This window comes from Streptomyces sp. NPDC055287 (assembly GCF_053646035.1).
Genome location: NZ_JBSHNE010000003.1, coordinates 1 through 46425, shown reverse-complemented (window position 1 = coordinate 46425; position 46425 = coordinate 1). Strand labels below are relative to the sequence as shown.

Annotated in this window: 42 protein-coding genes; 21 read left to right on the top strand and 21 right to left on the bottom strand. The window is 70.3% G+C overall.

Features of this window, described 5'->3' with window-relative positions; all coding sequences use genetic code 11:
* Window positions 1–126: 126 nt before the first annotated feature.
* The 5 genes from ACWIHY_RS06395 to ACWIHY_RS06375 form a co-directional block, all read right to left on the bottom strand.
* Window positions 127–1041 (bottom strand): phosphatase domain-containing protein, encoded by a 915-nt coding sequence (locus tag ACWIHY_RS06395; protein WP_454374472.1) that lies wholly within the window; start codon window positions 1039–1041, stop codon window positions 127–129.
* 2 nt (window positions 1042–1043) lie between these two features.
* Window positions 1044–2261 (bottom strand): RNA ligase, encoded by a 1218-nt coding sequence (locus tag ACWIHY_RS06390; RefSeq protein WP_454374471.1) that lies wholly within the window; start codon window positions 2259–2261, stop codon window positions 1044–1046.
* A gap of 145 nt (window positions 2262–2406) precedes the next feature.
* A complete protein-coding gene (locus tag ACWIHY_RS06385; RefSeq protein WP_454374470.1) occupies window positions 2407–3618 on the bottom strand; it encodes a D-alanyl-D-alanine carboxypeptidase family protein in 1212 nt (403 codons plus the stop codon).
* Between the two features lie 25 nt (window positions 3619–3643).
* A complete protein-coding gene (locus tag ACWIHY_RS06380) occupies window positions 3644–4417 on the bottom strand; it encodes a spermidine synthase (RefSeq protein ID WP_454374469.1) in 774 nt (257 codons plus the stop codon).
* Window positions 4418–4494: 77 nt separating this feature from the next.
* The gene (locus ACWIHY_RS06375; protein WP_454374468.1) at window positions 4495–6180 is read right to left on the bottom strand and encodes a ribonuclease J; all 1686 of its coding nucleotides are present in this window, start codon (window positions 6178–6180) and stop codon (window positions 4495–4497) included.
* 491 nt (window positions 6181–6671) lie between these two features.
* Between ACWIHY_RS06375 and ACWIHY_RS06370 the strand changes: the two genes are divergently transcribed.
* The 8 genes from ACWIHY_RS06370 (at window position 6672) to ACWIHY_RS06335 (ending at window position 13404) form a co-directional block, all read left to right on the top strand.
* On the top strand, window positions 6672–7550 hold the full coding sequence (locus ACWIHY_RS06370; protein WP_454374467.1) for an STAS domain-containing protein: 879 nt from the start codon (window positions 6672–6674) through the stop codon (window positions 7548–7550).
* A complete protein-coding gene (locus ACWIHY_RS06365; RefSeq protein WP_454374466.1) occupies window positions 7547–7957 on the top strand; it encodes an STAS domain-containing protein in 411 nt (136 codons plus the stop codon). The genes ACWIHY_RS06370 and ACWIHY_RS06365 overlap by 4 nt, the downstream gene beginning before the upstream one ends.
* Entirely contained in the window at window positions 7941–8420 is a 480-nt protein-coding gene (locus ACWIHY_RS06360) for an ATP-binding protein (RefSeq protein WP_454374465.1), read from the top strand. Before ACWIHY_RS06365 ends, ACWIHY_RS06360 begins: the two co-directional genes overlap by 17 nt.
* Window positions 8417–9520 carry a SpoIIE family protein phosphatase gene (locus ACWIHY_RS06355; protein WP_454374464.1) on the top strand — a complete coding sequence of 368 codons (1104 nt, stop codon included), beginning with the start codon at window positions 8417–8419 and terminating at the stop codon, window positions 9518–9520. Before ACWIHY_RS06360 ends, ACWIHY_RS06355 begins: the two co-directional genes overlap by 4 nt.
* Window positions 9517–10860, top strand: a complete 1344-nt coding sequence (locus ACWIHY_RS06350; protein ID WP_454374463.1) for a PP2C family protein-serine/threonine phosphatase — start codon at window positions 9517–9519, stop codon at window positions 10858–10860. Before ACWIHY_RS06355 ends, ACWIHY_RS06350 begins: the two co-directional genes overlap by 4 nt.
* Window positions 10861–10997: 137 nt before the next feature.
* Window positions 10998–12215: a globin domain-containing protein gene (locus ACWIHY_RS06345; RefSeq protein ID WP_454374462.1), complete on the top strand. Its 1218-nt coding sequence runs from the start codon at window positions 10998–11000 to the stop codon at window positions 12213–12215.
* 35 nt (window positions 12216–12250) lie between these two features.
* Window positions 12251–12826: a pyridoxamine 5'-phosphate oxidase family protein gene (locus ACWIHY_RS06340; RefSeq protein WP_454374461.1), complete on the top strand. Its 576-nt coding sequence runs from the start codon at window positions 12251–12253 to the stop codon at window positions 12824–12826.
* A gap of 74 nt (window positions 12827–12900) precedes the next feature.
* Window positions 12901–13404, top strand: coding sequence for a MarR family winged helix-turn-helix transcriptional regulator (locus ACWIHY_RS06335; RefSeq protein ID WP_454374460.1), 504 nt, complete (start codon window positions 12901–12903; stop codon window positions 13402–13404).
* Between the two features lie 218 nt (window positions 13405–13622).
* Here the strand turns inward: ACWIHY_RS06335 and ACWIHY_RS06330 are convergent, their stop codons facing one another.
* From ACWIHY_RS06330 to ACWIHY_RS06320, 3 genes are all read right to left on the bottom strand, one after another.
* Window positions 13623–14099: a MarR family winged helix-turn-helix transcriptional regulator gene (locus tag ACWIHY_RS06330; RefSeq protein ID WP_454374459.1), complete on the bottom strand. Its 477-nt coding sequence runs from the start codon at window positions 14097–14099 to the stop codon at window positions 13623–13625.
* Between the two features lie 401 nt (window positions 14100–14500).
* The gene (locus tag ACWIHY_RS06325) at window positions 14501–15148 is read right to left on the bottom strand and encodes a lipoprotein (protein WP_454374458.1); all 648 of its coding nucleotides are present in this window, start codon (window positions 15146–15148) and stop codon (window positions 14501–14503) included.
* A 91-nt stretch (window positions 15149–15239) separates the two neighbouring features.
* Window positions 15240–16325, bottom strand: coding sequence for a DNA glycosylase AlkZ-like family protein (locus tag ACWIHY_RS06320; RefSeq protein WP_454374457.1), 1086 nt, complete (start codon window positions 16323–16325; stop codon window positions 15240–15242).
* Window positions 16326–16441: 116 nt separating this feature from the next.
* Between ACWIHY_RS06320 and ACWIHY_RS06315 the strand changes: the two genes are divergently transcribed.
* Window positions 16442–16969, top strand: a complete 528-nt coding sequence (locus ACWIHY_RS06315; protein WP_454374456.1) for an N-acetyltransferase family protein — start codon at window positions 16442–16444, stop codon at window positions 16967–16969.
* Window positions 16970–16977: 8 nt separating this feature from the next.
* On the opposite strand, the gene ACWIHY_RS06310 is transcribed toward ACWIHY_RS06315, so the two are convergent.
* On the bottom strand, window positions 16978–17586 hold the full coding sequence (locus tag ACWIHY_RS06310; protein WP_454374455.1) for an isochorismatase family protein: 609 nt from the start codon (window positions 17584–17586) through the stop codon (window positions 16978–16980).
* A 232-nt stretch (window positions 17587–17818) separates the two neighbouring features.
* On the opposite strand from ACWIHY_RS06310, the gene ACWIHY_RS06305 reads away from it, so the two are divergent.
* Both ACWIHY_RS06305 and ACWIHY_RS06300 read left to right on the top strand, forming a co-directional pair.
* Window positions 17819–18391: a DUF6328 family protein gene (locus tag ACWIHY_RS06305; protein ID WP_454374454.1), complete on the top strand. Its 573-nt coding sequence runs from the start codon at window positions 17819–17821 to the stop codon at window positions 18389–18391.
* A gap of 190 nt (window positions 18392–18581) precedes the next feature.
* Window positions 18582–19781, top strand: coding sequence for a phospholipase D-like domain-containing protein (locus ACWIHY_RS06300; RefSeq protein WP_454374771.1), 1200 nt, complete (start codon window positions 18582–18584; stop codon window positions 19779–19781).
* Between the two features lie 90 nt (window positions 19782–19871).
* Here ACWIHY_RS06300 and ACWIHY_RS06295 read toward each other — a convergent pair whose 3' ends face one another.
* From ACWIHY_RS06295 to ACWIHY_RS06285, 3 genes are all read right to left on the bottom strand, one after another.
* Window positions 19872–21383, bottom strand: a complete 1512-nt coding sequence (locus tag ACWIHY_RS06295) for an alpha/beta hydrolase (protein ID WP_454374453.1) — start codon at window positions 21381–21383, stop codon at window positions 19872–19874.
* Between the two features lie 92 nt (window positions 21384–21475).
* Window positions 21476–23803, bottom strand: coding sequence for a SpoIIE family protein phosphatase (locus ACWIHY_RS06290; protein WP_454374452.1), 2328 nt, complete (start codon window positions 23801–23803; stop codon window positions 21476–21478).
* A complete protein-coding gene (locus ACWIHY_RS06285; RefSeq protein WP_454374770.1) occupies window positions 23800–28098 on the bottom strand; it encodes a HAMP domain-containing protein in 4299 nt (1432 codons plus the stop codon). The genes ACWIHY_RS06290 and ACWIHY_RS06285 overlap by 4 nt, the downstream gene beginning before the upstream one ends.
* A gap of 403 nt (window positions 28099–28501) precedes the next feature.
* Between ACWIHY_RS06285 and ACWIHY_RS06280 the strand changes: the two genes are divergently transcribed.
* Complete coding sequence (locus ACWIHY_RS06280) at window positions 28502–29881, top strand: PP2C family protein-serine/threonine phosphatase (protein ID WP_454374451.1); 1380 nt, start codon at window positions 28502–28504, stop codon at window positions 29879–29881.
* Window positions 29882–29885: 4 nt separating this feature from the next.
* Window positions 29886–30338 carry an STAS domain-containing protein gene (locus tag ACWIHY_RS06275; protein ID WP_454374450.1) on the top strand — a complete coding sequence of 151 codons (453 nt, stop codon included), beginning with the start codon at window positions 29886–29888 and terminating at the stop codon, window positions 30336–30338.
* A 39-nt stretch (window positions 30339–30377) separates the two neighbouring features.
* Here ACWIHY_RS06275 and ACWIHY_RS06270 read toward each other — a convergent pair whose 3' ends face one another.
* The gene (locus tag ACWIHY_RS06270) at window positions 30378–31274 is read right to left on the bottom strand and encodes a SigB/SigF/SigG family RNA polymerase sigma factor (RefSeq protein ID WP_454374449.1); all 897 of its coding nucleotides are present in this window, start codon (window positions 31272–31274) and stop codon (window positions 30378–30380) included.
* A gap of 81 nt (window positions 31275–31355) precedes the next feature.
* The gene (locus ACWIHY_RS06265; protein WP_454374448.1) at window positions 31356–32144 is read right to left on the bottom strand and encodes a restriction endonuclease; all 789 of its coding nucleotides are present in this window, start codon (window positions 32142–32144) and stop codon (window positions 31356–31358) included.
* 245 nt (window positions 32145–32389) lie between these two features.
* Between ACWIHY_RS06265 and ACWIHY_RS06260 the strand changes: the two genes are divergently transcribed.
* Entirely contained in the window at window positions 32390–32794 is a 405-nt protein-coding gene (locus tag ACWIHY_RS06260; RefSeq protein ID WP_454374447.1) for an ATP-binding protein, read from the top strand.
* Window positions 32795–32857: 63 nt separating this feature from the next.
* Here the strand turns inward: ACWIHY_RS06260 and ACWIHY_RS06255 are convergent, their stop codons facing one another.
* On the bottom strand, window positions 32858–33862 hold the full coding sequence (locus tag ACWIHY_RS06255) for an ArsR/SmtB family transcription factor (RefSeq protein ID WP_454374446.1): 1005 nt from the start codon (window positions 33860–33862) through the stop codon (window positions 32858–32860).
* 55 nt (window positions 33863–33917) lie between these two features.
* Here ACWIHY_RS06255 and ACWIHY_RS06250 point away from each other — a divergent pair, with 55 nt between their 5' ends.
* The 4 genes from ACWIHY_RS06250 (at window position 33918) to istB (ending at window position 38225) form a co-directional block, all read left to right on the top strand.
* The gene (locus tag ACWIHY_RS06250; protein ID WP_454374445.1) at window positions 33918–34826 is read left to right on the top strand and encodes an oxidoreductase; all 909 of its coding nucleotides are present in this window, start codon (window positions 33918–33920) and stop codon (window positions 34824–34826) included.
* A gap of 151 nt (window positions 34827–34977) precedes the next feature.
* Window positions 34978–35673, top strand: coding sequence for a L,D-transpeptidase (locus ACWIHY_RS06245; protein ID WP_454374444.1), 696 nt, complete (start codon window positions 34978–34980; stop codon window positions 35671–35673).
* 283 nt (window positions 35674–35956) lie between these two features.
* Window positions 35957–36790: a class II glutamine amidotransferase gene (locus ACWIHY_RS06240; RefSeq protein ID WP_454374443.1), complete on the top strand. Its 834-nt coding sequence runs from the start codon at window positions 35957–35959 to the stop codon at window positions 36788–36790.
* A 253-nt stretch (window positions 36791–37043) separates the two neighbouring features.
* The gene (istB, locus tag ACWIHY_RS06235; RefSeq protein ID WP_454374769.1) at window positions 37044–38225 is read left to right on the top strand and encodes an IS21-like element helper ATPase IstB; all 1182 of its coding nucleotides are present in this window, start codon (window positions 37044–37046) and stop codon (window positions 38223–38225) included.
* 92 nt (window positions 38226–38317) lie between these two features.
* On the opposite strand, the gene ACWIHY_RS06230 is transcribed toward istB, so the two are convergent.
* On the bottom strand, window positions 38318–39019 hold the full coding sequence (locus tag ACWIHY_RS06230; RefSeq protein WP_454374442.1) for a YoaK family protein: 702 nt from the start codon (window positions 39017–39019) through the stop codon (window positions 38318–38320).
* A 205-nt stretch (window positions 39020–39224) separates the two neighbouring features.
* Between ACWIHY_RS06230 and ACWIHY_RS06225 the strand changes: the two genes are divergently transcribed.
* Window positions 39225–41489: an MMPL family transporter gene (locus tag ACWIHY_RS06225; RefSeq protein ID WP_454374441.1), complete on the top strand. Its 2265-nt coding sequence runs from the start codon at window positions 39225–39227 to the stop codon at window positions 41487–41489.
* A 231-nt stretch (window positions 41490–41720) separates the two neighbouring features.
* Here ACWIHY_RS06225 and ACWIHY_RS06220 read toward each other — a convergent pair whose 3' ends face one another.
* Window positions 41721–41930, bottom strand: a complete 210-nt coding sequence (locus tag ACWIHY_RS06220; protein ID WP_454374440.1) for a CGNR zinc finger domain-containing protein — start codon at window positions 41928–41930, stop codon at window positions 41721–41723.
* Window positions 41931–41943: 13 nt separating this feature from the next.
* Here ACWIHY_RS06220 and ACWIHY_RS06215 point away from each other — a divergent pair, with 13 nt between their 5' ends.
* Window positions 41944–42237: a hypothetical protein gene (locus ACWIHY_RS06215; protein ID WP_454374439.1), complete on the top strand. Its 294-nt coding sequence runs from the start codon at window positions 41944–41946 to the stop codon at window positions 42235–42237.
* A gap of 39 nt (window positions 42238–42276) precedes the next feature.
* Here the strand turns inward: ACWIHY_RS06215 and ACWIHY_RS06210 are convergent, their stop codons facing one another.
* From ACWIHY_RS06210 to ACWIHY_RS06200, 3 genes are all read right to left on the bottom strand, one after another.
* Window positions 42277–43638, bottom strand: coding sequence for a cytochrome P450 (locus ACWIHY_RS06210; protein ID WP_454374438.1), 1362 nt, complete (start codon window positions 43636–43638; stop codon window positions 42277–42279).
* 147 nt (window positions 43639–43785) lie between these two features.
* Window positions 43786–44454 carry a Fic family protein gene (locus ACWIHY_RS06205; RefSeq protein WP_454374437.1) on the bottom strand — a complete coding sequence of 223 codons (669 nt, stop codon included), beginning with the start codon at window positions 44452–44454 and terminating at the stop codon, window positions 43786–43788.
* Window positions 44441–45082, bottom strand: a complete 642-nt coding sequence (locus ACWIHY_RS06200; RefSeq protein WP_454374436.1) for a hypothetical protein — start codon at window positions 45080–45082, stop codon at window positions 44441–44443. The genes ACWIHY_RS06205 and ACWIHY_RS06200 overlap by 14 nt, the downstream gene beginning before the upstream one ends.
* 159 nt (window positions 45083–45241) lie before the next feature.
* Between ACWIHY_RS06200 and ACWIHY_RS06195 the strand changes: the two genes are divergently transcribed.
* Window positions 45242–46069 carry an endonuclease I family protein gene (locus ACWIHY_RS06195; protein WP_454374435.1) on the top strand — a complete coding sequence of 276 codons (828 nt, stop codon included), beginning with the start codon at window positions 45242–45244 and terminating at the stop codon, window positions 46067–46069.
* 147 nt (window positions 46070–46216) lie between these two features.
* Here the strand turns inward: ACWIHY_RS06195 and ACWIHY_RS06190 are convergent.
* A partial coding sequence (locus ACWIHY_RS06190) for a hypothetical protein (RefSeq protein WP_454374434.1) occupies window positions 46217–46425 on the bottom strand: 209 nt, incomplete at its 5' end.

Sequence of the window (46425 nt, the reverse complement as noted above, 5' to 3'; positions counted from 1 at the left end):
CCCCGTCCCCCTCCTCCGCCCACCACCCCCCGCCGGCGCGGGGGCCCTCCCGCCGCCCACCCCCCCCCCGCGCCCCGCGCGCGCGGGGCCCCCCGCCCCCCCCCGCTCCACGTTCGTCCGCGGCTCTCAGAAATTGCCGTAGTTGACCTGCCACGTGGGCAGCCCCATACGGCGCCACAGAGCGACCACGCGGTCACGGTCGTCCAGAGACACCCGCACCGCGTACCGGTGGCGCACGTGCCGGTCGAACAGCTCCGCCTTCACGACGTCGTCGCGGCGCCCGTCGCCAGCCGCGCGCATCCACAGCTCGTCGTACGGCACGTCGTGCCGCCGCAGCCACGACTCCGTCTGCGTGCGGTACTCCTCACCCCGTCCGGACAGGAGCACGATCACGTCGCTGTCGGCGCGCCTGAAGGAGTGCAGCGCCTGGCACACCGACACGTTGAGCAGGTCGCCCTCGCACCGGGTGAAGTCGTACGGCCCACGGTCGCCGGTCAGGGCGAGAGTGCCGTCGATGTCGCACATCACCGCCGTCGGCAGCGACGGGTCGGGTGCGTAGGGCTCTACGGGAGGCTGGTCGTTCAGCCACGCGTCGGTGAGCCGCCAGCCGCCCCTGGTGACCTGCGCGTGCTTGTCGGCCAGGATCCGGATGATCTCCTCGCCCACGCGCTTCTCCCGCTCGGAGTCGCGGCGTACGCACTCCTCGACGGGTACGTCGGTGAAGTCGTGCACGGTGAACGTGGCCAGGTCGGCGACCGCCGCTTTCAGCCGCTTGGGGATGTGGGGCGTCAGGTGCGTGTTGTCGACCACCACGTCGAAGCCGCCGTCGACGGCAGCCCGCACCGCGGCGTCCTGGATCGCCAGCACCGTCTGCTCGTGCGCCCATGACCGGCCCCGCTCGACCGCGGGCAGATCGAGCATGGCCCGCAGGTCGTCGAGGTTGACCCGGCGCATGCGGCCCCCGGCGTCCGCCTGCAATTGCCGCGCGGCGGTCGTCTTGCCCGACGCGGGCAGTCCCGTCATGACGTGTACTACGGGCACGGTCAGTTCTCCTCATCGGTCGTGAACGGGTCGGCCGCCTCCGGCCGCACGGCCCGCCACACGACGAGGTCCGTCGGGCGTCCGTCGAGCCGCAGGAACATGGCGGCCCGGATCTGCGCGTCGGGAAGCTCCCGGACAGCGCGCGCGAACGCCCCCCGGTCGGCGGCCAGATGGGCGAGCTCGCGAAACGCCTCGTCGATGGCCCGCTCACGCGCCGCCGCCTCGTCCTCCAGGCGTGCGATCACCCCGCGCACCCAGGCGTCGAACTCGTCCGGCACCTGCTCCAGCAGTGCGTCCAGCGGCCGCCCGCCCGCCGCCGTGATTCCCCCGAGCTCGGCGCGCGAGCACCCCAGCCCCTGAGCCAGCCGCTTCGCGGACATCCCGGCGAACCGCTGGATGCCGTGGCCGCGCCAGATGTCCCGCTCGGTGACCCCCGTCAGTACCTTGTGCAGCCGTACGTACTCGGAGAGCTTGGCCTTCGCCCGCACACCGGAGGCGAAGCGCAGCACGAAGCCCTCGGCGTCCGTTCCCGAGGTGGACCGGCCGCCGGGCATCGTGTTCGACGTGGTCAGCGCGATCAGGTCGGCGAGGGGCATGGCAGGCCACACCGTGACCACGGACCCGATGCCCTTCCAGGCGGTCCCGGCCTCGGCGACGGGTATCTCCGCGCCGTCCCTGCCGAACGCCGCGAGGAGCACCAGGTCCCGGCGGTCGCCGTAGTCGACGACGATTCGGTTCTGCGGGTACAGGATCTCCGCCAGGTACGTCACACCGGGCGACAGGGCCGACGTGTCCTTGCCGTCGAGCCGGCGCTGCGCCCACCTCGCCTGCGCGCTGACGAAGGAGCCCTTGGACGCGACCCGCCACCGGTCGGCGTAGTGGAACACCACCGCGAGGCTGCCGTCGACCTTGTCGTACACCTCGAACGGCTCGTCCGGCAGAGCGGGCGCGTACGGCTGACCGGCCTCGTGCTCACCGACGTTGAAGAACTTCGGCAGCGGAAGCGCGACGATCTCACCGGTGACGTCGTCGGCGACGAGCCCCCGGCACCGCGTGGTCACCGCGTTCCAGATCCGCTCGTACTGACACGTCCGCGTGTACGTGTAGATCGACAGCGGCAGCTCGGGGTGCGGCTTGCGGGTGACGTGTCCGGCGTCGAGCGCGGCGGCCAACTCGTCCGGCGGCAGCAGCTCTTGCAGAGTCAGGTACACCTGGCTCATGGGTCCCTCCCAGTTTCTGATGCTCCATTCTGTCGTGCGGGAGGCTCCGGTCACAGCGAATATGTGCGGGGGGAGGCATCAAGAGCCCCAGGTCACAGGGGGTGTTCGATGGGGGAGGGAATGCGGACGTTCGCGATGCGGCCGCCTAGCGGCCGGCCGGCCGGGGCTTGCGCGACCGGCCCCGGAGGCCGCCGCGCGTCCACACGATGACACCTGCCGTGAGGCATGCCGCGCCGACGAGCGCGCCCAGCCAGGAGTACGCGAAGCCCGAGCCGGGCTCCTCCCGGTTCAGCGCGGCGGCCTGCGCGGCCGAGACCGGCGCGGTCTGCGGATCCCGGCCTGCGGGGGGCGGCTGCAGCGATCCGACAGGGTGGACCCGCCCCGCGGCGGCGAAACCCCAGTCGAGCAGGGCGCGGGCCTCCTCGTACACGGCGTGGCCGCCGCCCCGCCGAGGGTTCATCACCGTCACCAGGAGGCGGCGGCCGTCGCGGTGGGCGGCGGCGATCAGGGTGTGGCCCGCGCGGGTGGTGTAGCCGTTCTTGAGGCCGATGAGGCCGGGGTACGGCTTGACTCCGTCGCTGCCCGTGAGCAGCCGGTTGGTGTTGCGGATCTGGAACGTCCACGTGGGGCTCCCGTCGCTGCGCGTGGCGCCGGGAAACCGGGTGCCGGCGGTCGCCGCGTACTGGGCGAACTGGGGATCGGCAAGCCCGGAGCGCCCGAAGACAGCCAGGTCGTACGCCGACGAAACCTGGCCGGGAGCGTCGTAGCCGTCCGGCGAGACCACATGGGTGTCCAGTGCGCCCAGAGCACGGGCCTTGGCCTGCATCTGCGCCGCCGTGGCCTTCCATCCGCCGTTCATCTCCGCCAGTACGTGGACGGCGTCATTGCCGGAGCTCAGGAAGACACCCCGCCACAGATCCGCGGTCCGGTACGTGTGTCCCGGGGACACGCCCACCATGCTGCTGCCCTCGCCCACCGTGGCCAGCTCGGGACCGGTGACCTTGTGCAGCGCCGTGCCGGAGAGGCGGGGGAGGGTGGTGAGGGCGAAGAGCGTCTTGAGGGTGCTGGCCGGCGGCAGACGCCGGTGCGCGTCGTGGGCGGCGAGCACGTCGCCCGTACGGACGTCCGCCACCAGCCACGACAGCGCCGACACGTCTCGCGGGAGGGCGGGCGCCCCGGGCTTCGGGCGCACATGGGTGCCCATCCGGTGCAACAGGGCCTTGCTGACGGAAGCGGGCCGGGGCGGCGGCAACGGATCGTCCTGGACGGCGGCCGTGGCCGGCGGGGGCAGGATGGCCAGCGCACCGAGAGCCGACGCCCCGGCAAGAGCTCCGCGAACACGAGACCTGGTGATCATTGCACCAGCGTAAAAACGGACGGTGCTACGCGCAGGGCCGCTGGGCCGACCGGCCGAACCCGAGCGGTTCCGCCGAGGTGCCGGTGTGACTCCGCGCCACATAAACGGTGTTGGACGAGCTTCCGCCTTGCAGGGGATTGGGGAAGTCGACGACGTGGGCTTCGGTTTCCGCGAAGACGCTCGCGAGCACGGAAACGAACTCTTCGTCCGGCGGATCGTTCGACCACAGGGCGAAGACGCCGCCGGGGTGAAGACGGCCGGCAAGAGCGCGCAGCCCGGCGGGCCGGTAGAGCGCCGCGTGGCTCGGGTGCAGGACATGGCGCGGCGAATGGTCGACGTCCAGCAGGACGGCGTGGAACAGGCGGTCCGGCTGCTCGGGATCCAGGCCTCGGGGATCGCCGGTCATCGCGAAGAAATCGCCCTGCACCAGGCGGCATCGTGCGTCCGACGCCAGGCGGGCCCCCAGCGGCACCAGCCCGCGCCGGTGCCAGTCGATCACTTCTCCCAGCGCGTCGACGACGACCAGCGAGCGCACGCGCCGGTCGTCCAGGGCCGCCTGAGCGGTGTATCCGAGACCGAGGCCGCCGACGGCGACGTCCAGTGCGGTGTCCGGCAGCTCCGCCAGGCCGAGCCGGGTGAGTTCGGTCTCGCCCTCCGTGAACAGGCTGGACATCAGGAACTCGTCACCGAGCTTCACCTCGTACACGTCGGTACCCGACGCCGGATCGCGCCTGCGCCGCAGGCTGATCTCGCCCAGCGGTGTCGGGCGCCAGTCGAGCTCCTGGAAACGCGCACCCATCGGTTTGACCTTTCCTCAGTCCGGGCCGGGCCCGGGACGCTTGCCGCGTCCCGGGCGGAAGCCACCGGTCTTCCCTGTCAGGCGTCGATGATGACCGGGATGATGAGGGGTTTGCGGCGGTGGGTCCGGAACGCCCAGGACGCCACAGCGCGGGCGATGAGCTGTTCGAGCTGGTGGGCGTCTCCGACGCCTTCCGCGGCCGCGGTGGCCAGGACCTTCTCGATCACGGGGACGACCGGCTCGAAGGTGGTGTCGTCGTGGACGAAGCCCCGCGCCAGGAAGTCGGGGGCCTCGGCCAGTGCTCCCGTGTCGGCGTCGACGATCGCCACGACCGTGACGACACCCTCCTCGGCCAGGGTGAGGCGGTCCTTGAGCGAAGCCTCGGTCGCGCCGCCGACCGTCATGCCGTCCACGTAGACATAACCGGCCGGGACCTTGCCCGTGATGGAGGCGCGTCCGTCGACGAGGTCGACGACGACGCCGTCGTCGGCGATGACGACGCGGTCGGGGTCGAGGCCGGTACGGATGGCCAGGTCACCGTTGGCCCGCAGGTGGCGCCACTCGCCGTGGACGGGCATCACGTGCCGGGGCTTGACGATGTTGTAGCAGTAGACGAGTTCACCGGCGCTGGCATGCCCGGAGACGTGCACCTTGGCGTTGCCCTTGTGCACGACGTGGGCGCCCCACCGGGTCAGTCCGTTGATCACCCGGTAGATGGCGTTCTCGTTGCCCGGGATCAGGGAGCTGGCGAGCAGGACGGTGTCGCCCTTCCCGATGCGGATCACATGGTCCCGGTTGGCCATCCGGGACAGCGCGGCCATCGGCTCGCCCTGCGATCCGGTGCACACCAAAGTGATCTTGTTGTCCGGCAGCTTCTCCAGCTCGCGCAGACTCACGATCAGGCCGGACGGAACCTTCAGGTATCCGAGCTCGCGGGCGATGCCCATGTTGCGGACCATCGACCGGCCCACGAAGGCGACCTTGCGGCCGTACTGGTGGGCCGCGTCCAGCACCTGCTGGATGCGGTGCACGTGGCTGGCGAAGCTGGAGACGATGACCCGTCGCGGGGCGGTACGCATGACCTGCTCGATCGCGGGATTCAGATCGCGCTCGGACGTGGTGAAGCCGGGGACCTCGGCGTTGGTCGAGTCCGTGAGGAAGAGGTCGACGCCCTCCTCGCCGAGCCGGGCGAAGGCCCGCAGGTCGGTGATCCGCTCGTCCAGCGGGAACTGGTCCATCTTGAAGTCACCGGTGTGCAGCACCATCCCGGCGGGCGTGCGGATCGCGATCGCGAGACTGTCCGGGATGGAGTGGTTGACCGCCACGAACTCGCAGTCGAAGGGGCCGAAGCTCCGCCGGTCGCCCTCGCGCACCCGCACGGTGCGCGGCCTGATGCCGTGCTCCTTGAGCTTGGCTTCGAGGAAGGCCAGCGTCAGTTTGGAGCCGACGACAGGAATGTCGGACCGTTCACGCAGCAGGTACGGAACGCCGCCGATGTGGTCTTCGTGGCCGTGGGTCAGCACCACCGCCACGACATCGTCCAGGCGGTCCCGGATCGAGGTGAAGTCGGGAAGGATCACGTCGACCCCGGGCTGGGTCTCCTCGGGGAACAGCACGCCGCAGTCGACGATGAGCAGTTTGCCTGCGTGCTCGAAGACGGTCATGTTGCGGCCGATCTCCCCCAGGCCGCCCAGGGCGACGACCCTCAGTCCTCCGGCGGGCAGGGGAGGGGCGGCTTTGAGTTCGGGATGCGGATGGCTCATAGCTTGTGACGTTACCGGAGGCTCCGCGGCAGATCCTTTACGGGTTCACCCAGCAGGTTCAGCGGAACACCCGAAGTGAGGTGGCGAGCGGCCGGCGGAGTGAGCTGCGGGCAGCCGTCACGGGCCCTTCCCGACGGCCGGGACGATCTTGGCCGGATGACGTCGTGGCTGTCACTCTGCCGAAGCCGGCTGACCGCGCGAAGGAGTTACGCCTTCGGGTACGGCATTCGTGCGGCACATGATGCGGAACGCGGCGCGGCACCGATCCGGCGCCGGTCGGTCAACGGCTGACGATCTCGTGGGCCGACGCACTTTTAGCCCGGCGCATCGTGGGCACCGGTTCTTCACGTGACAGCCGCGGGCGCCGCCCAGCGTTCCCTGGCCGAGCGCGCCGTGCCCATATTTGCCGCACGGCAACAATTGAACGGAGCAGGATCGCCCGGCCGGCCGCAAGGCCCGTGTGCCGGTGGGAGTCGTGAAGGGAAGTCTGGGTGAGCAGCAGCGAAGCGGTGGCCCGAAAGTGTGTCGCGAGCGCCATGCGGGGACGTGTCGAAGACATAGCCGACCGGTGGGTGCGGCTCCAGGTGCAGCAGGACGCCCTGAGCGGCGGCACGAGCGAGGGCGCGCTGCGCGAGGAAGCCGACGCCCTCGTTGCCGCCCTGATCACCGGTCTCGACAGCGACCTGCCGATCGACCGCATCGCGAACTCGCACGCCGAACTCCACCGCGCGGTAACCGGTCTGTCGTTGCGCAGGGCCAGGGGCGGTGAGTCCCCGACCGCTACGGCGCTGGCCGTCCTCGCCCTCAAGGAGGCTCTGCTGGAGGCCGTGCAGGAAAGCACCCAGGAGGGCAGGGAACTGTTCGCCGCGGCGTTGGTGATCAACCGACTGCTGGACGCGGCCGGGGCCCTGTCCTTCGACACCTACGTCGAAGGGCGCGAGGAGATCATCCGGAGGCAGAGCAGGCAGTTGCTGGAGCTCTCGACCCCCGTCGTCCGGCTCTGGCGACAGGTTCTCGGCGTACCGCTCATCGGCACACTCGACACCGCGCGCACGCAGGTCGTGATGGAAAACCTGCTCCAGGCCATCCAGGACCAGGAGGCGACGGTCGCCATCATCGACATCACCGGCGTACCGACGGTGGACACCGCTGTGGCGCAACACTTGATGCAGACCGTCAACGCCGTCCGGCTGATGGGTGCGGACTGCATCATCAGCGGCATCCGGCCGCCGATCGCGCAGACCATCGCCCAGCTGGGCATCGACCTGTCCACCATCATGACCCGGGCCACCCTGTCCGACGCCCTGTCCGAGGCCGTCAAACTGACGGCCGGCTCCCTGCCCACGCCCGACGTAGCGGCGGCGCGATGACGGGCCGTTCGTCGACCGGTGTTCCCATCCTGCGTCTGGGCGACATCCTGGTCACCGGGCTGCTCGACGAGCTGGACGACAAGGCCGCCCTGGCCTTCACGCACGAGCTCACGGAGCGCATCTCGGCCGACCGCGTACGCGGCGTCCTGATCGACATCTCCCGGCTCGAGATCATCGACTCGTTCGTGGCACGTACGCTCATGGAGCTGACCATGATGGCCAGGCTGCTGGGCGCACGCGTGATCGTGGCCGGAATGCGGCCGCCCGTCGCCATCACACTGGTCGAACTCGGGATCGAACTCGTCGGCGTGGAGACCGCGCTGAACGCGGAGCAAGGCATGGCCGCCCTGGGCTGGCACCAAAGTCCGCAGCCCCCGGAAGGGGCCCACCGTGACTCGACTCGCTAACAGCACCACCGCCCCCGCACCACGCCGTAGCAGGACCGAAGCCGCAGTCGCGGCCCCCGCGGAGCCCGCCACGCAAGTGGTACTGGCCACGGAGGAGGACCTGCTCACGGTCCGTCATACGGTGCGCTCGGCGACCGTCTCCGTCGGCTTCGGCATCGTCGACCAGACCCGGGTGGTGACCGCGGCCAGTGAGCTGGCACGCAACGCCTACATCCACGGCGGGGGAGGGGTGCTCACCATCGAATACCCGCGCCGCCACGGTGCGAGGGGACTGCGGCTGACCATACGGGACGAAGGCCCCGGCATCCCCGATGTCGACGCCGCGCTCGTCGACGGCTTCACCACCGGTGCGGGGCTGGGCCACGGTCTGGGCGGCGCCCGACGTCTCATGGACGACTTCGAGGTACGCACCGCACCGGGCGCCGGAACGACGGTGATCGCCACCCGGTGGGTGTCCCGGTGACGCGTCCGGCCGTACTGCCCACCGCGCTCGTACGGATCGACCACTACAGCGCCGTCCACCTGGCTTCCGCGACCGCCCGCTCGATCGCCGAGCGGTGCCGGCTCCCCGGAGCGATGTCCGACCGGGCCGCGGTCCTCGCCTCCGAACTGGCCGGCAACCTCGACAAGCACGCCAGAGACGGCGCGTTGTACATCCAGCCGCTGCCGCTGGGCCTCGGCCTGGAGATCCTCGCGGCGGACCGCGGTCCGGGCATGCCCGAACTACGCCGCTGTCTCGCCGACGGATACTCGACGACCGGCACCCTGGGCGCCGGCCTGGGAGCCGTGAGCCGCATAGCGACGGACTTCACCATCCGCACCCAGGTCGGCGTCGGTACCTTGGTCTGTGCCCGCCTGGCGCTGCCCGGCCAGCCGCAACCGGTGTGCCGGGACGCGGGTTTCATCTGCCTGCCCGCCGAGGGCGAACAGGACTGCGGGGACGCGGGCGCCGTCGTCGAGGACGGCAGTGTCCGCACCGCGATCGTCATCGACGGGCTCGGACACGGACCTCACGCGGCCGAGGCGGCCCAGACCGCCCTGCGGGCCTTCGACGCCGCGGCGGACCGGCCGCTGCCCGAGATCCTCACAGCGCTCCACCGGGCGCTGCGCCATACCCGCGGCGCGGCTGTCGGCCTCCTGCGCCTGCACTCCGAACAGGCGCGGCAATCCGAGCACGCGCGGCAATCCGAACAGGCACAGTACTCCGAGCACCCGCAGTACTCGGAACGCGCGCAGTACTCGGAACGCGCGCAGTTCTGCGGGATCGGCAACGTCCGTGCCCTGGCCGTCTCCCCCGGGGGCGTCCACCACCGGCTGACCGGTCAGCCCGGCGTCGTCGGCTGGAGAATGCCCACCCCTCAGACGCACCTCGTCCCGCTGGCCCCCGGAACCACCGCCGTACTCCACAGCGACGGCATCAACTCCCAATGGGCCCACGCCCCGTCCCCCTTCCTGCTGCGTCTGCCACCGCCGCTGCTCGCCACATCCGTCGCCCATGGCCACCGCTCCGGCCGCGACGACGCCACCGTGCTTGCCGTCAAGCCTCACCGAGGGCCCAGATGACCGACCGTCCCATCCGTACTCTGCCTCCCCTGCGCCAGGCCGTGCGCCGCCTCGCACGCGAACACCGGCTGCCCGACGACGTCAGGGCGCGCCTGGTGCTGTCCGTGACCGACCTGGCCGGCCACGAGTTCCGCGCGGGCCGGCCGGTCTCCCTCAGCGCCGCGCGGGTACGGGACGCGGGTACGGACGCGGGCCCGGATGGGGGCCCGGGTACGGACTCCCACGTCCTGGCTGTCACACTCCACCTTCCGAACGCGTCCGGCCCGCCCACTACGAAGGATCTGCCCCTGCCCGCCACGGACCCCTCCCGCTACTCCGTCACCTGGCACATCCCCGTCCCCGCGCAGGCCGACCGCCCCGGCTCCGGCGCCCTGGCGGCAGCCGGCAGCGGTGCCCGGCTCGACGCACCGTGGCCGGACGGCACACCTTGCGCGCAGACCCAGGCCGTCGAGGAGGAACTCCGCGCGGCTTTCGCCGAGACCGACGGCCTCGTCGCCGAACACCGCCGTCTGAAGCACGAGCTCGCCGAGACCAACGCCGGCGTCCTCGCCCTGTACGTACAACTGGACGAACGCGACGAACAATTGCGCAAGGCCCACGGCCAGATCCTCCAGGAGCTCGAAGACGCCCTGCGCCCGCCGCCCCTCGCCATCGAAGGCCTGGAACTCGCGGTCCACTACGCACCGGCCGACTCCAACGCGCCCACCGGCGGAGACCTCTACGACTGGTTCCCGCTCCCGGACGGCACCCTGCACATCACGGTCGTCGATGCGCTCGGACATGGCGTACGAAGCACCCGCAGCGCCCTCAACGTGACCCATGCCGTACGCACCCTGGCCCTCGAAGGCCATCCGCTGAAGTCGATCCTCGCCCGCACCCACGAGATCCTCATGCCGCTGGACCCCGAGCTGATGGCTACGGCGCTCCTCGCCCGGCTGGACCCGGCCACGGGCGAACTCCACCTGGCGAACGGCAGCCACCCTCCCGCCCTTCTCGTCCGGGCCGACGGCACCGCGCGATACCTCGAACTCCGCGGCCGGGGCATCGGCTTCCCTCTGCCCGGCAGCGAGGAGGTCCTGCGGACCGACATCGGCCCGGGCGACCTTCTCATCCTCTACACCGACGGTCTCACCGAGAGCCGCCGGGACCCGACGGAAGGCGAGATCCGCCTCATCGAGGCAGCGCGCCGGCACGAGTCGAGGCCGCTGACGGAGATCCCGGCAGCCATCGCCGCCGACATGCACACCGTCGTCCTCCACCGCGACGACACCCTCGCGCTGGCCATCAGGATCACTGAGCCGTCCCAGCGAGCGGAACGCACTGCGCGAGGCGGTGCCTGAGCAACTCCCAGCACGCCACGGTGGGGCCCCGAACGACCACATCCTCGCTCGGTTCAGGACAACGGCCGGGCCACTCTGCGATTGCGACAAGTCCCTTGCCCGCACGTTCGACGCCCCCGGAGAGGTCCTCGGCGGCCATGCCGGCCCCCACGGACGCCTCCGCCCCCGGAATGGCGCCCAGACCGCTGACCGACCGCGAAATCACGCTCGTACGGGCCGGTCTGGCCGTGGTCGAACCCCACGCGGCCGACCTCACGGTCTACTTCTACACGATCCTCTTCGCCCGCTACCCGCAGGTCAGAGAGCTTTTCCCGGACAACATGGACGGACAGCGCGACAGGCTGCTGCGCGGATTGCTGCGCATCGTCGACCTGGTCGACGATGCGGAGAACCTCGTACGGTTCTGCACTCTCCTGGGACGCGACCACCGGAAGTTCGGGGCTCTCGAAGCCCACTACCCGGCCGTCGGCGAGTGCCTCCTGGCCTCCCTCGCGCGCTACGCGGGCACCGCGTGGACCGCGGAGACCGAAGCCGCCTGGACCCGCGCCTACACCACCGCGGCGCGGGTGATGATCCTGGCCGCCGCGGACGACACCCGCCTGCGGCCCGCCACCTGGGAGGCGCAGATCGTCCGGCACGACCACCGGGGCCACGGCATAGCCGAGATCACGGTCCGGCCGGACGTTCCCTATCCGTACGAGGCCGGACAGTACGTGAGCATGCGGACGCCCTGGCAGCGCAAGGTCTGGCGCCAGTACTCACCCGCCCACGCTCCCCGGGCGGACTCCTCGCTCACCTTCCACATCCGTGCCGTCCCCGGCGGCCGGGTGAGCAATGCCCTGGTGCATCAAGCAGTCGTCGGAGACATCGTCACGCTGGGGCCACCACAGGGCGACATGACGCTGGCCGCGGCCGGTGACCGCGACCTGGTGTGTGTCGCGGGCGGAACGGGCCTCGCGCCGATCCGCGCCCTCCTGGAAGAGGCGGCCCTCAGTGACATGCGCCGTTACGTCGACCTTTTCGTGGGGGCCCGCACCGCGGAGGAGCTCTACGGCCTCGACGACATGCTGAGGATGGCCCAGCGCCAGCACTGGCTCTCCGTACGAGCCGCGGTGTCGCACCAGCACATCGCCGGCCGCGAGGGCACCTTGCCGCAGGTGTTGCGCGAGTTCGGACCCTGGGGGCAGCATGAGGCCTTCCTGTGCGGGCCGCCCGGCATGGTCACCGCGGCCGCCCGGATCCTGAGAAGCGACGGGGTGCCCGTGGCCCGCATCCACCACGACCCGCTCGGTGATCCCGTCCTGACCACGCCCCTCGCCCCCTCCCGACACCAGCCCGAGAGCGAATACCTGTGACGAGCCACGACGCCGCGCCCTCTCGCGGGGAGCGCATGCTGCAAGACCATCTCGGCACCGCGGAGCGCGCGGAGGCCTTCTACGCCCGGCAGGTCCATCCCCATCTGACGGCACCGATGCGGGACTTCATCAGCCGTCAGTCGATGGTCTTCCTGTCCACTGCGGACGCGCGCGGCCACTGCGACGCGAGCTTCCGGGCCGGCCCGCCGGGATTCGTCACCGTCCTGGACGACCACACGCTCGCCTACCCGGAGTACCGGGGGAACGGCGTCATGGCCAGCGCCGGCAACATGTCGGAGAACCCGCACGCGGGGCTGCTGTTCGTCGACTTCACCCAGCACCACATAGGGCTGCACATCAACGGCCCGGCCCGGCTGACGGGTGACCATGATCTGCGCGCGGCCCACCCCCTGCTGCCGGTCGACACAGCTCCGGGGCGACAGCCCGAATTCTGGGTCCGCGTCACCGTCGTCGAGGCGTACATCCACTGTTCGAAGCACATACCCCACCTCGAACCGGCCCGCCGTCCCCAGGGGCCCTCGCTCAAGCGCCCCAAAGACGCCGACTACTTCACCGCGGCGTCGGCCGACCGCCTGCTCACGGACCGATAGCGCGGCGCCGGGCACGCGGGCCCGGGGCGAGGGGGCGGCTGACAAACCACTCTTCAGGGTGAGACAGTGGTGCGATGCTTCGCACCATGCACTCCACCGGCCATCAGCAGGTGGCTCATGACGCATGCGCGGCGTTGGAACTGCTGCAGCTTCTGTGGGGCCGGGGCCAGGAAGCCGTTCCCTCGGGTCCGGTGTCCCCGTCGCAGCTGCGCGCGCTGACCGTGCTGGAGGGGCAGGAGGGGGTCAACCTCCGTGCCCTGGGTGAGGCGCTGGGCTCACGGCCGTCGTCCGTGAGCCGGCTGTGCGACCGTCTGGAGGCCGCCGGCCTCGTCGAGCGGTCTCCGAGCGCCACCAGCCGCCGGGAGATCGAGGTGCGACTGAGCCGGCGCGGGCATACCGCACTGGCCGATTTGCGTACGTTCCGGGTGCGCGAACTCGAGACCGTACTGCAGGAGATGACCCCCGCGAAGCTGGCCGCCCTTGCCGAAGGGCTCGAAGCCTTCCACACCGCTGCCGCCGCTTGTACGGGGCCCGGCGGCGCGGCCGACGCCGAAAGGCACTCGGCGGACATCGCCTGAGGCCGCGACCGCCGAGCCATGTTTGCGGTGACCCGGGCAGGATGGAACCTGCGTACGGCGTGGTGGGGGCGCATCACGGGCCTGTCGCCGTCCGCACGGAGCTCCGGCGGACAGCGGAGGAAGAAACGATGAGAACCGACTCGTCTGACGGTGCCGCTGTCGTGCCTCTGGACTGGCGAGGAAGGCCCGCCGATGCCCCCTGCCGCCGGCCGGCCCGGCTACCCACCCCGGTCCTGGTCCAGGCCGCCGGGCCGAGCGGCCTTCGCGAAGGCCAGCAGTCCGGCCAGGAGCTCGTCGCGTTCAGCGGCCGGCATGCGGCTGAGAACGGCGCCGAACATCGCGTAGCGGCGGGCGAAAAGAGTGTCGATCAGCTCATGGCCCTGCGGCGTCAGAGCCAGCCCGATCTCCCGTCGGCTGGTGGGCGCCGGTTCGCGGCGCAGCAGGCCGGCCGCTTCGAGCCGGTCGCACAGCCTGCTGACGGCGGGCGGGGCCGTACCGACCGCGTAGGCCAGCCCGGTGAGGTTGATGCCCGGGTGCCGCCGGGCGATCAGCAGCGCATCCAGCTGGAGCGCCGAAAGCCGTGGAGACGCGGTACGAGCGGCCTGCGTCCATGCGGACACCACGGCTTCAGCGGCCTCGGCCACCTGGGCGGCGAATGCGCCCGAAGGCTCGTCTGCTGGTCCAGCGCGGTCCATACGGCCGTCACTCCCATGAACGCTCGTGCACCTCCTCCGGGAGGCTGACGGATTCGTCGCACGCATCTGCCGACTCTATTGCGGGTAACCTGCCCGCCCTGTCGAAAGTATCCCTGCCCGGGCATCGTTCGCTCGTCGCGGTTCGGCAGAGGAACCGGCCCGGTGAAGGCCCGGCCCCAGCCGGTGGCTGTAAGGGGCAAGGTGTTGTACGGCCCTTTGCCACCCGCTGTTCAGCCACGTGGGGCGATTCCCCCGGCTCGTCCAGGCCGGGCAGCGGTACGAGCGGCCGGGACAGGCGGCTGAGCAGGACGGCTGAGCAGGACGGCGAGCAGGAGGAGCGGACCGGTTCGGGCAGACGGCCCGTTCGTTCCGTCGGCGGCATCGCGAGGTCGGGGCGGCCGTCAGTCCGTGGCTGCCATGGTCTTCTTCGCCAGCTCGTACGCCGGGAGCATCTGCTGATGCTCCTGCGTGTCCAGCCCGCCCAGGTGCAGCACCGCCGCGCCCTTCCGGGTAGTGACGGCGAGCGCCCGCTCCTTCTTCGGCTCGTCCAGGAACTCGCTGGTGATGACGTAGGTGACCTCGGTGGCCGGGAGTTCGCCGGCTTTCGTCTCGCGGTAGCGGATCGTCCCGGCGTTCTTCTCGTCCGCCATGAAGTCTTCGAGCACCTTGCGCGGTGTGCCGGTGCCGTCGCTGGTCCAGACCCGCAGGAAGCCGATGTTCCCGGCCGGCTTGGCGTCGATCTCGCAGACGAGCTCGACCGTGCCCTGCTTCGCGAGCGAAGCGAACTCGGGGTCGTCCCCGGCCGTCACCTTCTCCGCGCTCCAGTCGGGCGCGGTGCTGAACGAGACGGGCAGGGCGCACGGCGTGCCGGCGCCGCCGAGGGGCGCACCCTCGGCCGTGGTCCCCGCCCTCGCCCCGGCCTGCGCGCCCCGCTTCTTGGCCGGCTCGTCCCGCGCGGCCGCGCCGCCGTCCGGCGCCGACGAACAGCCGGCCAGCACCAGTACCGCCAGCGCCGCCGGGACGATGCACCGCGTCAAGTCCTGCCTCATGAAGTCCCCACCCCTGAGCTTGATCGTCCGCCGCAGATTACCGCACGCCGGCGCACGCCCCCTCAGCTGTTTCGACGGGGAAGAATGCGCCCTAGGTGATGTGCAGCCGAGCCTCCGCTGCACCGCGGGCCGCGGCCACAGTGTCGGCCTCCGCTTCCAGTTGGCGGCGGACGGCGGCGGACAGCGGCCCGAAGGGCGTGAGCGTCAGGTCGAGCTTGCGGCCGGTGGCCTTGGCGCGCCAGGTACCGGCGATCTCCGAGCCGGCCAGCAGCGCGCCGGGCCCGCCGATCGCACGCCAGATCTCCTTCTCTCTCCCCTTGTCCGGAACGAGCAGTCCCCGGTCGCGTGCCTGGAGGAACGGATCGCCCGGCGGCAGCAGACGTACGAGCTTCGGGCTCTTCGCCGACAGCAGTGCGTCCAGGTCGGAGGCAGGCAGCCATGTCTTCCTGCCGTCCAGCCACACTTCGGCCAGAGCGTCCGGCCACACCGACTTCACGAGGGCCGGTCTGGTACCGAGGTACTTCGCCACCTCGGCGGGTGTGGCCGGGCCGAGGAAGCGCAGATAGGCGCGGACCAGTTCGCTGGTCCCGGAGGCCGCGGCAGGTACCGGAAACCTCTCGCCCAGCGGCGCCAGTACGGTCCTGCGGCCTTCGGGCCGGACACCGACCCCTCCGAAGATCCCGGCCTGCTGGAAGAGCAGCCCGGAGATGTGCTGCGCGCCGCACGACTCGCACCAGTACGTCAAGGACTTCGGTACGGACGCACTGACCGTCGTACTGACCTCACCCTTGGCCATCGGCGCGGTCACCACCTCGCGAAACGCCCCGGCGGTGACCCGGAACGCCTCGATACCGAGCCGGGCTCCCTCTTTGATCACCGCGGTGTTGATCCGAGCCGTCGCGTCGGCGTCGTCCACCGGCCAGAGGGCGGCGGCGAGGGCCGGCAGTTCCGCACGCCGGTGCAGATGGGGTGCGCCGCGGAACGACCATACGAGCTCAAGCCCCTCGGGGGACGCGCCCCGTGCGGCCAGCGCAAGCCGGGCCGACCCGCTCGGCGTGTCCTGCGCCCCCAGGGCCAGTACGTCCGGTGCGGGGGAGGAGCGCGCGAAACCGTGGGCCGCGACCCGGTGGGCCAGTACCTGTTCCCGGGTCACTTCGACCCGGTGTGTGCTGCTCACGACCGCACCCTTCGCCCGCGTTGGTCCGTACCGTACACACCGTGGTGCTTGCGTGAGAGGCGACAGCGCGCACCCGACGCGAGCCCGCGACCGGCCGGGCTGTGCATGATGGCGGGATGACTGAACTCGCTCACCGGGCCACGGAACGCGGACACCGTCTCGGGCAGCGTTCGACGACCTGCACCGCGCACGTACGCCTCGCCCGTCCGGCCGACCTCCCGCACGTGGTGGAACTCGCCGCCGAGCACGCGGCGTACGAACAAGCAGCCCCGCCCCCGGCGGATCTGGCCGCACGCCTGACGGGCCTCATGTTCGGACCGGGTACGCCCCGGCTGCACTGCCTGGTCGCCGAACTGCCCGACGGCCGGCTGGCCGGTTATGCCACCTGCGCACCCGAGGTCTCCACGTGGGAGGGCCGCGAGTACCTGCACATGGACTGCTTGTTCCTGCGTGCCGAGCATCGTGGACTGGGCCTTGGCCCTCTCATGATGGACGCGGTCGCGGCCAGGGCCCGTGCGTTGGGCATCGATGAGATCCAGTGGCAGACGCCCGTGTGGAACGAGGGTGCGATCCACTTCTACTCCCGCCTGGGAGCGCAGGCCAGGGAGAAGGTCCGCTACACCTGGACCCGGTCGCACCACTGAACGGTCCGTCAGTGTGGCCCGGGCCCGGAAGTCTCAGCAAGGCGTGCGGGCAGGGCCGTGAACGTGACGTCCGCGGCGTGAGCGAGGATCTCGACCTCGTCGCCGAGCGCCCACTCGGCGACCCGTGAGACGGCGGCGGCCGGGATGGCCTCGCTGATTCCGGGCGCCGCCGGGATGTCGTGCGTCGCGTGCCCGTCGTGCGGCAGGACAACCCGGTACCCCAGTGCCAGCGCCGTACGGGCAGTAGCCTGGACGCACATTTCGGACATCATGCCGCAGATGGCGAGCGCCTGTACGCCCGAGTCGGCCAACAGGCTTCCCAGCGAAGTCTCGTGGAAGCCGTCGTCCTCGGACTTGCGGATCACGCACTCCGTGGGGCGCGTCTCGACAGGATGGTGGAGTTCCCAGCCGGGCGTATGGGGCTCGTCGTCCGCTCCGGGCGGCCCGTCGTTCTGAAGGTGGACGACGAGCGCCCCGCTCCTTCGTGCCCGTACGATCAGGTCCTTCGTCCGGTCCAGGAGCCGGGCGGCGTCGGGTACCGCCCCGTCGCCGGTGACGAAGGCCGACTGCACGTCCACAACGAGCAGGGCCTCTATGGGAAACGCGCGGTCGCTCATGCCGCCATCATGGTCGTCGCCGCTGCCTGTCTCCACAGGGTTTTGAACCCCGTTTGCGACTGCGCGACGCGGGAGCCGATTCCTGCCGCCACCTCACCACTGGTCCCGTTCCACCGCTCGGCCGGTATGGCTCCCGCGCCGCTCCGTCCAACTGCGTCGGGGTCGCCGCGCCGCGGACCTGCATGGAGCGGCCTGAGCGGGGCAACTGGTCTCCTGGACCCTGGAGGATGCCATGACCATGACCGGGCAGTCGGCCGAGCCGGATACGGGAGAGGCCGCTTGTGAGTCGTGCGGAGCGAACGCAGAGCCCGAACCCGGGCTCGAGGCGGCGGAATCGCCGCACGAACGAGTCAACCGCCGGTGGAACGAGATACTGCAGGAGACACGGGTCGCGCAGACCGGCGTGCAGATCCTCTTCGGTTTCCTGCTCAGCGTGGCGTTCACCCAGCTGTTCCGGGATCTGCACACCTTCGACCGGGTCGTCTACGTCATTACCGTGGTCCTCGGCGCGGCGGCCACCGGCTCGCTGATAGCGCCCGTGTCCATCCACCGCTTCCTGTCGGGCGAGCGCATGAAGGACGACGTGGTGGAGGTCGCCGGCCGCCTGATGATGTGCGGCATGGTCTTCCTCGCCCTGACCATCGGGTGCACGCTCCTGCTCATTCTCCGGGTCGTGGCACCCGATCTCCTCGCGGGGGTGCTGGTCGGTGCGGTCATGCTCTGGTTCGGCGTCTGCTGGTACGCGTTGCCGTTGTGGCTGCGGCGTCGCGCCGCTCGACGGCGGCTGGACACCGGCGACGTATAGAACACACGAAAACGCCGCAAAAGGGAGGAAATTGACAGCGGCCAGGAGGGGTGCGGGGTACCGGCACTCCCCGTCCGCAGGGGTACAGTCGGCTCGCCGCGCCAGCTCGCGCCGGACCGGGCCGCGGCCCCGTTCCCCGTTCCCGTGCCGGCCGGGTGATGCCATGACCAGTACCAAGGAGCCGCCGGAGATGTCCGGAACCGTCCTCGGAGCGCAGACCGCGACGACATCCGCCGACGCCCGCGGCGCGCGGATACGCCGCCGTCTCGAGCGGCTGATAGGCATCGCGGCGACCGAGGGGAACGCTCTCGTCCCGCTCCGCAACGGAGATCAGATCTTCGAGGCGATGCTGGACGCCATCCGCTCGGCCCAGCACACCGTGGACATGATGACCTTCGTGTACTGGAAGGGTGACATAGCCCGACAATTCGCCCAGGCGCTCGCGGAGCGAGCCGACGCGGGTGTACGGGTACGGCTGCTGTTGGACGGCTTCGGCAGCCGGTTGATCGAGGCGAAGCAGCTGGACATCATGGAACGGGCCGGCGTGCAGGTCGCCTGGTTCCGCAAGCCGCTCTATCTCTCCCCCTTCAAGCAGAACCACCGCTGCCACCGCAAGGTCCTCGTCGTCGATGAGCAGACCGCGTTCACCGGCGGAGTGGGGATCGCGGAGGAGTGGTGCGGCGACGCGCGCAACAAGAACGAGTGGCGCGACACCCACGTACAGGTCCGGGGACCCGCGGTGGACGGCATCGCTGCCGCGTTCGCGCAGAACTGGGCCGAGTGCCACGACGAACTCTTCGACGAGCGGGACCGGTTCATCGACCACCGCCCGCAGGGCGACGCGGTGGTTCAGGTGGTGCGGGGCTCCGCCAGCCTGGGCTGGCAGGACATGCAGACCCTGCTCCGGGTCGTGCTCGAATCGGCCGAGGAACGCTTCCGGCTGGCCACCGCGTACTTCTCACCGGACGCGTACTTCGTCGAGCTCCTCTGCGCCACCGCGCGGCGTGGGGTGGAAGTGGAGATTCTGCTGCCGGGCCCGCACACCGACAAGCGGGTCTGCCAGCTGGCCGGCCAGCACTTCTACGAAGACCTCACCGCCTGCGGCGTGAAGATCTACCAGTACCAGCCGACGATGATGCACGCGAAGGTCATCACTGTCGACGGCTGTGCGGCGCTGACCGGCTCGACGAACTTCAACCGCCGCTCCCTCGATCACGACGAGGAGGTCATGCTCGCGGTCCTCGACGAGGAGTTCACCGCGACACTCGACGCGCACTTCGACCAGGATCTGGCGGTGAGCGAACTGATCCGGGAAGGCCGCTGGAAGAGACGCTCGCTCGCACAGCGGGCCCGCGAAGTGACCGTCCTGCCCCTGCGCCGCTTCCTGTGACGCGTTCCCCGGCCTGAGCACGACCACCTCCCCGACAGGGGCGGCGGCGTCGGCCGTCACCACCGGCGCCACGCCGCCCCGACGACGGCGTCAGCTCTCCAGGTGCGCCAGCACGGACCGCACCGCGTGGTCCACGGCCTCCCGCGACTCCTCGGTCAGGTCGATCGTCTCGAACCCGTGGTGACCGAGTGGTACGTCGACCACCTCCACATTGGCTTCGCAGTCCTTCGCGGCGCCCAGGAACTCCTCGACCGTCGCCGCGATCTCCGGGAGTTCCAGGCCCACCCGGGTCAGCACGATCGGCAACCGTCCCGCCGTACGCACGGCGGCGGCAGGACGGAACCGGGAGCCGGAAAGCCCCCAGTTCGGCAGCGGCGCGAGAATCGGATAGGTCGTCGCCACACACCGCAGCCACGGTGGTGGTGCCGCGAGCCAGTCCGCACACAACAGCCCGCCACCCGAGAAGTACCACAGCGCCACGCGTTCCCCGTCGACACGCGGATCGGCCCGTACGAGCGCGACCGCCTCGGCGACGTCCTCGGCGGCGCGCCCGTAGTCGGCCAGATCATGGAGCCGGTGGTCCAGCGTCACGCCGACCGCTCCCAGACTCGCCACGTACTGGCCGTAGCCGACGATCGCCGGCCAGTCTCGCGGCGTCGGCCGTACCTGTGCGGGGACCGGGCCGCCATGGACGAACACCACCGCCGGACGAGGCCGGCCGGCGTCGGGCAGGTGGAGATCGACCCGGCCCACCCGCTCGCGGCGCCGCTCCGGAACATCCAGCAGGAAAGGCCGCAGATGCGTGGGCAGCTCGCCCGCCGTCGCGGATATCCGGTGCCCTTCTCCGGCGGCGGCCCGCAGCAGCACACCGGCCAGCTCGCGGGGGGAGGAGAGCATCGGCCAGTGCCCGGTGCCGAGTTCGAAGAAGCTCACCCGCGGGTCGGTGAGCGCCTGGAACCGGGGGTCCCCGAGTCCCACCCGGGCCTCGACCATGGCGATGCTCGACCCGTTTGCTGTGCACAGGACGCCGGTCGTCGGCAGCCCTGAGCCCGCCCCCGACAGCCGGAGCGGCTGGGTGAGCGTGGCCCGCGGCTGGGGCACGGCCAGGCGGGTCAGCCGGTCAAGCGCCTCCTCGGGGATGCCGACGACGCTGCCCCAGCGCTGCCACTCCTCGGGTGCCGGCGGGGGCACCGGCGAGTCGTCCTCGGCCGGATCGGCGGCGCCGCCCAGCAGCCGGTCGCGGACCGCCTGGTCGGGGACGAGCTGCAGCGCCGGGTCGCCGTCCTGGGGTATGCCCGTATCCACATGGACGATCCGCGCGATCCGCGCGGGGCGCCGGCTGGCGGCGCCCAGCACCGGGTGGATACCGTAGTCGTGCCCGACGAGCACGACCTCCGGCGCGTCCACCCGGTCGATCAGCTCCACCAGATCCTGGATGTGCGTCTCCAGATCCGTGTCCGGCCCCGCCGGCCGGTGGCGGTCGCCCATGCCGCCGAGTGTCACCGGATACGCCTCGGCCCCCGACTCCCGCAGCCCGGCGGCCACTTCCTGCCATATCCAGCCGCCGGTCCAGGCGCCCGGGACCAATACGAATGCCGTCATGAATGTCGCTCCTCACGCGCGTTGTCCCGCGGGATCGGCCGCACAGGCCGTCCGCGCTCGCCGCTACGGTAGGAACTCCCCCTGAGGGAGATTCAAGCGTTCACGTGCACACCGATCAGGCACGTGTCGTCATCCGTGTCCGAGCGGCTGTGGGTCAGCAGCCGGTCCAGGTACTTGTCGAGCTCCGCGGCCGCCGCGTCCGGCTCCCGGGCGATCGACAGCAGATGCTCCAGCGACTGCTGAACCGAGAGATCGCGCCGCTCGATCAGCCCGTCGGTGTACATGAGCAGCCGGTCCTCGGCCTCCAGTGTGACGAGGCGTTCCTCGTACGGCGCCTCCGGCACGGCGCCCAGCAGGATGCCGCCCGGCAGTGGCAGGGCGGTGGCCTCGCCGCCCCGGACCAGAACGGGCGGCGGGTGACCCGCGCGTGCCCAGCGCAACTGCCGCGTCTCGGGGTCGTAGATGCCGCAGATCGCCGTGGCCGTCACCTGGTCGGTCAGATGATGGGCCACGGTGTTCAGCCAGCCGAGGAGCTGAGCCGGCCCGGCTCCGGTGGCGGCAAGACCCCGCAGGGCGTTGCGCAGTACGACCATGCCGGTCGCCGCCTTGATTCCGTGACCGGCGACATCGCCCACCGCCAGCATCACCATCTTTGAGGGCAGCACGACAGCGTCGTACCAGTCGCCGCCCACCAAGTGGCCCTCCTCGGCGGGCCGGTACCGCACGGCGACCCGCAGCCCGGACGTGTCGACCGCCGGGGGAGAGGGAGGCATGATCGCCTGCTGGAGCTGGAGAGCGAGGCGGTTGCGTTCGGCCGACTGCTGCTCCGAGTCGGCCAGCCGGTCACGAGTCGCGGCCAGGGCGACCTCGGTCCAGTGCTGGGACGAGACGTCCTGATAGGCCCCCCGGATGGCGACCAGTTGGCCGACCGGGCCGGTGACGGGCTCCGCGACGATACGGATGTGGCGCACCACGCCGTCCGCCCGTTGCAGCCGGAACGCGGTGGAAGCGGAGTGGCGGTGGTGCAGCAGGGTGCGCAGAAATCGGCCGATGGCCACCGAGTCGTCCGGGTGGGCGTGCTTGTGCAGCCTTTCCAAGGGCACCGGCGACGAGGTGGGCGGCAGCCCGAAGAGGGAGAACAGCTGGCTGTTCCAAATGATCTGGCGGCTCACGATGTTCTCTTCGAAGCCGCCGATACGGCCCAGCCGCTGCGCGTGCTGCAGGAGTTCGGCCAGCCTCGTCGTCTCGCTCTCTACGCGCCAGGTCAGCAGCACGCTGTCGCCGAACCGCGCCATTCCCACCGAGGCGACCGTGCTGAGCGATACGTCGGCCACCAGTGTGCCGAGGGCCATCCGCTCGGCGCGGAAGGGCTCACCCGTGGCATGGACCCGCAGAACGTGTTCGTACAGACCGCCCTCGCTGGCGGTCAGCGGGTACGCCTCCAGGAGGCTCATGCCGGTGACCGCGCTGCGGGGGCGCCCGGCCAGGTCGGTGAAGTGGGCGTTGGTGTGGGCGATGCGGAAGTCCGACACCGCGTCCTGGCCGTCGATCAGCGGAAGCAGCACCAGCGCCGGATCGAGAAGGCCGTCCGCCAGATCGCCCAGCGCGGTCGTGGCGTCGTCGGGGTGATGAGCCGGCCGGCTTCCGTCCAGGTCCGTGCCCGGCAGCGTGTGCGCGCACAGATCGGCCAGCGCGTCGAGCTGCCGGGTGGTGGCGGCGGTGAGCGGCGGCTGGGGGTGCGGCCAGCAGACTTCCAGTACGCCGAGAATGCGGCCGGCGCTCTCCGCGGGCAGTACCGCCCGGGCCCCGCCGCGGCGCCCGCCGATGCCGAGCGCGCCGACGGGCAGGCTGCCGTACCACTGCGGCTTGCGCTCGCCCAGCGCCCGCTGCGCGAGGGTGCCGACGCCGGGCGGGACGTACCTCCATCGTTCGGCCTCCCCGCGCGGGAATCCGGCGTGGCCCGCCAGGACCAGCGCACCGTCCTGCCCGGCCGCCCACAGGGCCAGTGAATCCGCGCCGAGGGGGGCGAGCGCCTGGTCGAGCAGCGACTCCGCCGCGGACTGCGGATCACTGGACAGCGAGCCGGCCTCGGCGGCCCGCAGCCGCAGCACCGCCCCGGGAGCGCCGTGCGGGTCCCCGTTCGCCGTGGTCGGTGGCAGCACCTCGGTGACGGCGTCGCCGGACGCGGCGTTGACGACGTCGGCCGCCAGCTCCAGCAGCGGAAGCCGGGCGGCTTCCGCCAGCGACTCCAGGTGCTGCGCGGCTTCCGTCGGCCCGCCGTGACCGCGCTCGACCAGGATGCCGGTGGCGATCCCGATCAGCGCGCGGGCGTCGGCGGACTCCTGCGCCAGCGCGAGGTCCTGGCGCAGCTGTTCGACGGTCGCGGCGAGTGCGCTGAGCCGCTGGTTGCCCCCGGTCACCGGTTCAGCCAGCGGATCATGCAGGCTACAAGAGCGTCCGCGTCGACCGGCTTGGTGATGTAGTCGTTGGCGCCGGCGGCCAGGCTCTTCTCGCGGTCGCCCTCCATGGCCTTGGCGGTGACCGCGATGATCGGCAGATCCGCGTGCTCCGGCATGGCCCGGATCGCTGCTGTCGCGGCGTAACCGTCCATCTCGGGCATCATCACATCCATGAGGATCAGCTCGATGCGGTCGTGCCGGGAGAGCACCTCCAGCCCCTTGCGGCCGTTGTCGGCGTGCAAGACCTGCATGCCCTGGGTCTCCAGGATCCCGGTCAGCGCGTAGACATTGCGGGCGTCGTCGTCGACGACCAGGACCACCCGCCCCGACAGCTGGCTGTCCGGGCCCTCCTCCAGCCCCAGCGGGGCGGCGGTGTGCGCCGTGGAATCCGCCGACCGCGCCAGGGGCAGCACGTCGGACGGCCGCTCGGCCGTCAGATGCAGGGCGATGCGCTCCCGCAGTTCGTCCAGACTCGGCAGCAGTTCGAGCGGCTTCATACGGGCCAGTTCGAGCAGCCGGCGCTCCTGCTGGTGGTCCAGTCGGCGCGTGTGGTGGGCGAGCACCGGCACCTGACGCAGGGCGGGGTCACCGTTCAGCGCCTCCAGCAGATGCATGGCGGCGCCGCCGGGCATGTCCAGGCCCAGTACGACACAGTGGCAGGGTTCCGCTGCGAGCGCGGCGGCCGCCTCCTCCGGTCCCACGGCGGTGCGCACCCGTACCGGCCCGCGGGCATCGACGAGGCTGTGGTTCTCCGCCAGTTCGGCGACGGCGCTCTCGGCGACCAGGGAGAGAAGGCCGCGCGGCCGGTCCTCTATGACGAGCAGGCGGCGCTGTGCGGGGACGAGGGGGGAGGCGGACAGTGCCAGCGGCTGCTGGGTGTCCTCGTCCGCGGGCGCCGGCTCGCGCTCCTCGAACCGGGCCACCGGAAGGTGCAGGGTGAACGTGCTGCCCTCGCCGAGGACGCTGGTCGCCTGAATGGCGCCGCCGAGGAGGTGCGCGATCTCGCGGCTGATGGACAGACCGAGACCGGTGCCGCCGTACTTGCGGCTGGTCGTGCCGTCCGCCTGCTGGAAGGCCCCGAAGATCGCCTCGAGTTGCGGTTCGGCGATACCGATACCCGTGTCCAGGACGCGGAAGGACAGGGCGGCCCCGTAATCGCGTACGTGCGTGGGCACATCCGATTCGGCCGCCGGGGCGATCCGCAGCTCCACGGCGCCCTCCTCGGTGAACTTGACCGCGTTGGACAACAGGTTGCGCAGCACCTGCCGCAGCCGGGAGTCGTCGGTGATCAGGTCCGTGGGCACCCCGGGAGCGACGCTGATACGGAAGTCGAGTCCCTTCTGGGCGGTCATCGGCCGGAAGGTCGCCTCCACGTAGTCCAGCAGGCGGCGCAGCGGGACGCGTTCGGGACTGATGTCCATCTTCCCTGCCTCGACCTTCGACAGGTCGAGGATGTCGTTGATGAGCTGGAGAAGATCCGAACCGGCCGAGTGAATGATCCCCGCGTACTCCACCTGCTTGGGCGTCAGGTTACGGGTCGGGTTCTGCGACAGGAGCTGGGCCAGGATCAGCAGGCTGTTGAGCGGGGTGCGCAGCTCGTGGCTCATGTTGGCCAGGAACTCCGACTTGTACTTGGAGGCCAGCGACAGCTGCCGGGCGCGCTCCTCCAGTTCCTGGCGTGCCTGCTCGATCTCCAGGTTCTTGGTCTCGATGTCGCGGTTCTGGGTGGCCAGGAGAGCGGCCTTCTCCTCCAGTTCCGCGTTGGAGTTCTGCAACTCCTCCTGACGTACCTGGAGTTCCCCGGACCGGGCCTGGAGCTCGGCGGCGAGCCGCTGCGACTCGCCGAGCAGCTCGTCGGTACGGGCGTTCGCCACGATGGTGTTGACGTTGACTCCGACCGTCTCCATCAACTGGTCCAGGAAGTCGCGGTGCACCTCGGTGAACGCGGTGACCGAGGCCAGTTCGATCACGCCGAGCACCTGGCCCTCGACGACGATGGGCAGCACGATCAGGCTGGCCGGGTCGGTGGACCCCAGTCCCGAGGAGATCGTAATGTACCCGGGCGGCAGCTCGTCGATCGCGATCGTACGGCGACTGCGCGCGGCCTGGCCGACCAAGGACTGGCCGAACCGGAAGCGCACCGGGCGTTCGGCGTCCGCGGGGTCGCCCGGATGACCGTACGAGCCGATGAGCTCCAGCTCGCCGGCTCCGCCGTGTTCCTGTGCCAGGTAGAAGCCGCCGTACTGCGCGCCGACGAGCGGGGTCAGCTCGTCCATGATGAGCTCGGCCACGACCTTGAGGTCACGCCGGCCCTGCATCAGCCCGGACATGCGCGCGAGGTTGGTCTTGAGCCAGTCCTGTTCCTGGTTGGCCCGGGTGGTTTCGCGCAGCGACTCCACCATGGAGTTGATGTTGTCCTTGAGTTCGGAGACCTCACCGGACGCGTCCACGGTGATGGAACGGGTGAGGTCTCCCTCGGCCACGGCGCCGGTGACCTCCGCGATGGCGCGCACCTGTCTGGTGAGGTTGCCCGCCAGCTCGTTGACGTTCTCCGTCAGACGCTTCCACGTACCGGAGACGCCTTCGACCTCGGCCTGGCCGCCCAGGCGCCCCTCACTGCCGACCTCGCGGGCCACCCTGGTGACTTCGGCGGCGAAGGAGGAGAGCTGGTCGACCATGGTGTTGATGGTCGTCTTCAGTTCGAGGATCTCGCCGCGCGCGTCCACGTCGATCTTGCGGGTGAGGTCGCCCTGGGCAACGGCGGTGGTCACCTGCGCGATGTTGCGGACCTGGTCGGTGAGGTTGTTCGCCATGGAGTTGACGTTCTCCGTCAGGTCCTTCCAGGTGCCCGCCACGTTCGGCACCTGCGCCTGGCCGCCGAGGATTCCCTCGGTGCCGACCTCGCGGGCCACCCGGGTCACCTCGTCGGCGAACGCGGACAGGGTGGTGACCATCGTGTTGATCACCCCGGCGAGAGCGGCCACCTCGCCCTTCGCCTCGACGGTGATCTTCTGGGAGAGGTCGCCGCGGGCCACCGCGGTGGCCACCTGGGCGATGGACCGCACCTGGCTGGTGAGGTTGGACGCCATGACGTTCACGTTGTCGGTGAGGTCCTTCCACGTGCCCGACACTCCGCGCACGGTGGCCTGGCCGCCGAGGTTGCCCTCGGTGCCGACCTCGCGGGCCACCCGGGTCACCTCGTCCGCGAACGCGGACAGCTGGTCGACCATCGTGTTGATGGTCTCCTTCAGCTCCAGGATCTCCCCGCGCGCGTCCACCCGGATCTTCTGGGAGAGGTCGCCCTGGGCGACGGCGGTCGTGACCTGGGCGATGGACCGGACCTGTGCGGTCAGGTTGTCGCCCATCACGTTCACGGACTCGGTGAGGTCCTTCCACGTACCGGAGACGCCCTTGACGTCCGCCTGGCCGCCGAGACGTCCCTCGGTCCCCACCTCGCGGGCCACCCTGGTGACTTCGGCGGCGAACGCGGAGAGCTGGTCGACCATGGTGTTGATGGTCGTCTTCAGTTCGAGGATCTCGCCGCGCGCGTCCACGTCGATCTTGCGGGTCAGATCGCCCTGGGCGACGGCGGTCGCGACCTGGGCGATCGACCGCACCTGCGCCGTGAGGTTGCCGGCCATGAAGTTCACCGAATCGGTGAGGTCCCGCCAGGTCCCGCCCACACCGGGCACCTGTGCCTGGCCGCCCAGGCGGCCGTCGGTGCCGACCTCGCGGGCCACGCGGGTCACCTCGTCGGCGAACGCGGACAGCTCGTCGACCATGGTGTTGATGGTCTTCTTCAGCGCGTGGATCTCACCGCGGGCATCCACGGTGATCTTCTGCGAGAGGTCGCCCCTGGCCACGGCGGTCGCCACCTGGGCGATGTCCCTCACCTGCGTCGTGAGGTTCCCGGCCATGGCGTTGACGGAGTCCGTGAGGTCCTTCCACGTACCGTCCACCCCCGGCACGTGTGCCTGGCCGCCCAGGCGGCCGTCGGTGCCGACCTCGCGGGCCACCCGGGTCACCTCGAAGGTGAACAGCGACAGCTGGTCGACCATGCCGTTGAAGACGGTGGCGATCTCCCCCAGGAGTCCGTCACTGTCCGCGGGCAGCCGGGTACCGAAATCGCCGTCGCGCACGGCGGTGAGCCCGGCGAGCAGCTGCCGCAGCTCCGGCTCTCCCACCGCGCCCGCCGCACTGCCCCGCTCGGCGTCACGCACCCGCACGGCGGCCCTCTTGCCCGACCCCTGGCCCACAGTCATCCTGATCCCGCCCCTCGTTCCGCAAGCCCCCGTGGACCGCCCGACAGGGGACCGGCTGTGCGCATCGCAACCGAATGGTCCGGATGTACGGCCGGGCTCATCCTGCCACAGTTGCTATGCGGCAAGCATTCTGGTGCGTTGCCGGTACCGCAGAGGGTTTCTGTACGTCGAGGCCATGGCCAAAACCCCCGGACCGACGCTGTTTTGCGCCCTCGCCGGCACCCCGCGAGACGGGCCCTGAACACCCCGCTTGGCGTAAGGTCACCGGTGTCGTCGGACGTGCGGAGGCCGACGGGACTGGAAGAGCTCAACGATGCCAGCATCGGTACCGGCGCCTTCGCCGGGAGCGGCGGTACGCGTCCCACGTCCACCGGCCCCGGAGCGGGAAGCGGCCCGGATGGAAGCCGTGCGGCGCTACGACATCCTCGACACGCCTCCTGATGGAGCGTTCGACCGCGTGGCGGCGCTGGCGTCCCGGCTCTTCGACGTCCCGGTGGCCACGGTGACGATCGTCGACAGCGACCGGATCTGGTTCAAGGCGGCCAGCGGCCTCGACGGAGTCAGGCAGATCGGCCGCGACCCGGGGTTGTGCGCCTCGGCGGTCCTCGCCGACGGGATCACCGTCATCCCCGACACACTCGCCGACCCCGTGGCGCGCTCCAATCCGCTGGTCGCCGGAGAAATGGGTGTGCGCTTCTACGCCGCGGCCCCGATCACCACGCCCGACGGGCACAAGCTGGGCACCGTGAACATCCTGGACACCCGGCCCCGGGCGATCAGCGAAGCCGATATGGAAACCCTGGCGGACCTTGCCGCGATCGTCCTCGACGAGCTGGAGTTGCGGCTCTCCTCGCTGCACGCGCTCCGCGCGGAACAGGAGTGGCGCAAGGCCGAGCAGGCCGCGAGGAAGCGGGCCGAATGGGACAAGGCGTGCCTCGAGGACTTCGCTTCCGCCCTGCAACGGACACTGCTGCCCCCGGCATTGCCGGCCGTTCCCGGACTCGAACTGGCCTGCCACTATCAGACCGCGTCCCCGCAGGACGTCGGCGGCGACTTCTACGACGTCTTCCCGCTGGGAGGAGCGCGATGGGCGTTCTTCCTCGGCGACGTGTGCGGCAAGGGCGCCGAGGCCGCGGCCGTCACCTCGCTGACGCGCTACACGCTGCGCGAGGCCGCCCACCACCACGAGGAGCCCGAAGGGGTGCTGGCCGCGCTGAACGCTGCGCTGCTCCTGGACGCTTCGGTCGGCAGCCGCTTCTGCACCTGCCTGTTCGGATTCCTCGAACCCGCGGTGGAGACGGGATTCGACATCACCGTGGCTTCCGGCGGCCACCCGCCCGCCTACCACATCCACGAGCGGCCGGGCGGCGGAGTACGCGTGGAAGCCGTACACATCAAGGGAGGGATGCTGGTCGGCGCACTCGAGGAGGCGGCCTTCACCTCCCGCCGCCTCCATCTCGGGCCCGGCCAGGCACTCCTGCTGTACACCGACGGACTCACCGAATCCCGCCTCGCCGACGAGACGATGCTCGGAGAAAGCGGCGTGGCCGATTTCCTCTCCCGGCGCACCGGCCCGGCCGACGCCACCGCGTTGGTCGACGACGCCGTGGCCCTGCTCCAGGGACTTCCGCAGGCCCCCGCGGACGATGTCGCTCTGCTGGCCCTGTCCGTACCACCAGCCCAGGTCCCGGGCGGCCCCGGTAGGCGCGCGAGCGGCCGCACCGCTGCCGCGCCCGCTCCTGTCGACGCGGCCGGTTCCGCCGGTCAGAAGGGCTGACACGGTGCCCCGCAGCCTCACCTTCACCGTCCGGCGATTCGACGGCGGGATCGCCCTGCTCACCGTCACGGGCGACATCGACCACACCACCGCCCCGGAACTGCGCGACCGCGCCCTCGAACTGAGCCGGCAGGGCAGCCGGCACCTGGTCCTGGACCTGGAGCCGGTCGCCTTCTGCGACTCGTCGGGTCTCAACGCGCTGATCGGCATTCTGCGCTGTACCAAGGAAACCGGCGGGTCTCTCGCCCTCGCCGCGGTCCCCGACCGGCTGACCAGGCTGCTGGACCTCACCGGAGTGAGCCAGCTGATGCCCGCTCACGCGGACGCCGCCGCGGCCATGAGCGCCCACCGCGCGGCCCATGGCCCGGCGGCCGGTACGCCGCCCGAACGGCACCTGCGCGCCGTTGCCGCCCCGCAGGACGGTCCGGACGTACCGCAGGCCCGCGAAGCGCGGTGAGCGGGCGCCCGGTTTCCGCTCACCGCGCCCTGCGGGGAACTAGGCGAACATGCCTGTTCGGAGCTTGGCGATCGTCCGGCTGAGAAGGCGGGAGACCTGCATCTGCGAGACGCCCAGACGGGCGCCGATCTCGGACTGGGTCAGTTCCTGGCCGAAGCGCATTTCCAGGAGGCGGCGCTCACGGGGGTCCAACTGGTCCAGAAGTGGAGCCAGCGTGTGCAGGTCCTCCACTGTTTCCATCGCCGGGTCCGGTTCGCCCAGTACATCGGCGACGGTACGGGCCGAGTCGCCCTGGGCATTGTCGCCACCGTCGTTGGGTGTCTCCAGGGAGCCCGCCATGTAGCCGTTCGATGCGATGATGCCCTCGATGATCTCTTCCTCGCTGAGCTCCAGGTGCTCGGCGAGCTCGCTGACGGTCGGTTCGCGGCCGACGTCGAGGGCGAGACGCTCCTTCGCCTTGGCGAGTTCGACGCGCAGTTCCTGCAGGCGCCGGGGAACGTGCACGGCCCACGACGTGTCACGGAAGAAGCGCTTTATCTCCCCGATGATGTAGGGGAGGGCGAAGCTGGTGAACTCGACCTCGCGCGAGAGGTCGAACCGGTCGATGGCCTTGATCAGGCCTATGGTGCCGACCTGGATGATGTCTTCCATCTCACCGCTGCCGCGATTGCGGAACCGGCGCGCGGAGAAGTGCACGAGAGAAAGATTCATCTCGATCAGAGTGTTGCGTGCGTACTGGTACTCGTGAGTGCCCTCTTCAAGGACTTGGAGCCGCTCGAAGAACAGCTTCGACAGTGCTCGAGCGTCCTTCGGGGCGACCTTCCCCGCATCCTCGATCCAAGGCAGCTCATCGGCACCGGCCCGTGAGCCGGCCCCGGACGGGGCCACGGCCTCCGTCAGATCGGTTCCGGCAGCCTGTGCGGAAGTCGCTGTCATGTGCCTGTCCTCCCCTGGTAGTGCTTGTCCCACGAGGGGGTGCCCTGCCTTTACTCTTGTATTCATGCCGCGCAACAAGAATTAGGAACATTCGCCGGACGGTGCGGCGACGTCCGCTTCCCAGGGGGCTGATCCGGTGCCGTCGGTCCAGGCGACGAGCCCCAGGTGGTCGACGCAGAGAATGCCGCACTGCTCGGCGTACTCGGCTGCGGGCTGGGTGAATTCACCGGTGGTCACGACGGCCGCGACCTGCGCCTCGTGCACAGCGAAGCACGTCCCGCCGAAGCGCTGGACATCCTGGGAGCCGACCTTGTTCATGGGGCCGTAGCGTTTGCACTGGATGACGACGCGCCGTCCGTCGGGCGCGGTGGCCACGACATCGGCGCCGAGGTCCCCGGCTCCGCCGACGACGTGGACGTCCCGGCAGCCGTCCCGCTCGCAGAGCGCGGCGATGGCCTGCTCGAAAGCCTCGGGATCCATGGCGGCGTAATCCGTGGATGCGAAAGTCTCGACGGGGGAGCCCGCCTGAGCCGCTGCCTCCGTTACGGCGGGGGCCGCCGTGTACCGTTCTTCGGCTTCGGCGGTGTGGGTCTCGGCCATCTCGTACGTGGCGTCGACAACGGCGTCGGTGACGCGGGCCGCACCGCGGCGCCTGCGTACCCTCCGCAGGGTCGCCAGGACGGCGACCACCGCGACGGCCGTCACCGCGGCGACCGCCGGGCGGTTGTCGGCCGCCTGTACAGCCAGCTTCAGAGTGAGGCCCGCACCGCACAGAACGATGGCGACGAGTCCGAACCCCAGGACGGTCTGCCGGAGGCTGAAGACCGTTCTCCGCTGAGCGCGTCCCGGCCTGCGTATGGGGAGGGTCATATCCGGCGGTCACCCCTGGATGCGGCAGCATGAAGATCACTCATGGCTGCCGTCTGCCCCGGCCTGGGCTTTTAAACAGCCGGTGACCGACCATGGTCTGTACGCAAGGAACTTGGCGGCGGTGACCCGGCCGCGCAGACCCCTGACGATTCCCGCCGCGGGTCACGTAGCCTGTGAACCGACGGTACGAGCCGGGCCGAGGGCACCCATGGACGTGATCAGCTCCAGACAGACGCGCGAGAGCGATGACTGACGCCGTGACCGGCTCCAGCTGGCGTATCCCTCAGGGGCCGGGCGCGTTCGCCCACGCCCGCGATCTCGCGCGGGAGAAGCTGGAGTCATGGAGCTGGCCGCCCGAGCGCATCGAGGTCGTGGTGCTCCTCGTCTCGGAGCTGGTCACCAACGCCCACCGTCACGCCGGTACGGACGCATGGCTCCATCTGACCCCGACACCGGACGGCGTCCGCCTGAGCGTCCGCGACGCCAGCCCCGTACCGCCCGCCCAGGGAACGCCCGACCTCGAAACCGACGTCGGCGGATTCGGGCTGCACATCCTGGACCGCCTGGCGTCGCGTTGGGGAGTCGAACCACACGCGGCCGGCAAGTACGTCTGGGCCCTGGTGCCCGGCAGCACCACCGCTCCCCGCTGACGCGCCCGCCCGCATCGCAGGTACGGCCCACGAGCGCGTTCGCTCCCATAAAGGAAGGTGTTCTTACGGCGCGGCGGCCGCGAGGACGGACTCGGCGGCGGAGGTCCGGGCGTAGAGAACCGAGCGGCCGGCCCGGTGGGCGCTCACCAGGCCCGCACGGTGCAGCGCGGTGAGGTTCTGGGACACGCGGGCGGCGGAGAGTCCCGTACGGTGGGCCAGCTCGGTGGTGGAGGCAGGGGCCTCCAGTTCGGTCAGCAACCGGGTCCGCGAGCGGCCGAGTACGGCGGCGATGGCATCGGTCCTCGGGACGGGCCGGGATTCCCACAGCGCGCCGACGCCGCGCGCCGGATACGCGAGTTGCGGAGGGTCCGGCAGGCTCACCCGGGTGCGTGGACCCGGCCCGGCGAAAACCGAGGGAACCAGCAGCAGCCCCGCTCCCGCTGTCTGCCGGGACAGGGTCCGCCGCCGGCGGACCAGACGCAGCGCGTTGTCGTCCCAGCTGACCGAGGCGTGCAGATCGTTGAAGAGGTGGCCCACGCCACGCTCGGCGACCTGCCGGGCCCGGTAGAAGACGTCGGCGTCGAGCACGGCCCGGATCCGCGCCCAGTACGGGGCGAGCGCCAGCTCCCAGTACGTCTCGATCTCCTCCGCCACACGGGCCAGACGCGCCTGTGGCTCGGCGTACAGGGTCCGCAGCCGGGGGCCGAGACTTCCCTGATGGTGCCTCAGGTGGTCGAGGTCCTGCCGTACCCGCCCGGCGGGAACGGCCACGATCGCGGCCAGCTCCACCGCCGGCGCTGGTGCCGGCCCGACGGGCGCCGGGTTGAGGAAGTCGGGAACATAACCCGCGGGCGGGATCAGTTCGGCGAGCCAGCCCCGGTCCAGGCCGGCGGCGGCCACGCGCGGCCGTACCTGCTCGAGCCAGGGTCGGTGCACTGGATGTGCGGAACCGGAGTTCACCAGGCGGAAACTCGTCACGACTTCCCACATCGGCGAGACGGCGAACCGCATCTGCGCCAGGTCGCTCGCCGAGAACGCCAGCTCCGCAGGAATGACCGCTCCAAGCATTCAGGCATGCCTTGATCAATGGCGGCCACCTTACATCGGCGCGATCATCCCCGGCATGACCTCAACAACCATCACCGCGGCGGCATCGGGCACCTGGACGCTCGGCGACCTGGAGATCAACCGCATCGGGTTCGGCGCGATGCGCCTGACGCAGAACGGCGAGGCCTTCACGGCCGACGCCCCCGCGAGCGATCGTGGCCGGGCGATCAGCGTGCTGCGCCGCGCGGTTGAGCTCGGCGTGAACCATGTGGACACCGCCGCGTTCTACTTCTCACCGCTGCGTTCCGCCAACGAGCTGATCAACCAGGCACTGGCCCCCTACCCCGACGATCTCGTCATCACCACCAAGGTCGGGCCGGGACGGGCCCCGTCGGGGGAGTGGCTGCCCCATGCCACACCGGAGCTGCTGCGGGGCCAGGTCGAGGAGAACCTGCGCCAGCTCGGGCGCGACCACCTCGACGTGGTGAACCTGCGCATTGTCGGGACCGATTCGATCGCCGAGCGTTTCGGCGCGCTGGCCGAGCTGCGCGACGCCGGGCTCATCCGCCACCTGGGTCTCTCCAACGTTCGCCCGGAACACCTCACCGAGGCGCGGGCCATCGCGCCCGTGGTCTGCGTACAGAATCCGTACGGCATCGGCGCGCGGCCCGAGCAGGACGAGTTCCTGCGCATCTGCGGTGAACAAGGTGTCGCGTTTGTGCCGTTCTATGCGATTGCCGGTGCTGGGCGCGAGGCGGGCGCGAACGGCGCCGAGAGTGAAGAGGTGCTGGCCGTCGCGCGGGCACATGGGGCGAGCGCGGCACAGGTCCGGCTGGCGTGGACGCTGCAGCGCGGGGCGCACGTACTGGCCATCCCGGGCACCGGCAGCCCGGAGCACCTGACCGAGAATGTGGCGACCGGCTCACTGCGCCTTTCCGAGGACGAACGGGCCGCCCTCGATGCTCTCCACCGGAGCGAAGCGTGAACGAGGATTCGGATTGCGGGGTCGTGTGATCGGTTTCTCACTGCGTTCGTGGTGATGAAACTGTCTCCTTCCTGCGTGCAACTACCGCGCCCTTTCCGCCGTCTATTAGGCGAAACGTGAAATCACGCGCGCACAAGGGAAGGCGACAGCCGTGAGGGACATACGCCGAAGAGGAGTTGTCGCAGCGGGGATCACCGCGCTGGTGGCCCCGCTCACCGTGGTCATGGGAAGCACGACGGCTCAGGCCGCGTCGTGCACGACGCAGACCGGGGCCTATCAGAAGCAGGTCGAGAAGTTTCTCGGCCGCCCGGTGGACGGAAGGCAGTCGGCCGCCGACTGCAGGGCGATCCAGGCATTCCAGACGAAACACTCCATCAGCCCGAACGCCGGGCTGGCGGGCCCCATCACCTGGGGCGTCATGGACCTCATGAACAAGCAGAAGGCCGTCGGCAACAATCCGAACAGGGCCGGCCGGTGCCCGACGAACAAGGGACGTATCGCCTGCGTCGACCTGACCCTCCAGCTCAGCTGGATCCAGGACGGCAGCCGACTGGCGTACGGACCGGTCGCGGTGCGCACCGGCCGCAATGGTTACGAGACCCGCACCGGCGCGAAGAAGGTCTACTGGCGCAACATCGACCACGTCTCCAGCCTGTACAACGTGCCGATGCCGTACAGCCAGTTCTTCGACGGCGGCCAGGCGTTCCACTCGGTCGGCATCAGCGTCTGGGCGCCGCCCGGCTCGCACGGGTGCGTAAACATGACCAAAACCGCCGCCGCGAAGTACTGGAGCATGCTCCGCAACGGCGACGACGTCTTCGTGTACGGCCGCAAGCCGGGCACCTGAGAGACACCTCACGCGGAGTAGGGCGAACGTACCCTTCGGTCATGGTGACGCGCGGGCGGGCCGGGGCTGAGTCCCCGGCCTGCGGTTGACCGTCCGGTCGGCTGTTTCCCGTCCGCTGAGCGGGGCATCCGCCAGGGGAAGCTGCCTCGACCGGCGGTACGCCGCCACGAGGGTCGGGGCATCCGTCCGGCGCTGTGAAAGCAGAGAGCCTGAACGGCCCGGTCGCCGCACCGCGGCCGTCGCGCGCCGGGGGGCGGTTTTCGCCGGGAAGGGAGTGCCCTCCATGTGCCGATGGCTTGCCTACTCCGGAACACCTGTCCTACTCGGTGACATTCTGTACAAGCCGGCCCATTCCTTGATCGACCAGAGTCTCCACTCGCGGATGGGTGTCGAGACGACGAACGGCGACGGATTCGGCATCGGCTGGTACGGATCCGACGCGAGGACGCCGGCCATCGTCCGGGACACGGGTCCCGCCTGGAACAACCGCAATCTGCAGGAGATCGCGGACCACGTCCGCTCACCGCTGTTCTTCGCGCATGTCCGCGCCTCGACCGGTACGGCCGTGCAGCAGACGAACTGCCACCCCTTCCGGCACGGCCGGTGGATGTGGATGCACAACGGCGCGATCGCCGACTTCCACCGGATACGGCGCGATCTCTCCCTGGCCGTCGACCCCGCGCTGTTCTCCTCGCTCGAGGGGTCGACGGACTCGGAAGTGATGTTCTACCTGGCGATCACCCTGGGCCTGGACCAGGACGCGCCCGGTGCCGTGGCCCGGATGGCCGGGCTGGTCGAAGGGCTGGGCCGTGAGCACGGGGTGGAGTTCCCGCTCCAGATGACCATCGCGGTGACCGACAGTGAGCGGCTGTGGGCATTCCGGTACTCGAGCCAGGGGGCATCGCGGTCGCTCTTCTACAGCACGCGGGCGGCCACCGTGCGCGAGCTCCACCCCGATCTCGCCTTCCTGCGGGGAGTCTCTCCCGAGACGCGGCTCATCGTGTCCGAGCCGTTGGGCGACCTTCCCGGTGTCTGGAAGGAACTGCCCGAGGGCAGCTGCGCCGTCGTCCAGCCCGGCACGGACGAGCTGTTGTCCTTCGCGCCCGAGCCGGTGTAGCGCGCCCGGCCGGACCGGGACGTGCCCGGGGCTGTGCGCGGCCCCTCCGCGGTTCGCGAGGATGAACGATTCCCCCGGTGCCGGGTCCCGCACCGGGGCACTGCGGCGCCCGTGAAAGACGTTGTCCTACTGGAATTCTATTAACCCCAACGGGTGGCACGAATTCAGATTTTCGGCGGTGGGCCACAAGAATACGAATCTCTTCCCACTGCTGGAGGTGCCGTTGTCCCGTCCTGCCTCGTCCCCGTCGACCATGATGACGCTCGGCTGCGCGTTGTTCGCCACCCGGTGGCTCCAAGCACCTCTGTATTTCGGCCTGGTGGCCGCGCAGGGGGTCTATGTCTACAAGTTCTTCAACGAGTTGTGGCACCTCATCGACCATGTCGTCAGCGGGCGCGCGGACGAGACGCACGTCATGCTCGCCGTTCTCAAGCTGGTCGACGTCGTCATGATCGCCAACCTGCTGATCATGGTGATCGTCGGCGGGTACGAGACCTTCGTGTCTCGGATCGGGCTCCAGGGCCACCGTGACCAGCCGGAGTGGCTCTCGCACGTCAACTCCAATGTGCTGAAGGTGAAACTGGCCACCGCGATCGTCGGGATCTCGTCGGTGCACCTGTTGCAGATGTTCGTGGACGTGCACCACACACCCCAGCACGACCTGCTCTGGGGGACGGTGATCCACATGGCGTTCATCGCCTCGGCGGCGATCCTCGCGTACATGTCCGGCCCCATGGCCTCGCACGAGAGCAAGGCCCACTCCGCACTCGGGCCGCGGTCGGTGACCCTGCCCCGGCAGCGGGACGGCACGGACGAGGAGCCGGGGTCCGGCGCGGAGGAGCGGATCGAAGCGGCAGGGTTTCCCGCGCGCAAGGTCCTGGAGATGTTCGACGACAGTCACCTGAGGTCGCCCGACCCGCACACCCTCGCCCGGCTGGGCAAGGCCGACTTCGTCGCCCGCAAGGGCAATGTGGTCTTCCTCGGAGCCCCGGGCACGGGCAAGACGCATTTGTCCGTCGCGCTGGGTGTACGGGCGTGCCAGGCCGGCCACCGGGTGCTGTTCGCCACGGCGGCCGAGTGGGCCGCCCGCCTCGGGGACGCGAAGGCGGCGGGCCGACTGACGAAGGAGCTCGCGCGGCTGGACGACTATCCGGTGCTGATCGTTGACGAGCTGGGCTACTTGCCCCTCGAGGGCGAGGCGCCGCATCTCCTCTTCCAGCTCGTCTCGCACCGTTACGAGCGGGCCTCACTGATCGTCACCAGCGACCGGCCGCTCAGCCGCTGGGAGGAGGTGTTCGGCGACGCGGGGGTCGCCTCGGCGGCGGTCGACCGCCTCGCCCATCACGCGGAGGTGGTCACCCTCGACGCGGAGAGCTACCGGGCGCGCGGCCGGGAGGCCACCACCGGCACGGGACGGGGAGGAACCGGCTTCTGACAGCCTGTACTTCCGGGGTGGTCCGTACGAGAACACACACGGAGCAGGGCCGGGCCTGTCCGCACTTCGGGCTGCGAGGGCCGGGCCCGGGCTCACCGGGTGCGCAGCCGCGCGTGGCTGATGCGGATCGTGGCCACGACCAGGACGACCACGGCGGCCGACAGCAGCACCAGAGTCACGGGCCGGCCGCTGTGCAGCATGGACGCACCGATGAGACCGCCGGTGAACATCGCGAGGACCGACGCGCTGCGGCGTGCCCAGGCCCGGCTCCCATAGCCCAGGGCGGCGTCGTGGCCCAGCGGCGAGCCGCCGAGCAGCGCGGTCATCGCCCGGGTGACCAGGGTCGTGGGTACGTCCGGGACGCTCGCCCGCATCGTGGTGACACCGCGGATGCCCATGGCGAGCGCGAGTACGGCGGTCACGCCGGCATGCCGCCCCGTCAACGTGCCCTCGGCGCGTTCGAGTCCCCAGGCCCCGAAGGCGGCTGCGGTGATCAGCAGCGCTTCGACGTACAGGGCGACGCTGAACCACCGCTGCCGGCGGGACTCCAGCATGGACTCCATCCGCGCCCCGATCACCGTGCCCACCGCGAATGCGCCGAGGGACGTGCACGGCGCCACCATCGACAGTCCGCCCTCACCCACGACCCCGAAGGCGAGGAAGAGCACGTTGCCCGTCTGCATGGCGGTGAACACCGGACCGAGGCTGAGAAGACTCACCGCCTCGATCATGCCCGTCGTCACGGTCAGTGCGACGGCGAGGGGGACCAGGACGGCGCCGGACTGCGGTTGCACGTCGCCTCCCGGGATCCGTACGGCTCTCGCTCATTGTCGTGCGGTTCTCGGCGCACCGCCCCTCCTGTCACCCGTTCTCCCCGGCGGGCGTGCTCCGCCGGCCGGAGCCCCTTTCAATGGCGGGTAGTACGGTGCGTCACTCTCCGGGAGCCGCACTCGAGCACCCACGGACCGGGCGGCAGCGCCGTGGTCGTCGGGAGAACGCATGCCCTCGTCACACCCCGCAGCCGAAGGCCCGGCCGAGCGCGCCTCCACCGCCCGCCCCAAAGGCGTGTTGCGGCGCATCGGCGAGTGGTGCGCCCGCCACTTCGTGACCGTCGTCGTCCTGTGGCTGGCCGCTCTCGTGGGCCTCCAGGTACTGGACCGCGCGCACGGCGGTTCCTACTCGGACAACTTCTCCCTGCCCGGTTCCCAGTCCCAGGACGGTCTCGACGTCCTCGAGGCCCATGAGCCGACCGCCGGCGGCTACAGCGCCCAGATCGTGCTGAACGACGAGTCGAAGCCGCTGACCGACGTCAGCAGCCAGATGGGGACCGTCGTGACGGACCTTCAGAAGCTGCCTCACGTGCTCAGCGCGCAGAATCCCCTGCCGGCCCCCGGCACCACGCCCCCCACCGGGTCCAAGAACGTCGGACCGTACTCCTCCGACGGGAAGACGGCCTACGTCACCGTCCGGTTCGACGTCCAGCCCTCCACGCTGGGAGCGTCCTACCTGGACGGAGTGGACACGGCGGTGCAGCCACTGCGCGCGGCCGGGGTGACCGTGGAGTACGGCGGCCCGCTGGGCGAACTGGCCCGGCCGGAACCCGACGACCGCACCAGCGAGGCAATCGGCTTCGGAGTGGCGATCCTCGTGCTCCTGATCGGCTTCGGCAGCGTACTCGCGGCGGGACTCCCGCTGGTGACCGCGCTGATCGCCGTGATCTGCGGACTTGCTCTCCTCGGGCTGCTGGCCGCGGCGTTCACGTTCGCCACCGTCTCGCCGACGCTTGCCACGATGATCGGCCTCGGCGTCGGCATCGACTACGCGCTCTTCCTCATCACGCGGCACCGCCAGAACGTGATGAACGGGCAGGACCCGGTCACGGCGGCCGGGGCGGCGGCGGCGACGAGCGGCCGGGCCGTGCTTGTCTCCGGCTGCACGGTCGTCATCGCCCTGTCGGGCCTGTGGGTGTCCGGGATCAGTTTCATCGGCAAGCTGGGCCTCGCCGCGGCGGTCACCGTGGTCACGGCCGTCCTCGGCGCGCTCACCCTTGTCCCGGCGATGCTGGGCCTGATCGGCCGACGGATCGACAAGTACCGCGTACGCAAGCCCGTGGCCGAGACCGATGCAGGGCCCGGCGAGGAGGCCCACGGCGCATGGCACCGCTACGCCCAGCGCGTGGAGCGCCGGCCGTGGTGGTTCATGGCATCCGGTGTCGTTGTCCTGGCGGTCCTCGCGTTCCCACTGCTGTTCATCCAGCTCGGGCACATCGGCGATGGCGCCGACCCGAAGTCCTTCACCGACCGGCGCGCCTACGACTTGATGTCTTCGGCGTTCGGGCCGGGTTCGAACGGTCCGATGACCCTCGTGATCGACCAGTCCGCCGTCCCCCAGGCAGACCGCGCCTCGCTGGCCTCCACGGCGCAGAAGACCCTGAGCAACGTGCCCGACGCCGCGACGATCACCCCGCTGACGGCAACGTCGGACGGCGACGTACTGATCGGCACCGCGTACTCGGTCGCCGCTCCTCAGGACGAGAGGACCACGCAGCTCGTCAACCATCTCGTGGACGACGTACTGCCGCAGGCGGTGTCCGGTACCGATGCCAAGACCTATGTGACGGGCACGACGGCGGCACAAGTGGACTTCCTGGACGTCGTCTCCAGCCGTCTGCCGCTGATCATCGCGGTGGTCGTCGGACTCGCCTTCCTCGTCATCCTGGTCGTCTTCCGCGGCGTACTCGTCGCGGTCAAGGCGGCTGTACTCAATGTGCTGTCGATCGCGGCCTCGTACGGCGTCGTGGTGGCGGTCTTCCAGTGGGGCTGGGGAGGTCCGGCGCTCGGCGTCTCGGGCGACGTGCCGATCGAGAGTTATGTGCCCATGATGATGTTCGCCATCGTCTTCGGCCTCAGCATGGATTACGAGATCTTCCTGCTCTCCCGGGTCCATGAGGCATGGCTACGGACCGGGGACCCCAGGGCGAGCGTGGCGCACGCCCTGGAAATCACGGCACGCGTCATCACCTGCGCGGCGCTGATCATGGTCAGCGTCTTCGCGGCCTTCATCGTCAGCGACAACATCGTGGTCAAGATGCTCGGCCTGGGCCTGGCGGCGAGCGTACTCATCGATGCCACCATCGTGCGCCTGCTCCTGGTGCCGGCCGCGATGACGCTGTTGGGGAAGGCCGCCTGGTGGACACCGCGCTGGCTGGACCGGGTGCTGCCGCATGTGGAGACCGAGGGCGAGAGCGCCGAACGGGCCGGCTAGTCGCGGCTGGAGCCGGCGGGTTCGTTGCGCGGTAGTCCTCGCACATGGCGTGCACAGTCGCCGGGTCGTGGATGGCGCGGTGGTAGTGCTGCAATCTCCGCCGCACTCGCGCGGGAAGGCGTCTGCTCGGGGGCCCGGCCGTCATGTGGACAGCGGAGCTCCGCCCAGGTTCGCTCACGGTGGGTGCGGAAGCGCGTGCTTCCCCGTGCGGATGCGCGCTCTCGCGGCGGGCTAGGCGCTCGGACGGCCGCCCTCCTGCTTCGCCTTGCGGCTGCGATACGTACGCATGGCGACCTGGGCTCCGCACCGGTTCGGACTGCAGTAGGCCGCGGAGGAGTTGCGCGTACGGTCGTAGAACCCGAGGTGGCACGGCGGGTTCCGGCATGCCTTGAGCCGCATCCATGAGCCGCGCAGGGCGACGTCGGCCGCTGCGGCGAGCATGTGGGCGGGCTACATGAGCACAGGGTTCCTGTCCCACCTGGTCTTCGCCGAACCCGCCTGCGACTACGACCCGACCGTACGCGCCGTGCAGAGCTCGCTCGGCGAGCTGCCCCCTGAAGCGTTCATCGACCCTGCGCGCGCCGCCGCGGCAGTGGTCACCGCGGTCGACGCCAAGCAGCCGCCCTTGCGTCTGGCCCTGGGGCGCGCGGCGGAGGACGGCCTGCGCGCCGCCCTCACCGCACGCCTCCACGAGCTGGACGCGTGGGCCGACGTCACCCGTGGTGCGGACGGTGCTCCGCAGGGCTGACGACCGTCCGGGAACACGAGGCCGGGCCGCCAATTTCCGTCAATCGCCGGTCCGGCTCCTGGGGGTCGCGGTCATCAGCAGCGTGCTGGGCCGCACCGTCGCTCGCGCGACGGGCCGGACCTGCCGGCCGGGCACCGTTTCGAGCCGCCACGCCCTGGCGATCGTCGCGATCGCCGTGGTCAGCTCCGTGACGGCGAAATGGTCGCCGATGCACTTGTGCTTACCGGCACCGAACGGAAGCCAGGCGCCCTCGGGAAGAGCCGCCGCCGCACCGTCGTCCAGCCAGCGGTCGGGAATGAAGCGCAGCGGATCCGGGAACAGGGCTGGATCGCGGTGCAGGGCATGCTGGCAGTACGCCAGCTCGGTACCTGCGGGGAGGTCCCAGTCACCGAGCCGGGTTTCGGTGAGCGTACGGCGGGTGACGAGCCAGCCCGTGTGGTGCAGTCGAAGGGTCTCGTTGATGACGTTGCGCAGGAACGGGAGCCGGCCGACGTCCTCGAAGCGCACGGGCCGGTCACCGAGTACGTCCTCCAGCTCGCCGTGGAGGCGCTGTTCCACCTCCGGGTTCCGTGCGAGTTCGTACAGCATCCAACTGAGGACGGACGCCGTGGTCTCCGTACCCGCTACCGCGAGCGTCAGGATCTCGGACGAAACCTGATGGCGCGATATCGGACCACCGGTCTCCTCGTCCTGGGCCCGCAGCAGCATCGAGAGCATGTCCCCCGTGTCGTGCCCGGATTCCCGCAGTGCGTCCACCGCTTCACCGATGAGTGCGCGTACGGCTGTCCGGGACGCGTTGAAGCGCCGGTTCGCGGGCAGCGGCAGCCTTTCCACCCAGTCGGGCAGCATGACGCGGGCTCCCACGCCGTTCATGACGACGGACAGATCACGCCGTAGCTGGTGAAAGGCCCGTTGGTCGAGGCTGGACGAGAACACTGTCTCGACGAGCATGTCGAGCGACAGCTTCACCATCACCTCACGCACGTCCAGGACTTGGCCCGGCTTCCAGCCCGTGACCGTCCTGGTGACCTGTTCGCGCATGAGGTCGACGTAGCGGGCTATCTCGGCGTGGCGGAACGCCGGCTGCAACTGCCGCCGCTTGCGGACGTGCGCCGCGCCCGCGGCGGTGACGACGCTGTCGCCACCGAGTACCTGGCCCATCTTTCCGAAGAAGCGGCCCTTGTCCAGGCTCGGTGCGAGGTCCACCAGCATCTGGTGGATCAGCGGGGGGTCGTTGACGACGATCGTCGGCTGGCCCGGCTGAAGGTAGATCCTGACGAGGGGGCCTTGATTCCGCAGTGAGGCGATGAAACTGAGATTGTCGCGCATGAGGGGTATCGCGTGGCCGAGAAGGGGGAGTGACCCCGGAGCCTGGGGAATGGGTGGCGCAGTGGTGATCATGACCACAACATTGCCCAACCCCGCGCGAGAACAATCCAGCCCCCGCAGGCGCACGGCTGCGCCGCCACGCCTTGCGCCGCCACGTCCTGCGGCCTCTCCAGGGAGGCTGTCCCGTCAGGTTCCGTCTCCATGTGGGGTGACAGTTCGTCAGCGGCTCTGGTCTGCGCCGCCGAAGTGGGTCCGGCGGGGCGGCCGGGTGATGAGCAGGTGCACTACGTGGGCCAGCTCGGCGGCTCCCTCCGGGTCGTCCGCGTAACGGGCGACCGTGAGCGGGCCGACCCAGGCCGGCACGATGTCCTCGGTGGCGAGCAGATGGCCGAGGGCGAGCAGTGCGGCACGGCCGTTGCCGTCGTCGAAGGGGTGGAAGAAGGCGACGTCGAGATACAGACGAGCGGCCCTCGCGGGCAGCGGTACGGACGACGCGCGGCTCTGGGCGAGGCAGGCGGCGAAGCGCCGCGTGGTGTCCCCGCGCAGTCCGTAGCGCTCACGGCCGCCCTTGGCGAAGGCCGTACGGGTGCGGAACGCTGCCCGGGGAACGCCGAGTACGGTCCGCTGCCAGCCGGCGAGCCGCTCGAAGTCCAGCCGGCGGCCGGCGCGCGCATCGGCGTACGCCTGCCTCCAGGCCGCCCCCAGCCGCTCGGCCCGGTCCTCGCCCCGCGTGGGCCCGGACGCCGCCGCGTGGTCCGCGATCCCGTCGCGGGCGCCGCGTACCGGGCCGGTCACGTCGGGGCAGGCCCCGGCCCAGTCCACCCGTTCGCGTACGTCCTGCCACACCAGCAGGTCGTCGGGGGCCCTGCCGCGGTCAGCGGTCCGCACGGGCGGCTATCCGCACGGCCACGTCTTCGACCAGCAGCGGTCCAGGGTCAGTCCAGCTCTTGAACCGGCCACCAACGGCTTCCTCCACCCACTCGAGCGCCCGCTCGGGCGGAACACCGTTGCTCTCCAGGTACCAGCGCAGCACCAGCACGCAGTGCCCGTACCAGCCGGCCTCGCAGGAGGTACGGTCCAGCACCACTGTCACCAGCCGGGCCGTGGCCCGCTCCCACGCCCACTGCCGGTCCTCGTCCGAGGCGTACGGGGCGGGGGAGAGGCGGTCGAACTTCTCGGCCAGCTCCCGCAGCCAGTCGCACCACTCCTCCAGCGAGTCCACGACCCGGTCCGGGGTTTCCTCCTCGGTGGTGACCGAGTGGGAGGGGCAGCACCAGGCCTCGACAGGACCGCCGAAGTGCGTCGAGTCGTTCCAGCCGACGACCCAGGTGCCGAACCGGTCGGCCAGCGCGCGGGTCACCGCGTCCTGGTAGCGGAACCCCCGCATCCGATCGGGGTCCTGCTCCGGAATCGGGATCGCGGCGACCACGTCGTACGCGTCGTCCGCGTCGAAGGTGCGGCCCGTCGGGTCAAGGTCCGCCCACGTCTGGTTCCGCAGCCACAGTTCTTCGTCCACACGACAGCCTGACATACCGGACCCTGCGCCGAACAGTTGTTATCTGAGTTGTGGTTGTTGCGTGGATGTCATCCGGTGTTACCTGTGCTGTGGCAGGGTCCGATCACCGTCGTGACCGTCCGCCGCAGTGGCGGGCGCCCGTGAGAGGACACCATCCCCATGTCCCGTCGTACCAACCTGAGATGGGCCGCCGCCCTGACCGCGGCCGCGTCCATAGGTATCGCCGCAGCCTCCCCCACGCAGGCGCGCCCCGCCGTTGTGAGCTCTGACACCGCGACAACCGCCGTCGCTGCTACGCCGGACGTCAGCACGTACTACGCGGCCGCGGAGGGCAAGAGCGGTGCGGCGCTCAAGAGCACCCTGCACACGATCATCAGTACGCAGTCCACGGTGTCGTACGACCAGGTGTGGACGGCGCTGAAGAACACCGACCAGGACCCTGCCAACACGGCCAATGTGATCGAGCTGTACACGGGCAAGTCCATCGCCAAGACCCGCAACGGCGGCAATACCGGCGACTGGAACCGCGAGCACGTATGGGCCAAGTCCCACGGCGACTTCGGAACCACCACCGGACCGGGCACCGACCTGCACCACCTGCGGCCGGAAGACGTCACGGTCAACAACATCCGTGGCAACAAGGACTTCGACAACGGCGGCAGTGCCGTGTCCGGCGCGACGGGCAACTACACCGACGCCGACAGCTTCGAGCCCCGGAACGCCGTCAAGGGCGACGTTGCCCGCATGATCCTTTACATGGCCGTCCGTTACGACGGCGGTGACGGCTTCGCCGACCTCGAACCCAACGACCGGGTCAGCAACGGCTCACTTCCCGCGATCGGCCGCCTCAGCGTCCTGAAGCAGTGGTCCCTCCAGGACCCGCCGGACACGTTCGAGCAGCGTCGCAACGACGTCATATACAGCGCCTACCAGCACAACAGGAACCCCTTCATCGACCACCCCGAATGGGTCGAGTCCATTTGGTAGGAGTGCCGTTGGAGCCACGTGACGGGTAGCCGCAGTGCCGGCAGTCACCCCCTGACGTCTCGGGTCCGTCGCAGGTCGTACGGCGGGCGGAGCGGCGGCTGGGTTTGCGCCAGCCGCCGCTCCGGCCGCCTCGTCCTCAGCCGTTCGCTACTTCACCGGCGCCGGGCCTCCCGCGACGCGATCGCTGTCCGATGCGGCGGGCGCGCCCTCCGACTTGGCCTCGCCGGCTTCCGTCTCCTCCGTCTCTGCCGCCTCTGCCGACGGGGTCCTCACCGAGTCGAGGAGCAGCTGCGCCACGTCCACGACCTGGAGGGACTCCTTGGCCTTGCCGTCGTTCTTCTTGCCGTTGACGGAGT

Coding starts and splice junctions, on each gene's coding strand:
- ACWIHY_RS06220 (WP_454374440.1), bottom strand. CDS start 41,930: ATGCTCGCCGCAGCGGCCGACGTCGCCCTGCGCGGCTCATGGATGCGG.
- ACWIHY_RS06380 (WP_454374469.1), bottom strand. CDS start 4,417: ATGGGTGCGCGTTTCCAGGAGCTCGACTGGCGCCCGACACCGCTGGGC.
- ACWIHY_RS06330 (WP_454374459.1), bottom strand. CDS start 14,099: ATGGACCGCGCTGGACCAGCAGACGAGCCTTCGGGCGCATTCGCCGCC.
- ACWIHY_RS06215 (WP_454374439.1), top strand. CDS start 41,944: ATGAGCACAGGGTTCCTGTCCCACCTGGTCTTCGCCGAACCCGCCTGC.
- istB (WP_454374769.1), top strand. CDS start 37,044: ATGATGACGCTCGGCTGCGCGTTGTTCGCCACCCGGTGGCTCCAAGCA.
- ACWIHY_RS06260 (WP_454374447.1), top strand. CDS start 32,390: ATGACTGACGCCGTGACCGGCTCCAGCTGGCGTATCCCTCAGGGGCCG.
- ACWIHY_RS06310 (WP_454374455.1), bottom strand. CDS start 17,586: ATGAGCGACCGCGCGTTTCCCATAGAGGCCCTGCTCGTTGTGGACGTG.
- ACWIHY_RS06365 (WP_454374466.1), top strand. CDS start 7,547: ATGACGGGCCGTTCGTCGACCGGTGTTCCCATCCTGCGTCTGGGCGAC.
- ACWIHY_RS06390 (WP_454374471.1), bottom strand. CDS start 2,261: ATGAGCCAGGTGTACCTGACTCTGCAAGAGCTGCTGCCGCCGGACGAG.
- ACWIHY_RS06375 (WP_454374468.1), bottom strand. CDS start 6,180: ATGAGCCATCCGCATCCCGAACTCAAAGCCGCCCCTCCCCTGCCCGCC.
- ACWIHY_RS06255 (WP_454374446.1), bottom strand. CDS start 33,862: ATGCTTGGAGCGGTCATTCCTGCGGAGCTGGCGTTCTCGGCGAGCGAC.
- ACWIHY_RS06345 (WP_454374462.1), top strand. CDS start 10,998: ATGCCGGCCCCCACGGACGCCTCCGCCCCCGGAATGGCGCCCAGACCG.
- ACWIHY_RS06385 (WP_454374470.1), bottom strand. CDS start 3,618: ATGATCACCAGGTCTCGTGTTCGCGGAGCTCTTGCCGGGGCGTCGGCT.
- ACWIHY_RS06210 (WP_454374438.1), bottom strand. CDS start 43,638: ATGATCACCACTGCGCCACCCATTCCCCAGGCTCCGGGGTCACTCCCC.
- ACWIHY_RS06300 (WP_454374771.1), top strand. CDS start 18,582: ATGTCCGGAACCGTCCTCGGAGCGCAGACCGCGACGACATCCGCCGAC.
- ACWIHY_RS06265 (WP_454374448.1), bottom strand. CDS start 32,144: ATGACCCTCCCCATACGCAGGCCGGGACGCGCTCAGCGGAGAACGGTC.
- ACWIHY_RS06325 (WP_454374458.1), bottom strand. CDS start 15,148: ATGAGGCAGGACTTGACGCGGTGCATCGTCCCGGCGGCGCTGGCGGTA.
- ACWIHY_RS06280 (WP_454374451.1), top strand. CDS start 28,502: ATGGAAGCCGTGCGGCGCTACGACATCCTCGACACGCCTCCTGATGGA.
- ACWIHY_RS06195 (WP_454374435.1), top strand. CDS start 45,242: ATGTCCCGTCGTACCAACCTGAGATGGGCCGCCGCCCTGACCGCGGCC.
- ACWIHY_RS06340 (WP_454374461.1), top strand. CDS start 12,251: ATGCTGCAAGACCATCTCGGCACCGCGGAGCGCGCGGAGGCCTTCTAC.
- ACWIHY_RS06295 (WP_454374453.1), bottom strand. CDS start 21,383: ATGACGGCATTCGTATTGGTCCCGGGCGCCTGGACCGGCGGCTGGATA.
- ACWIHY_RS06350 (WP_454374463.1), top strand. CDS start 9,517: ATGACCGACCGTCCCATCCGTACTCTGCCTCCCCTGCGCCAGGCCGTG.
- ACWIHY_RS06270 (WP_454374449.1), bottom strand. CDS start 31,274: ATGACAGCGACTTCCGCACAGGCTGCCGGAACCGATCTGACGGAGGCC.
- ACWIHY_RS06335 (WP_454374460.1), top strand. CDS start 12,901: ATGCTTCGCACCATGCACTCCACCGGCCATCAGCAGGTGGCTCATGAC.
- ACWIHY_RS06250 (WP_454374445.1), top strand. CDS start 33,918: ATGACCTCAACAACCATCACCGCGGCGGCATCGGGCACCTGGACGCTC.
- ACWIHY_RS06315 (WP_454374456.1), top strand. CDS start 16,442: ATGACTGAACTCGCTCACCGGGCCACGGAACGCGGACACCGTCTCGGG.
- ACWIHY_RS06305 (WP_454374454.1), top strand. CDS start 17,819: ATGACCATGACCGGGCAGTCGGCCGAGCCGGATACGGGAGAGGCCGCT.
- ACWIHY_RS06225 (WP_454374441.1), top strand. CDS start 39,225: ATGCCCTCGTCACACCCCGCAGCCGAAGGCCCGGCCGAGCGCGCCTCC.
- ACWIHY_RS06240 (WP_454374443.1), top strand. CDS start 35,957: ATGTGCCGATGGCTTGCCTACTCCGGAACACCTGTCCTACTCGGTGAC.